At 61.2% G+C, this 57,671-nt stretch carries 48 protein-coding genes and 4 pseudogenes; 30 read left to right on the forward strand and 22 right to left on the reverse strand.

From position 1 onward, the window contains the following. Positions 1-256 precede the first annotated feature (256 nt). Positions 257-922, reverse strand: coding sequence for a hypothetical protein (locus B5483_RS20640; RefSeq protein ID WP_139384094.1), 666 nt, complete (start codon positions 920-922; stop codon positions 257-259). A 449-nt stretch (positions 923-1,371) separates the two neighbouring features. On the opposite strand from B5483_RS20640, the gene B5483_RS22995 reads away from it, so the two are divergent. Continuing rightward, positions 1,372-2,055, forward strand: coding sequence for a hypothetical protein (locus tag B5483_RS22995; protein WP_139384095.1), 684 nt, complete (start codon positions 1,372-1,374; stop codon positions 2,053-2,055). A 345-nt stretch (positions 2,056-2,400) separates the two neighbouring features. Beyond that, entirely contained in the window at positions 2,401-2,715 is a 315-nt protein-coding gene (locus B5483_RS20645) for a carboxymuconolactone decarboxylase family protein (RefSeq protein WP_139384096.1), read from the forward strand. 77 nt (positions 2,716-2,792) lie between these two features. Here B5483_RS20645 and B5483_RS20650 read toward each other — a convergent pair whose 3' ends face one another. From B5483_RS20650 to B5483_RS20670, 5 genes are read right to left on the reverse strand one after another with little or no spacing between them, the layout of a single operon-like run. Continuing rightward, complete coding sequence (locus B5483_RS20650; protein WP_079731810.1) at positions 2,793-4,172, reverse strand: MmgE/PrpD family protein; 1,380 nt, start codon at positions 4,170-4,172, stop codon at positions 2,793-2,795. 1 nt (position 4,173) lies between these two features. Beyond that, positions 4,174-5,709 carry a tannase/feruloyl esterase family alpha/beta hydrolase gene (locus B5483_RS20655; RefSeq protein ID WP_245829466.1) on the reverse strand — a complete coding sequence of 512 codons (1,536 nt, stop codon included), beginning with the start codon at positions 5,707-5,709 and terminating at the stop codon, positions 4,174-4,176. Beyond that, positions 5,709-8,357 carry a TonB-dependent receptor gene (locus B5483_RS20660; protein WP_245829468.1) on the reverse strand — a complete coding sequence of 883 codons (2,649 nt, stop codon included), beginning with the start codon at positions 8,355-8,357 and terminating at the stop codon, positions 5,709-5,711. The genes B5483_RS20655 and B5483_RS20660 overlap by 1 nt, the downstream gene beginning before the upstream one ends. 53 nt (positions 8,358-8,410) lie before the next feature. After that, a complete protein-coding gene (locus B5483_RS20665) occupies positions 8,411-9,445 on the reverse strand; it encodes a hypothetical protein (RefSeq protein ID WP_079731811.1) in 1,035 nt (344 codons plus the stop codon). Next, entirely contained in the window at positions 9,442-10,563 is a 1,122-nt protein-coding gene (locus B5483_RS20670) for a CapA family protein (protein WP_079731812.1), read from the reverse strand. The genes B5483_RS20665 and B5483_RS20670 overlap by 4 nt, the downstream gene beginning before the upstream one ends. Before the next feature lie 160 nt (positions 10,564-10,723). Here B5483_RS20670 and B5483_RS20675 point away from each other — a divergent pair, with 160 nt between their 5' ends. Beyond that, complete coding sequence (locus tag B5483_RS20675) at positions 10,724-11,704, forward strand: alpha/beta hydrolase (protein ID WP_245829470.1); 981 nt, start codon at positions 10,724-10,726, stop codon at positions 11,702-11,704. A gap of 6 nt (positions 11,705-11,710) precedes the next feature. On the opposite strand, the gene B5483_RS20680 is transcribed toward B5483_RS20675, so the two are convergent. From B5483_RS20680 to B5483_RS20690, 3 genes are all read right to left on the reverse strand, one after another. Then, positions 11,711-13,006 carry an alpha/beta fold hydrolase gene (locus tag B5483_RS20680; protein ID WP_079731842.1) on the reverse strand — a complete coding sequence of 432 codons (1,296 nt, stop codon included), beginning with the start codon at positions 13,004-13,006 and terminating at the stop codon, positions 11,711-11,713. A gap of 112 nt (positions 13,007-13,118) precedes the next feature. Beyond that, entirely contained in the window at positions 13,119-14,180 is a 1,062-nt protein-coding gene (locus B5483_RS20685) for an acyltransferase family protein (protein ID WP_245829472.1), read from the reverse strand. A gap of 187 nt (positions 14,181-14,367) precedes the next feature. Next, a complete protein-coding gene (locus tag B5483_RS20690; protein WP_139384097.1) occupies positions 14,368-15,834 on the reverse strand; it encodes a hypothetical protein in 1,467 nt (488 codons plus the stop codon). 320 nt (positions 15,835-16,154) lie between these two features. Between B5483_RS20690 and B5483_RS20695 the strand changes: the two genes are divergently transcribed. Then, positions 16,155-18,197, forward strand: a complete 2,043-nt coding sequence (locus tag B5483_RS20695; RefSeq protein ID WP_245829474.1) for a spermine/spermidine synthase domain-containing protein — start codon at positions 16,155-16,157, stop codon at positions 18,195-18,197. Positions 18,198-18,324: 127 nt separating this feature from the next. Then, on the forward strand, positions 18,325-19,764 hold the full coding sequence (locus B5483_RS20700; protein ID WP_139384098.1) for a hypothetical protein: 1,440 nt from the start codon (positions 18,325-18,327) through the stop codon (positions 19,762-19,764). 2 nt (positions 19,765-19,766) lie between these two features. On the opposite strand, the gene B5483_RS20705 is transcribed toward B5483_RS20700, so the two are convergent. Genes B5483_RS20705 through B5483_RS23290 form a run of 3 tightly spaced genes read right to left on the reverse strand, consistent with a single transcriptional unit; the run spans position 19,767 to position 21,602 of the window. Continuing rightward, positions 19,767-20,480 carry a TVP38/TMEM64 family protein gene (locus B5483_RS20705; protein ID WP_176168145.1) on the reverse strand — a complete coding sequence of 238 codons (714 nt, stop codon included), beginning with the start codon at positions 20,478-20,480 and terminating at the stop codon, positions 19,767-19,769. Beyond that, positions 20,467-21,279: a glycosyltransferase family 2 protein gene (locus tag B5483_RS20710; protein WP_079731817.1), complete on the reverse strand. Its 813-nt coding sequence runs from the start codon at positions 21,277-21,279 to the stop codon at positions 20,467-20,469. Before B5483_RS20710 ends, B5483_RS20705 begins: the two co-directional genes overlap by 14 nt. Then, positions 21,276-21,602 carry a hypothetical protein gene (locus B5483_RS23290; RefSeq protein ID WP_176168146.1) on the reverse strand — a complete coding sequence of 109 codons (327 nt, stop codon included), beginning with the start codon at positions 21,600-21,602 and terminating at the stop codon, positions 21,276-21,278. Before B5483_RS23290 ends, B5483_RS20710 begins: the two co-directional genes overlap by 4 nt. On the opposite strand from B5483_RS23290, the gene B5483_RS20715 reads away from it, so the two are divergent. Then, positions 21,595-22,155, forward strand: a complete 561-nt coding sequence (locus tag B5483_RS20715; protein ID WP_139384099.1) for a hypothetical protein — start codon at positions 21,595-21,597, stop codon at positions 22,153-22,155. The two genes, B5483_RS23290 and B5483_RS20715, sit on opposite strands and share 8 nt — an antisense overlap. 81 nt (positions 22,156-22,236) lie before the next feature. Here the strand turns inward: B5483_RS20715 and B5483_RS20720 are convergent, their stop codons facing one another. Beyond that, complete coding sequence (locus B5483_RS20720; RefSeq protein ID WP_176168147.1) at positions 22,237-23,523, reverse strand: helix-turn-helix domain-containing protein; 1,287 nt, start codon at positions 23,521-23,523, stop codon at positions 22,237-22,239. Between the two features lie 146 nt (positions 23,524-23,669). On the opposite strand from B5483_RS20720, the gene B5483_RS20725 reads away from it, so the two are divergent. Next, positions 23,670-25,739 carry a TonB-dependent receptor gene (locus tag B5483_RS20725; protein ID WP_245829488.1) on the forward strand — a complete coding sequence of 690 codons (2,070 nt, stop codon included), beginning with the start codon at positions 23,670-23,672 and terminating at the stop codon, positions 25,737-25,739. 169 nt (positions 25,740-25,908) lie between these two features. On the opposite strand, the gene B5483_RS20730 is transcribed toward B5483_RS20725, so the two are convergent. Beyond that, complete coding sequence (locus B5483_RS20730) at positions 25,909-26,658, reverse strand: DUF2279 domain-containing protein (RefSeq protein WP_245829476.1); 750 nt, start codon at positions 26,656-26,658, stop codon at positions 25,909-25,911. A 956-nt stretch (positions 26,659-27,614) separates the two neighbouring features. Between B5483_RS20730 and B5483_RS20735 the strand changes: the two genes are divergently transcribed. The 11 genes and pseudogenes from B5483_RS20735 to B5483_RS23785 all read left to right on the forward strand — a co-directional run. Beyond that, positions 27,615-28,757, forward strand: coding sequence for an AAA family ATPase (locus B5483_RS20735; RefSeq protein WP_079731845.1), 1,143 nt, complete (start codon positions 27,615-27,617; stop codon positions 28,755-28,757). Between the two features lie 115 nt (positions 28,758-28,872). After that, positions 28,873-29,946, forward strand: coding sequence for a ParB/RepB/Spo0J family partition protein (locus B5483_RS20740; protein WP_079731821.1), 1,074 nt, complete (start codon positions 28,873-28,875; stop codon positions 29,944-29,946). Between the two features lie 106 nt (positions 29,947-30,052). Continuing rightward, on the forward strand, positions 30,053-31,315 hold the full coding sequence (locus B5483_RS20745; RefSeq protein ID WP_079731822.1) for a replication initiator protein A: 1,263 nt from the start codon (positions 30,053-30,055) through the stop codon (positions 31,313-31,315). 1,106 nt (positions 31,316-32,421) lie between these two features. Further along, positions 32,422-32,580, forward strand: coding sequence for a hypothetical protein (locus B5483_RS23295; RefSeq protein ID WP_176168149.1), 159 nt, complete (start codon positions 32,422-32,424; stop codon positions 32,578-32,580). Positions 32,581-32,582: 2 nt separating this feature from the next. Then, on the forward strand, positions 32,583-32,951 hold the full coding sequence (locus B5483_RS20755) for a hypothetical protein (RefSeq protein ID WP_079731824.1): 369 nt from the start codon (positions 32,583-32,585) through the stop codon (positions 32,949-32,951). A gap of 328 nt (positions 32,952-33,279) precedes the next feature. Then, the gene (locus B5483_RS20760) at positions 33,280-33,786 is read left to right on the forward strand and encodes a hypothetical protein (protein ID WP_079731825.1); all 507 of its coding nucleotides are present in this window, start codon (positions 33,280-33,282) and stop codon (positions 33,784-33,786) included. Positions 33,787-33,825: 39 nt separating this feature from the next. Further along, positions 33,826-33,972, forward strand: coding sequence for a hypothetical protein (locus B5483_RS23300; protein ID WP_176168150.1), 147 nt, complete (start codon positions 33,826-33,828; stop codon positions 33,970-33,972). After that, complete coding sequence (locus B5483_RS20765; protein ID WP_245829478.1) at positions 33,962-35,122, forward strand: tyrosine-type recombinase/integrase; 1,161 nt, start codon at positions 33,962-33,964, stop codon at positions 35,120-35,122. Before B5483_RS23300 ends, B5483_RS20765 begins: the two co-directional genes overlap by 11 nt. Before the next feature lie 120 nt (positions 35,123-35,242). Next, on the forward strand, positions 35,243-35,497 hold the full coding sequence (locus tag B5483_RS20770; RefSeq protein WP_245829479.1) for a hypothetical protein: 255 nt from the start codon (positions 35,243-35,245) through the stop codon (positions 35,495-35,497). Between the two features lie 2 nt (positions 35,498-35,499). After that, complete coding sequence (locus tag B5483_RS20775) at positions 35,500-35,817, forward strand: type II toxin-antitoxin system VapC family toxin (protein ID WP_139384101.1); 318 nt, start codon at positions 35,500-35,502, stop codon at positions 35,815-35,817. A gap of 12 nt (positions 35,818-35,829) precedes the next feature. Further along, positions 35,830-35,994 (forward strand): annotated as a pseudogene (locus tag B5483_RS23785) (TOTE conflict system archaeo-eukaryotic primase domain-containing protein); the annotation flags it as partial. Between the two features lie 98 nt (positions 35,995-36,092). Here the strand turns inward: B5483_RS23785 and B5483_RS20780 are convergent. From B5483_RS20780 to B5483_RS23720, 5 genes and pseudogenes are all read right to left on the reverse strand, one after another. Further along, on the reverse strand, positions 36,093-36,317 hold the full coding sequence (locus B5483_RS20780; protein WP_245829480.1) for a type II toxin-antitoxin system RelE/ParE family toxin: 225 nt from the start codon (positions 36,315-36,317) through the stop codon (positions 36,093-36,095). Then, the gene (locus B5483_RS20785) at positions 36,314-36,580 is read right to left on the reverse strand and encodes an antitoxin of toxin-antitoxin stability system (RefSeq protein ID WP_245829481.1); all 267 of its coding nucleotides are present in this window, start codon (positions 36,578-36,580) and stop codon (positions 36,314-36,316) included. Before B5483_RS20785 ends, B5483_RS20780 begins: the two co-directional genes overlap by 4 nt. A gap of 269 nt (positions 36,581-36,849) precedes the next feature. Beyond that, positions 36,850-37,327 (reverse strand): annotated as a pseudogene (locus tag B5483_RS23740) (Tn3 family transposase); the annotation flags it as partial. A 322-nt stretch (positions 37,328-37,649) separates the two neighbouring features. Further along, positions 37,650-38,579, reverse strand: coding sequence for an autotransporter outer membrane beta-barrel domain-containing protein (locus B5483_RS20795; RefSeq protein WP_245829484.1), 930 nt, complete (start codon positions 38,577-38,579; stop codon positions 37,650-37,652). Positions 38,580-38,593: 14 nt separating this feature from the next. Further along, on the reverse strand, positions 38,594-40,714 hold the full coding sequence (locus B5483_RS23720; protein ID WP_079731828.1) for an ATP-binding protein: 2,121 nt from the start codon (positions 40,712-40,714) through the stop codon (positions 38,594-38,596). 659 nt (positions 40,715-41,373) lie between these two features. Between B5483_RS23720 and B5483_RS20805 the strand changes: the two genes are divergently transcribed. The 8 genes from B5483_RS20805 to B5483_RS20835 all read left to right on the forward strand — a co-directional run bounded on the left by B5483_RS20805 (position 41,374) and on the right by B5483_RS20835 (position 49,052). Then, positions 41,374-42,114: a response regulator gene (locus B5483_RS20805; RefSeq protein ID WP_079731829.1), complete on the forward strand. Its 741-nt coding sequence runs from the start codon at positions 41,374-41,376 to the stop codon at positions 42,112-42,114. A gap of 187 nt (positions 42,115-42,301) precedes the next feature. Further along, complete coding sequence (locus tag B5483_RS20810; RefSeq protein ID WP_342743701.1) at positions 42,302-43,180, forward strand: intradiol ring-cleavage dioxygenase; 879 nt, start codon at positions 42,302-42,304, stop codon at positions 43,178-43,180. Between the two features lie 67 nt (positions 43,181-43,247). Further along, entirely contained in the window at positions 43,248-46,406 is a 3,159-nt protein-coding gene (locus tag B5483_RS20815) for an autotransporter outer membrane beta-barrel domain-containing protein (protein ID WP_079731831.1), read from the forward strand. A gap of 399 nt (positions 46,407-46,805) precedes the next feature. Further along, the gene (locus B5483_RS20820) at positions 46,806-47,309 is read left to right on the forward strand and encodes a hypothetical protein (protein ID WP_079731832.1); all 504 of its coding nucleotides are present in this window, start codon (positions 46,806-46,808) and stop codon (positions 47,307-47,309) included. A 76-nt stretch (positions 47,310-47,385) separates the two neighbouring features. Beyond that, complete coding sequence (locus B5483_RS23305; RefSeq protein ID WP_176168151.1) at positions 47,386-47,544, forward strand: hypothetical protein; 159 nt, start codon at positions 47,386-47,388, stop codon at positions 47,542-47,544. 103 nt (positions 47,545-47,647) lie between these two features. Further along, positions 47,648-48,211 carry a helix-turn-helix transcriptional regulator gene (locus B5483_RS20825; protein ID WP_245829486.1) on the forward strand — a complete coding sequence of 188 codons (564 nt, stop codon included), beginning with the start codon at positions 47,648-47,650 and terminating at the stop codon, positions 48,209-48,211. Between the two features lie 26 nt (positions 48,212-48,237). Continuing rightward, entirely contained in the window at positions 48,238-48,645 is a 408-nt protein-coding gene (locus tag B5483_RS20830) for a VOC family protein (RefSeq protein WP_079731833.1), read from the forward strand. Beyond that, on the forward strand, positions 48,642-49,052 hold the full coding sequence (locus B5483_RS20835; RefSeq protein ID WP_079731834.1) for a DUF1801 domain-containing protein: 411 nt from the start codon (positions 48,642-48,644) through the stop codon (positions 49,050-49,052). Before B5483_RS20830 ends, B5483_RS20835 begins: the two co-directional genes overlap by 4 nt. Here B5483_RS20835 and B5483_RS23725 read toward each other — a convergent pair. Beyond that, positions 49,049-49,303, reverse strand: a complete 255-nt coding sequence (locus tag B5483_RS23725; protein WP_079731835.1) for a hypothetical protein — start codon at positions 49,301-49,303, stop codon at positions 49,049-49,051. The two genes, B5483_RS20835 and B5483_RS23725, sit on opposite strands and share 4 nt — an antisense overlap. 152 nt (positions 49,304-49,455) lie before the next feature. On the opposite strand from B5483_RS23725, the gene B5483_RS20845 reads away from it, so the two are divergent. Together B5483_RS20845 and B5483_RS23000 are read left to right on the forward strand one after the other, a co-directional pair. Next, the gene (locus B5483_RS20845; protein WP_079731849.1) at positions 49,456-50,208 is read left to right on the forward strand and encodes a FadR/GntR family transcriptional regulator; all 753 of its coding nucleotides are present in this window, start codon (positions 49,456-49,458) and stop codon (positions 50,206-50,208) included. Between the two features lie 134 nt (positions 50,209-50,342). Then, a pseudogene (locus tag B5483_RS23000) lies at positions 50,343-50,468 on the forward strand (IS6 family transposase); the annotation flags it as partial. Positions 50,469-50,580: 112 nt separating this feature from the next. Here the strand turns inward: B5483_RS23000 and B5483_RS20850 are convergent. Both B5483_RS20850 and B5483_RS23600 read right to left on the reverse strand, forming a co-directional pair. After that, the gene (locus tag B5483_RS20850; protein WP_079731850.1) at positions 50,581-52,545 is read right to left on the reverse strand and encodes a sulfatase-like hydrolase/transferase; all 1,965 of its coding nucleotides are present in this window, start codon (positions 52,543-52,545) and stop codon (positions 50,581-50,583) included. A 371-nt stretch (positions 52,546-52,916) separates the two neighbouring features. After that, positions 52,917-53,096: pseudogene (locus B5483_RS23600) on the reverse strand (IS5/IS1182 family transposase); the annotation flags it as partial. Positions 53,097-53,438: 342 nt separating this feature from the next. Between B5483_RS23600 and B5483_RS20855 the strand changes: the two are divergent. Both B5483_RS20855 and B5483_RS20860 read left to right on the forward strand, forming a co-directional pair. Further along, a complete protein-coding gene (locus B5483_RS20855) occupies positions 53,439-55,736 on the forward strand; it encodes a TonB-dependent receptor (protein ID WP_079731836.1) in 2,298 nt (765 codons plus the stop codon). Positions 55,737-56,118: 382 nt separating this feature from the next. After that, the gene (locus B5483_RS20860; RefSeq protein WP_176168152.1) at positions 56,119-57,579 is read left to right on the forward strand and encodes an alkaline phosphatase D family protein; all 1,461 of its coding nucleotides are present in this window, start codon (positions 56,119-56,121) and stop codon (positions 57,577-57,579) included. Positions 57,580-57,671: the final 92 nt, after the last annotated feature.

Raw genomic sequence — 57,671 nt, forward strand, 5'->3', positions numbered from 1 at the left:
ACGACCTGCTGCCATTCAACTTCGAAAGACACGACTGACCCGCCGACGTCGTTGCGGTGGCCTGTCTCGTCCAGCGTCAACTATGATGGCCGCACTGCCTCCGGAAGCAACGTGCTACGAAATGCGCGCTTACTGTGGAGCGAGATTTGGGCGCTGAGGGGCTGCTAAGGGTAGCTAAGTGCGGCGTGCTCGTGGCAGCTAGCGCCACATTCCAGCTCCAAACTAGACGTTCCGCTGCCGGCCCTCACTCACCTAACTAGGCAGGATCGGGCCACTCAGTGGTCATTTGAATATCAAGAATAATCCGATGATATGCGGAGTCCTCAGTGACAGGGCCAGTGTAACCGAGGCCTCGAACTACCGCTTCGCGCTCTAACTGTTCAAATCTACGCAACCGAGGGTCAAAGCTCATACCCGAGATGGTCTCGTTTGGGTCGAACTGGAAATGCTTCAGTTTGCCTTCGTCTACGGTCGGCTCCCGTTTAATACAAATTAATCTAACCTCTTCCTCATGGCGAAAATAATCACGCTTCCAAAGCAGGGAATCAGCTCTCCCCTCGACAGACTGGAAAAACCTTGGCCCCTGCGGGCCCCTCACAACGTTGCCTACCCATTCGTGGATTTGCGCCTCGGACCCATAAAGCGCGCGAGCTATCACGAAGTGATATTTCGCACCGTCTTTGGCCCATTTGGACATGGCCCGCATTAGTCGGCGAGGTGTCGTAGTAACGGTCACACCTTCATTGCGCGGGTCAGTATTCCGCCCTTCAAGCTCATCCAGAAGCACGCGGGAATATGCTCTTAGGAGCGTGTCTGACCCCGGGTTAAATGACCAGCTCTGCGCCCAAGCAGGAGCCAGATAGTGCTCAAGGAAGGTCTGACGAAAATCACACCCAGCCTTCTCATCGCGTAGGCGGGTCATCGCGCAGTTCGCCACCGGGTCTTCTCGGGGGTCCTCCCACAATGAAGGAGATACCAGAGTAAGTTGTCGAAGCCGTAGCGCACGCTGCAGCATCCAAAGAGGGAATATTCGGCGGATAGGTGAATCTAACTCCTCATCTGAGATACGGGCCCTGAGGACTCTTTGGGCACCAATTATCGGTTGAAGATCAACCTCGCCCGCCTCCGCGTTCGACATGAAATCACTCCCCACGTAAAAAACTGACTCATACGTCCAACACCGTCCGACATCCCATAAATGCGCCCCATTTCACCGTTCGCAGCTACTCCACTAATGCCCGAGAGCGGTCATTTATTTTTGACAGCCACCCATTATAGTAATGCAGGGAATAGCTGATCAGATTTCGAGGGGCCGCCATGGAATTGGACTTTTGGGTCAGGCTCTAACTTGCTTGAGGCAAAGGTGGTGTAATGACGGGTCCGATATCTGAAATTGGTCGACGTCGTATTCCGTCTTGGCTGACCGTTAGCATTGCCGTTTCAGGATGGGTGGTCGCTGGCATGCAAATGCTGCTCAATCTTCCGGCGCAATTAAATAGTGCAATGAAGGAAGGGCCGATCGCCGCCGAGAGCCTTGGCGTCTATCTGCCAGTCGACAAGAGGCTCAATGGCGATTGGGCTCTGGTAGAAAAGTGTGAAGTCGATCCATTTGAGGTTGGCGAGCTTACAGACGGCAATTCTGAGGCAGACACTCGCGGTAGCGGGCTAGATTTGACCGTCGAATTTTCCCCAGATGGGGTGACGGGTGAAATATTATCGGGAGGTTTGAGTGATCGAGCTCCATATCCCGAAGCGTTCATGAAGGGGATCGCAGCAGGTGAGTCCGCGCGCCTAAGGGTTTTTGACTGGCGCGAAGGCAAGGCTGTCACATACGCAAACGTGACGCTCGGGCGTAGAAATGATGGCTGTCTTGATTTCCAAGTGGTAAATCAATCTGAAGAATTTTTTCCACAGCATGCATTGCTGATGCGACGTAGTAATGGCTATTTTGATAGCCTCCCCAGAAATGGTGGAATTATTAAAGGTCTAATTGAAAAATCACATAAAAATAAATCCAATGAACGTCGTAAGGTGGAGGAATTTTTAAATAAATAAATAAATTCATTTCGTCAGAAAGTGCAATATATAAATTTCAATTGTGACTTATTGAGTGGGAATCTGAATTTCGCCGATGCAATGGCGGTTGATCGATGCAAGCTTCCCGAAACTTGCCCGTCTGCAACCGGCCAAGCCGGCCTTTCCCACGTACACGCCGGATGTCCGTTACGCCCCCCGACCTCAAGCTGAAAGCCGTTCGCTGAAACTGCCCGATCAGCTGCCGCTTCCCTGACGTGGTGCAGGCCGTTCATGTCTCAACCAGTGTCACATCAGGCAGAGGCATTTACTGCCTCTGCTTCAGCCGGCCAGAGAGGAGGCCGAGTTGTGGATGGAAAATCGAACATGCGCGAACGAATGGCGGCTACCTTTCCCGATTTCATCGATTTCACGCAGAAGAGGCTTTTCGGCGAGATATGGAACCGGGAGGGCCTTAGCCCACGGGACCGAAGCCTGATCACCGTGGCCATGATCTGTGCAAGTTACCAGCCCGCCGCTCTGGACCACCACCTGCAATATGCCGTGCAGAACGGGGTGACCAAATCCGAGCTGAAGGAAGTGAAGATGCATGTCGCCTTCTATGCGGGTTGGCCCAGTGCGGTTTCCGCCATGCAGCACGCCTTGGACTTCCTTGAGGATCGGGAACAGGAAGAGAAGTGATGCGACGGATCCGGTAGGCAGTGTCCTGCCGGCCAGCCTGCGATTTTCGGCAGGTCGCCGCAAGAAGGCTGAGCAGCCTAGGCGAACAGTTGGCCAACGTCCTGGCAGGTCTCGAGCGTAAGGAGGCTGTCCGCAAGGGTGTTGGCGGCATCAGGGGGCAAAGGAACTTCCGCCCGCGCGGCGCAGTCGATGAACTTGTCGACCAGTTGCGCCTCGCTGAGCGGCATCTCCGGGCTGCCGAGCGCCGTCGCGCACGCGGCGGACAATGACCGTCCGTCGGCCAGTTCGATACGGATCGATCCCCCTACCCCCCGCAAATGGGAGCCGCTCTGCCAGTCGGGCACGGCCACGACCTTCCCCGCCAGTGCCAACAGGCAGGGATCGGCAAGCGTAGCGGCGCAAAAGTCGTCGAGCCCCGCCCCTCCCCTCGCGATTGCCAAGGCGACAGTGAAAGGGATGGAGAACTTCGCGTCGATGACGGTTGCGGGCGCCGCCTTGCGCTCTGGCGGCTCGGTCAGCATCCGCTGCACATCGTCTATCCCGACATGGATTGCCCTGATCTCTTCGGGCGTCAGGGCATGCTTGTCGCGAAGGGCCAATGCCATTTCGATGAACGGGTGCGTCCCCCGGCAACTGGGCCAGGGCTTGAAGGTCAGCTCTTCGATGCAGAAGCGCCGCCCCAGATCGCCGGCCAATGCCCGTGGATCGAATTCTCCGCCCGCGTAGAGCGCGAAGAAGCCGGCGGTGCCTTCCAGCGGGCGTTCGAAGCCCGCGACGTCGGCCCGGGCCAACTGGGCCGCCTGGACACTTGCCTGAGCCGGAAAAGCCTCGCGGACGGCGCGAATGACTGTGCCGGCGCTGTGCTTGATCTCGCCCGGCATCGTCACCTGGCACATGGCAAGCGAGATTGCGCTGCGCACTTGCCGGGGCGAGCAGCCAAGCAGCCTGGCGGCACCGACGGCCGCTCCGATGCCGGCAAGGATCGGCGGGGGATACCAACCGCCCGCTTCCATCGGCTTTCGCAGCGCAAGCCCCAGACGGCACGAGACTTCGCAGCCCGCGACAAGCGCCACCAGAAACCGTTCGCCGTCGACCGCCCCCAGGCTCTGCGACAAAGCCAGCAGGGCCGGAACCAGGCTGGCGTTCGGGTGCCCCGGCGCCCGGTCGAAGGCATCCTCGTAATCGAGCGCATGGGCCATCGCTCCATTGGCGAAGGCAGCCATCTGCGGCGACGCCGTCTTCCCTGTACCCAGAAGGCTGCACGGTCCCTCACCGGCGGCAAGGGCGATGAAGGGGCGGACTTCCGGCGACAGCCCGCTGGCGGCAAGCATGACCCCGCTGGCATCGAGCAGGACGCGCCGCGCCGCCGCCACGGTCGTCTCGGGCAGGTCGCCGAAGGCGAGATCCGCAACCCACTGGCACAGCCTGTCGCCGGGATGATCGGGAATGCCCGGCACCCTAAGATCCCATCATGCGTTCGAGAAGCGGATCGTCCACGCACTGCCATGACGAGGCGGAATCGGTCGGTCCCTTGCCATCGTAGCGAGCCGATTGCGGAAAGGGACAAAGCTTGCGCGTGAATGCAGCTTCGCTCCCTGCCTGCCGAGCGGCCACGATGCCGGCAGGTGCATGGCCCCCTTCGACCCAGTGGATCAGGGCCCAAAGCATGTCATGCGAGGGATCGCGATCGTCCGGCACCGGCATCTGGGCGGAGGCGCCGAAGATGTCGGCACCCGGCCCGCCCCAGCAATGGTACATGCCCGGGACCATGAAGAGACGTACCGAGCGCGCAAGCCGTTCCCGTCCGCCATTGGCCTTCGCCAAAGCTGCGTAGAAGTCGATGGTTGGGCCCGCATTGACCGAAGGGTCCTGCCACCCCTGATAGAGGATGGCCTTGCTGCCCGCTTCGATGAACGGCGCAATCGCGACGGAGTCGGCCCGCAATTCGGGCATCTTGCGATTGGCGGCGGCAAGATCCGCGCGGCGGCGGAAGGTCATTTCGTCCCAGTCGGGATCGGCGAAAACGCCGTCCGCCCACATCGCCCGCAGCAAGGGCGACGGAGGACCGGGGCGGGTCCGCACGCCGGGAAACAGGCCCTTGTCCATCGGGTTGCCCTGCTCGTCCGGCATCGGCGCGACGATTGCATCGAGCATGGCAAGCCTGGGCGCGCTCAGGCACGCGCCGGTCTGCCCCGGCCTGCAAAGCAGCGAAACGGTATCGAAGCGACAGGCGGCCGGATTTTCCATGATGCCGTCGCGCACGCCGTCCAGACCGTCGCATTGCTGCGTGACGCGGGTCTCGTAGAGTTGCCAGTCGGCATTGGTCAGCGCCGCTTCTGGCCGCCGTTTCTGTTCCAGTGCAAACCACAGCATCCGCACCGACTGCAGCGGCATGTAGGGACCCGGCGCCCCGGCAATCACGCCATCGTAGTCCTGCGGATACGTCTCCATTTCCTTGAGAGCCTGCCGCCCGCCGCCCGAGCACCCGGTGAAGTAGGCCCGATCTGCCGGCCGTCCGTAGAAACGCGCTGTCAACGCCTTGGCAGCGCGCGTCGTGAGATGAATGGCGCGGTGCGTGTAGTCGGTTCGCGCCTTCGCATCGGCCATCCAGTGCGCCTGCCCCGCCTTGTGGCCGCTATCGGTGCTCACCACCGCGAAGCCCTGCGATATGCGCAGGCTCATGTCGCGGTAGTTGAAGACGCCCGCATCCCCGCCGACGCCGGCCCCCAGCAGGCGCCCGTTCCACTGCGCGGGAAGCCAGAGTTCGAAGCCGATATTGCCTTCGATTCGCCCCTCTACCCGGCAAAGCGGGACCTTGACCGGTACCGGCGTGTAGAAGGTTTCCTGCCGGGGCATCCAATCCGGAGCCGGATCTATCGACACCGCCGCGTCCACCGTCACCGCTCCGTGCGAGCCACGCAGGCTCGCACAGCTATCCGCCTGCGGAGAACCTGCCGCAGCCAGAAAGAGGGAAAGGAGGGACGCGAAGGGCATCAGAACTTCACCCCGGCGGTCATGGAGATCAGCCTCGGGATGGGGTTCGCCGACTGCGGATCGTATCCCCGCTGGGTGTCGACGAAGGGGGGATCGCGGTCGAACAGGTTGCGCACGTCAAGGCCGACATGGAAGGTGCTCGTTACGTCGACGCCGAGATTGATGTCGAACGTGTCGTAGGAGGAGACCTGCTGGACCGGGGTGACGGTGGTGTTCTCGTAACCGTCGAGGTGGTTCCAGACGATGCGGGCGCTGAACTTGCCGAAGCGGGCGCCAAGATCGGCCTGCGAGCGGAACTTCTGGGGGAAGTTGATCGTGCCGCGCACGCCTGTCAGCGCCGCGCCGGGCACCGATTGGAAGTCGTACTTGGTGAAGTAGGTTCCTTGCGCGCTTGCATCGAATTCGACCGCACCGATCGTCCAGTCGAGATAGAGGCCGAAGTCCAGCCCGGCGACCACCGACCGCCCGAGATTCTGGCGCCGGCCATCGGCAATGAAGGTCACGTTGGTTTCATCGATAGGCGCGTTGATCGGCAGGCCCGAAGCGATCAGGTCCTGCACTTGCGCTGCCGTCGGGTTCAGGATGACGAACGAACTGTACAGCGGGTTGGTCAGCAGTCCGGGCGTGCCCCTGAGCGCCTGGATCTGGTTCTTGTAGTCGATGTGGAAATAGGTGAGCGTCGCGCGCACGCCGCGCACCGGAGCGATATCCCCGCCCACCGACCACGTCGTTGCGGTTTCGGGCTTGAGGTCCGGATTGCCGCCGGCAATGCCGATACCGCGCTGGTTGCCGTTCGCCCCCGGGAGCAGGTCGTAATAGAGACCGGCACCGCCCGCGACGGTCGACACTTCGGTGAAGGTGGGCGCCCTGAACGAGGTGCCGTAGCTGCCCCGGATCGTGACGGCATCCACGGGCTTGTAGGTCAGGCCGATCTTGGGGTTCGAGGTGTGGCCGAAATCGCTGTACTTCTCGTAGCGGCCCGCGAGCGATAGCGACAGCTGTTCGATACCGGACATGGCGTTGCCTGCGCCCACGATGGGTACGAACAGCTCGCCGAACACCGCCTTCACATTGCGCGATCCGCCATCTGCAATATGCGCGGCCGCAACGCTCGAACCGATCTCAAGGTCGGTGAAGGTATATTCCTTGCGGTACTCGGCACCTACCGCCAGCCTTGCAGCGCCGCCGGGCAGTTCGAAAAGCGATCCGTCCATCTGCGCATTGACCACGTCGAGCCGCGTCTTGCCGGTGATGACGAACAGGCGATCGCGGATCGCCGCGATGGTCGCGGGATTGTTCGGTCCTCCGAACACGTTGAGGGCGGTCGCCGGATCGGTGTCGGCAAGCGCTGCGGCCAAGGCGCCCGAATTGATCCCGAGCCTGCGATCGGCGACGTCCTCGGATTCGCCGTGCGCATAGTAGACCGTGGCGCGCCAGTCTCCGAACGGCCTGGCTTCAATGCCGCCCATCAGGTTCCATGACGAGCCATGGTAGGGATTGAAGTCCGGCCCGACGCTCGGCACCAGCGAATAGGCGACGCTGACGGAACTTGCTCCGGCGACGGGCGAAACGAAGAAGGGATTGGTGCTCGGCACCGTGGCGTTGATCGTGTTCACCCCGGCAATCGTGCCGTCGCGGTAGGAATAGAACCCGTCGGCGAACAGGCGAATGTCCGGCGTCAGGTCCTGCGAGATGTTGCCGACCACGTTGTAGCGGTTCTGCTTGGGGATCACCGTGTCCTGCGCGTTGAGGAAACACCTGTTCGACGTGCCGGGCACGAGTGTGCCGACATTGGCCGAGGTGAGCCCGCCTTCCGGGATCGCATAAGTGTTGCCCCCGAGCGAAAGCGTACCCGGGTCGCAGTTGGTCGTGCGCAGGTCCCGCCCGCCACGATAGCGGTTGTCGTCCTGGTACCAGTCGAGGTCGGTGCCTCTCAGCGCGGAATTGTGCGTGAACTCGGCCGCGATCATGGCCGAGCCGCCATTCCACGTCTTGCCGATGATCCCCGCTATCTGTTGCTCGTCGTAGTTGCTGTCGCTGATCCCGAGGCGTCCGCGCATTTCGACGCCGTCGAAGTTCTTGCGCATGATGAAATTGACCACGCCCGCAATCGCATCCGACCCATAGATTGCCGAGGCCCCGTCCGCGACGACTTCGACGCGCTCCAGCGCGATTGCCGGAAGGACCGACGGGTCGGTGTACTGGCCCTGCGTTCCCTGCGGCGGGAAACGCTTGCCGTCGTACAACAGCAACGTCGCATTGGTGCTGATCCCGCGAAGGTTGATGCCTGCACCGCGCGTCGCATTGGCAGCGCCATTCTGCGCAGTGCCGCCATTGCGATTGGCACCGAGCGAAACCACCTGCGGAACACGGCGCAGCAGGTCGTTGGTCGAGGTGACAGGCTCCCGGGCAATCTCGTCGGTGCCGATCGCAATGACGTTCGAGCCGACCGGAGCGACGCCGCGGATGCGGCTGCCCGTGACGATGATCGCTTCGATCTCCTTGTCGTCGGGCGCCTTATTTATGACAGCGCTTGCATTACCGGCCGAATTTTCACCGTCCTGAGCCCGCGCAGGAGCAGCCAGAGATGCCATCACCGCACTTGCGGAAACGCAGGCAGCCAGCCTTTTCGCGACAGTAAGCTTCATTTTCCCTCTCCCCTTTTTGCAAGCCGGACCCGCACCGATCCGGCTATCGGCTTTCAGTTCGTTTCCGCTCTGGCTCTCATGACCGATACGGACAGTCGCGGTGCGACAGACAAGAGAACGATCGCTCCGATCAGGATTCCCGCGCCCACGAGTTCGGCCAGACGCGCCGAAGGCAGGCCGAAGAACGCGGCAAGCAGGATCGTGCCGCCAACCCCCGCGACGAGGCTCGCCGCGCGTTCCAGCGGGACGCAATAGGCATTCTCGCGCGGATCGAGCAGGATGATGATGGAGATGACGGAAATGACCGTCAGGCTGGCGCCGATGAAGGCAAGCGACCAGATGGCCGGATCGCTCCAGATCCGGACGAAGCCCCAGGCCAGTTCACCCGACTGCCCGCCTATGCCTGAGGCGGACAGCAGGCCCAGCGCCACGACCGACAGGGGCAGCGCAATCATCTTTTCCTCGACGAAGTAGCGCCTGACCGAAGCCGGATCGCCGCTCTTGGCGATCTTGGTCATGACCGTGAGGCGGATGAAGTAGCCCAGGGTGTAAAGCACTATCGTCACGATCGCGATCGGCGGCAGCTTCAGTCCGCCGCGGTCGGCGAGCGTGATGAACAACGCAAGCAGGACCATGGCAAGGGCGGTCCAGCTCCACCAGCGCACGCGGCGGCCGAACATGATGTCAACCAGCGGCGCGATAACCAGGATGTCGCCGCGCATAAGCAGCTGGATGAACGGGATGCTGACCCCCTGAAAGGTAAAGGACAGGGGGACGGTGAACAGGATCAGCGCGGTTCCGATGCCCGACAGCAGCGTATAGCGCGTCGGTGCCGGCACGCGGACCTTGCCGATCGTGACGGCGTTCGCATCGCGGTGCCAGCCCGAAAGCCAGATAAAGGCATACGTCAGCACCATGCTGATGATGAGCGAGGCAGGCAGCGTCTCGAGACCCGTAAGCGGCCGCGTCATGTTGCCGTGCGGCACGGACGTGACGTACTTGGTGACCATCACGTTGGGCAGGTAGCTCAGCAGGTAGAGCATGACCCACGCTTCGAGCGGGACCGAAAGCAGGGGACTGCGCTTCATGCCACGCCCTCTATCTCGACGATGTCGCCCACGATCCGGTAGCGCGCATTGAGGCCCGCTTCCTCGGTCACGGCCCGCATGTAGTCGAGCGTCTGCGCGAACTCGTCGCTGCCCGATGCGGTAAACCGGGGAACCGCGTCACGGCCGATGTAGAGCGGCTGAAACCCTGCCCTCGTCATCCTGCCGTCCGCGATTTCGATCCGCGCGACCATGCCGAGCCGCGAAGCCGTCGGGAAATTGTAGAGACCTTCGAAGTCCGGCTCCCACTCTTCCGCCAGGACGCGGATCTCGTTCCAGCTCTTGGAAGCGGCATGCGCCTCGTCCATGCGCAGGTCGGTGGCGAAGTTCGAGAGCGAATAGAATACGGGCTTGCCGTCGATCACCTCGCACCCCTTGAGGATGTGCGCATGTCCGCCAAAGATCGCATCCGCCCCGGCGGCAATGGCCGCCCGGGCGACATCGCGCTGATAATCGGCGATTTCGGCGCGCACGAAATGGATACCCCAGTGCTGCGAGACGAAGACAAGGTCGGCCTCGGCTTTCGCGGCGCGAATATCCGCTTCCATCGCGGCCAGATCCTCGCGATGCGGATATGTGTGGATGCGGGCCGGGGTGCCCGGCTGATCGTGCTCGATCTGTTCGTAGACGGTGAAGGCCCGCATCGGCGCGCAACCGGGCCGGCGTTCATCCGCCCAATACCCTTGCGGCAGAATACTGGAATAGGCGAGCACGGCAATACGTGTGCCATCGCCCAGCGTGAACATTGCCGGGCTGCGGGCCTCGCCGATATCCTTGCCTGCCCCGACGACGCAGATCCCTGCGGAATCGAGGTTGGCGCGGGTTTCGAAGAACGCTTCGGCGCCCCAGTCCATGCAATGGTTGCCCGCCATCGAAATGCAATTGAAGCCCGCCCGCGCCAGCGCAGCCGCGCCGTCAGGCCTTGCCAGCACGGCATGGCGAGCCTGCGGAAGCCGCGTTCCGCGCTCGGCAAAACTGGTTTCCAGCTGGCCGAAGGTAACATCGGCTGCCTGCAATGCATCGCGTGTCGCCACGAAGCTTTCATCGTAAACCTCGCGATCCATCGCGAGGTCTCCGGTGGCGAGGAAAAGCTGCGTCATGAATGACCGCGAGCAGCCAGAGCCGCGACCTTGATGGCTGAGCGCATGAACATGCGGACCTCTCCCCTCTCATGACGATTGTAATGAATTATAGCTATGCTACATCTCTACGCAAGCGCTTGCAAGGCGCAATTGGCCCTCTGGAAGTTGGAGTATTTCAATGCTTTCGACACGCAAAGCCGCTTTCGTTGCCCTGTTTCTCGCAACCGGCATCACGGTTGCCGCAAGAGCGCAGGAAGGGGCAAACCCCAGTCCCGCCGACATGGCGGCGGCCCAGGCGAAGCGTGACGCGATCCCCGATACGGCAGGCGACGGCCCCTTCCCCGCGATCATGGAGACCGACCCTTCGCTCCCCGGCCATGTCATTTACCGGCCCAAGGATCTTTCAGCGATGGGAGGCCGGAAACTGGCGGTTCTTGCGTGGGGCAACGGCGGCTGTTCGGACGATGGAGCCAGTGCGCGGCTCCATCTCGCCGAAATCGCCTCCTACGGCTATCTGGTGATCGCGCCGGGCGAATGGCGCAGCGGCCCGCAGGCCACGGCTACCCGCAAGCCCTTCCGCGGCGCCGGCGCCGATGGCCAGTTGCCGCCGCCTGCCACGACCGCTGCAGATGTCCGCGCCGGAATCGACTGGGCAATTGCCCAGAACGGCAAGTCGGACAGCCCTTATTCCGGCCGCATCGCGATCGACCAGATAGCCGTGGCAGGCCACAGTTGCGGTGGCCTGCAGGCCATAGAACTGGCCCCCGATCCCCGCGTGAAGACGGTCATGATCAACAATTCGGGCATCTTCAACAACGGGGTCCAAGCCATTGCAGGCCTGCACGTCGACAAGGCCATGCTCGACAGGTTCCACACGCCGACGCTCTACATCCTGGGTGGGCCGACCGATATCGCCTATGCCAACGGAGTGGATGACTTCTCCCGGATTGAAAAGGTGCCCGCAATCCTGCTCAACCTGCCGGTAGGCCACGGAGGCACATTCTTCGAACCGATGGGCGGCGCGGTCGCTCACGTCGCGGTCGACTGGCTCGAATGGCAGCTGCGCGGGGACAGGTCAGCGGCACGGACGTTCAAGGGTCAGAACTGCCGCCTGTGCAGCGGAACCGACTGGACAATCGAGAAGAAGCGGATCGACTGACCCCGGCTAGTCGCAGCTGCGGCCGCGAAAACACGCTCGCAGCATCGGCGGCGGATCGTAGGATATGAAAGGCGCGCGCGAGTGCGGCCACCGTCCCGTGTCGAGCCGGCTTTCCAGTCTATCCAGCGATGCCAGTATCTCGTCCTGCGAAAAGGCACAGTGCCCGCTGCGTCGCACGTAGAGCGACTGGACCATGGTGCCGGGCGCGACTTCGCCATAGGCGCTCTGCAGCGAAGGGGACGTCATGCCATCCCCGATCGCCTGAACGGCAAGGAGCGGCACGCGCGGTTTCGCATCCGGTGTGTAGTGCGCCATCATATAACTGACGGCAGCAGGCTTCGCAGAAATCCTCTTGGCACTTGCCAGTCGCGAAAGGTCCTCATCGAGGCTGAGGCCAGCGCTGCGGTAGAGGCCTTCCACCAATGCGGCACGTCCGGATCGTTCAAGCTGACGGCGATAATCGACGCCGGTGTTCCAGGAGAACGGTCCCCCGGCACGGGCCTCCTGATCTTCCCGAGGCAGCATCACGCCCATGGCGAATGCATTCGCGATCTCGTCGACTTGCGCCTCGAAGTCGTCGGCAGACGGCTCCGGGCTGTCAGGCCCCGTCCATCCGGGGATACCGGCCAACACTCCTGCCAGCGCTATGCGCGCCCTGCCCTGGGCCGACTTGCGCGCCTGCGCGACGGCTGCAGCAACGCGGCGGCCGTTGGCCATGTCGTCCTTCACGCCGACCAACTGGATTCCTGCGTCCGGGGCAACCAGAGTGCGAAAGGCGAACGCCCCGTCCAGCGCCATGTTCATCATCCCGACGGCACCGCCGATCGAACTGCACAGGGCAAGGGCTCCATCGATGCGCGGCTTGTCCTGTTCGGCCAGAGCGCCGGTTATCAGCCCGCCCATGGACATGCCCCAACCGATCACCCGGCGCGGCTTGCCGTACTGGCGGGCGAAAGCGTCCACCACGAGGGCCTGTGCGGGAACAGCTTGCGCCAATGCCCAACCGCCCGAACCGTAATCCGACCCCGCCAGAGCATATCCACGCTCCAGCAGCGGCTCGACCACGCGCTCCGGAGCCGCTTCAGGCGCGCCCGACTTCCTCGCATAGCCCCGGCTCCAAACCAGCAGGGTGCCGTTCCAGCGCTCCGGAACCCGGACAGACCACAGGACATCGCCTCCCAGCGGCGCTGCAGTGACTGACGCCTTCTCGGCGAGAACCGGCGAACCGACGGAGGTCGCGCATGCGGCCTGCGATACGGCGATGACGGCGCAACTCAGCCAACGCAGGTATCCGAAAGCCATGAACTTCTCCATTTGCCGACGCAGACGAACGTATGTCCCCGCTGGAACATGCGCAAGCGCTTACATCGGTCAACGGATCTGGCTGTCTCCAAGGCAGGGTGAAGATCAACTCTCAAGCTGAATGCGCGTTATGTGGACCGGCCCCTGCAGTTTCGTGCCCTTCAATCGGAAGCGGTGTCATCGAAGCCATGACTTCGGACTGCGCCATCGGCCCTCTGCTTCGCCGCAAACGGTTCACCGCTCGATCGACGAGGACGGAAAGAATGAAAGAGGCCGGGATTGCGAGGAATACCGACAACCCGGAAATCGACATGAGTGTCATCACCGGCACGTGAACCGCATACAATGGAAAGGAAATTCCGCCCAACTTGGTGGCGACGACCGGAGGCTCCCACTTCAATGCAGCCGCCATCATGGCAGGGCACAAAATCAGAATGAAAACCAGGTCGATGAATATGTTGTGATAGCCGCTCAGCTCCGTCCCAATGAAGACCGCGGGCATCGTAAGAAATGCGACCGGAGCCGGAATGCCGATCGGGGGCGTATCCTTCCAGATGCGATAGAGCACGATGCCGAGTGGATAGCTCATCAGGACCCGGGGCAATCCGCCCGCGAAACCAAATGCTCCCATACCGTCGATGCGCAGGATCGGCGCAGTCAAACCCCTGCAAATGAATATGGCACCCATTGCGAAGACGCAGAAAAGCAGCAGTCCTGTCCTTACCCGCCAGAACAGCACGGCATGCATGAGGTTCGCGACCAGCTCATAGAAGATCGACCACGCCGCCACATTGTAAGGATATGGTGCCCAGGCAGCCCAATAAGGCAGAAGCGCCATGTTAACTACAAATGCGAAGGCCGCGGTTTCGGTCAGGCCCATGCCTGTCAAAGCATCTGGTATGCCGAGCAGGAAAGCGAATGCCATGACAGGCCATAGCCGCACATAGCGAAGGAACAGAAACTTGCCCGCCCCCAGTCCGGCAGCGAGACGGCCTTCATAGGTCCTGGCCATGACGTAACCGGACAACATGAAGAAGAAATCGACCGCAAGGTAGGCATTGTTCGACGTCATGCCGAGGCTGACAATTCCGATGTGGTGGAGCAAAACGCTCACAGCCGCGATGCCGCGCAGAGCATCAAGTCCATTGAGCCGCTTCATTGCCCAGAGCTTCATGGACGGCGCCGAATAGGCAATTTAATTTATTGTAAGCGAGCCGTCACGAAGCTCCTCAGAACTTTGATCTTCTCGTCAAAGCCATACTAAACGACGGGTCTCAGCGGAGACATGCTACGGCCTCGAGACTACCCACGAAGCAACGCCCAATTGGGTTGCGCAACAAGCGGGTAAGCCGTGGCCTACCCTAGTGACAATCACCGAACACACCAATCGCAGCCTCATCACCTCGTTCATGCAGTGTGATGGCCCCGACGCGGTGGCAGTTTGCAGCAATGTACGACCACACGCGCTCGGTCGCATACCGGTTTACCGGTTCATTGCGTGGGCTAAGCGCCGTGACCACTACTCCCGGTCGTCCCGCCAGAATGCGATCGACCTCGTGATCGGTCTCCAGATGGCTCACGTTGCGCTCGATCTCGGAATTGAGGTGCTGGGGGAAGACGAGTGGCGAGAGAAAGCGCTCGCCGGTCATCGCGTAAAGCCATGACGGCCCGTCGAAGACCAACATGCCTCTTCCCCGATCGTGCGCCTGAGCAAGTTGGGAGAGCTGTGCCATTTCCGTCCTGGCCTGCCGGCTCAAAGTGAAGTTCGTGGGGTCATACCATAAGGCATAGACCGCTATCAGTGCGGCAAAACCGATACGCCCTGCCCCTCCGCGAGCGAAAGCCAAACCGGCAGCAACGCTGAGCGGCACCAATAACGGAAGCGCATAATGCGCAAAAAAGGACAGCAGCACCAGCAACCCTACCGTTGCCGCCATGAGCCATCCCCCCAAGAAGATCAGCAGAGGCCGTTCGTTTCGAATGGCGACAAGCCCCCATAGGGCCAGCAAGACCACAGGGCCGATCCGCATTGCAAGGGCAAAGCTCAGGAAGGACAACTGCTCAGGTGGTCTGACCTGCTTTGTCAGCGAAGACGTGACCATTGCATGCCACCATTCGTCACCATGGCCGATCGTCAGGTAGGCTGCGCCGATGGCAAGCGTCGGAATGGCGCCCAACAGCATCCAGCGCAGGATCGGCCCGATCATGGCCCTGCGGTGACCTTGGCGCCAGAGGCCAAGGGCACACCACAGGCCCAGGAATGCGCCTTCGAACATGGCGGTAGGTTTGATCGCGATAGCCAGACCGCAAAGCGCCATGGCGACATCGATGCGGGAGACCCCCCGGTTGGTGAGCGGCGCTATCCGCTCTCGCCAGACCAGCATGGCCGCCGTCGCAATGAACAGATTGTAGAAAACAGGAGCTTGCCCGCCGAAACCGTTAAATGGTCCCAGAAGGACGAGATAAGCCAGTCCGCCCAACAGTGCGCCCTGAGGCTGCGTGCAATCCCGAAGCAACCGCCAGATAACCCACGCCGTTGCCGCTGCGAACATCGTTGCGCCCAACTGACAGGCAAGCACCGGGTCAGGAAAGAAGGCGAAAATCCAGTAGAGGACGAAAAGGCCGAAGGGCTTGCGATCCCAGACATCGACATAGGGGAGCGCCCCCTCATGCATCCGTTGCCCAACAAGCAGATAGAACTGCTCATCCACGCCGAGATTGGGATTGCCGAAAGTCGAGCAGCGCAAAACCAGCGCAACAAGAGCGAACAAAGCGGCCAGCCAAGCAGCGCGCTTTGGCGACGAGACGGCGCCCACCTCCAACATCATCGTACGCCCGCCTCGCATTTTACCCATTGATTATCGCAAATCCGCAATGGCAGCTTGAAAAGCAAGGGTGAAAACATGGTTGGACCGAAACAAATCAATCGATAAGGTTCGACAGGGAACTAAAGTTAAAATTAACTAAAATTTTGCCTTCGATATACTATTGTCGTGCCAATACGACTTTTCAGGAAGTCGCAGATCGACCGGTACAACTCTCATTCCTGGGACTGCACTGGACGATGGGGCAGCCATCCGTGGCAAGGCAAGGATTGGGGGGACCAGAATTGCTCAGAGTCGAAGGCGAGCCGACCGATCCGTCCTTGATGGACAATGTTACACCTCCTGACAGGCCGCCGGAAACGGAGCTTGCTGGCGGTGGCGAAAGGTCCAGGACAATCTTGCGCCTGCTGCTGGCCAGCGCCCTGATGCTCTTTCTTGAACTTGCACTGATCCGCTGGCTCGGCGCGAATGTCGTTCATCTCTCCTACTTTTCGAACTTCATCCTGCTCGGGTCTTTCCTTGGAATCGGCGCCGGTTTTCTCATCAGCAGGAAGAGCTGGTCGATCTGGCCAGCCTCTATGCCCCTGCTCAGCATCCTTGTCGCCGGCGTCCTGCGTTTTCCGGTTACGATCGAACGGAGCGGTTCGGAGATCATCTATTTCACATCGCTCGAGGTAAACGGTCCCCCGGCTTGGCTCGCCCTGCCGGTCATTTTCGTGCTGGTCGCCATCGTTCTGGCAGGACCGGCCGAGGTGGTCGGACGCTGCTTCGGCAAGCTGCCGCCGCTTACCGCGTATCGCTACGATCTCATGGGCTCCCTGATCGGGATCGCAGCCTTCACCGGGCTCAGCTTCCTCCATGCACCTTCCGTCGCCTGGGGCGCGATCGCGTTTCTCGTCTATCTCGTACTGGCGAGCCCCTCTCGCCGCCTCGTCACTTGTGCCTGGGCCCTGGTGCTGGTCGGCAAACTCCTGATGGAGACGATGAACCCGTCCGTCAGCTGGTCGCCCTACTACAAGGTCATGACTGAACCTGTTGGCCCCCCTGAGCAGGGCTTGCTGCTGATTGGCGTCAATGGCGTACCTCATCAGCTCATGGCTCCCGCGAAGTGGAAGCTCGAACAGGGCGAACGGATCTATGAAACGCCCTATCTGCGGCTCCCTTCCAATCCTCTGAAGGATGTCCTGATCGTCGGCGCAGGTTCGGGATCGGACGTTTCCATCGCGCTCACCGAAGGCGCAGGCCACATCGATGCGGTCGATATCGACCCGCGCATCATGGAAATCGGTGCGGAACGGAATCCGGACCGTCCCTACTCGGACAAGCGCGTGGTGCGACACGTCAATGACGGGCGTGCATTCCTGGAAGGTACGGACCGCAAGTACGACCTGATCCTCTTCGCGCTACCTGACTCTCTCACACTGGTCAGCGGTGCTTCCCAGATCCGGCTTGAGTCGTTCCTCTTTACAGAGGAGGCGATGGAGTCCGTGCGTCGGCATCTCAAGCCGGGCGGCAGCTTCGCCATGTACAATTATTACCGCGAAACCTGGCTGATCGACAGACTGGCAGGGACGGTGGCCAAGGCCTTCGGGCACGCGCCGTGCGTCGACACCTTCTCCGGAGCTCAGGCGGTGATCGCGGTCGGTGTCGACAAGGCGGACCAGAGCTGCGCCGGTGTCTGGGCGCCCAAGTCACCCAAAACAGTCATCAAGCCCGCGACCGACGACGCTCCATTCCTCTATTTCAAGGGCGGCGCATTCCCGCAGCTCTACACAGTCACGCTGATCTGCATCCTGCTGGCATCGATCGCCGCCGTGCGCGCACTGGGCGGACCGCTGCGGCCGATGCGCCCTTATGCGGACCTGTTCTTCATGGGCGCGGCATTCCTGCTGCTGGAAACCAAGAACGTGGCGACTTTCGCCCTGCTTTTCGGGACGACCTGGTTCGTCAATGCCCTCGTCTTCTCGGGCGTACTGGTCATTGTCCTGGCGGCAGTCGAAACGACACGCAAATTTCGCACGCCGCCCCTGCCGGTAATCTATGCAGGCATCGCCGCCTCGTTGGCACTGGCGTGGGCAATCCGTCCGGACTGGCTGCTTCCCCTGCCCTTCCTTCCGCGCCTTCTGGCTGCAACGATCCTGGCGTTCCTGCCGATCTACCTCGCCAACGTGGCCTTCGCGAAGCGCTTCCAGAGCTCCTCGGACTCGCAATCCGCCTTTGCTATCAACCTGCTCGGTTCGATCGTCGGCGGATGTCTGGAGTATTCCGCTTTGGTAACGGGCTACAATAACCTGCTTATCGTGACAGGCCTGCTCTATCTGGTGGCATTCCTGCTGATCCCGAAAGCACGCGGAGCCCGCGGCTAACTCGCAGGGACATGGCGGAGGGCGCCGTGCTTCCTGAAAACCTGTTGCGATTGATCGACGTATCGGTTCGAGGGATCTATGGCTTCGCCACTAAAAGACCATACGACTTTCCAAGAGGCGTGAGCGCTTGCTTCCAAAGCACCTTTCCAAACGAGCCCAAAGCTGGACCGCAAGGCCATGGAACGGGCCTGCCAGTTATAGCCCTGACGGCAGCCATACTTTCAGTCCCGGTCAGAAGTTCATCCTGCTCGCAGGGTTCCTGCTGTTGATAGTCCTCCGCTTGCCACAAGTCTGGCAATTTGGACGGTTCTTTTGCGAGGAAGGCACGATCTTCTTCAGCTATGCATGGCATCGCCCGGCTTCCGAGGCGCTGTGGCGGTCTTTCGCCGGCTACACAAACCTTGCTGCCAATGCATCCACGCTGCTGACAGTCGCATTAGTCCGGTCGGGAGCGATCGTCCTCGAAAACGCACCATATGCAACCATGGGCATCGCTACGCTTTTCCAGCTTTTGCCAGCAGCCCTGATCCTTACCGGAAAAGGCACTTGGCTGGACAATAGATCGGCTGTGATTGCCTCTTTACTGATTGTCGCGATCAGTCCGATGACGGAGGAGGTTTTCGCCAACGTCCTGCATATCCAGTTCCACTTGGCCTTGTGCGTGGGCCTGATCCTCGCGCTCGATGTACCGGCTCGTCGGCGCGCCCGAGTTTCTTATGGAGTTTTGCTCTTTCTTGCGCCGCTATGCGGGCCGGGAGCGATCATCCTGTTGCCTCTCTTTTGCCTTCGCGCGCTGACGGACAAAGATGCCGGCCGCATCACGCAGTCCATCCTTCTGGGAACTGCAGCAGCGATTCAACTTCTTTTCTTCTACACGGCCAGTCCCTTGCGCGGAGACTTGCTCGATCCGGTAAGTCTGTTGAATTTGCTGTTCGTCAGACTCGGCGTAATGCCACTGCTCTCTGCTCCGATCGCGAATCTCTACGGGGTACAGGTTTTCGCAGCCTCGCGCGATCAGGGAATTGTCTGGCTTGGCACGACATTGCTTGCTTTCGCTTACTTCGCCGCGCTGCTGGCGTTTGCATCACGGAGCCGTAAGGATCCTGCAATCTGGCTTGTCTCCTCCGGATTGCTGGTCGCCTCCGTTACGTTCGGCGCCGGCATGCTCCCTCTTCCACCCGGCGTCGTCTATTTGTCGACTGCGGCCCAGCGTTACAATTTCGTTCCATTGACGCTGATAGGAATTGGCCTGGTCGCCATGTCCACGCGGGCTTCATCGCACTTTACATGGGTCTTTCGTGGCCTGACCTTCCTTTTCCTGGCATCAGGCGCGCTCACTTACGCTGCGCCCCTCGATGACATGGCGCATGGCCCCGATTGGCGTGATGAAGTTGCCAAGTGGCGTTTAAACAACCAGTACCGTCCCAAAGTCTGGCCGGTGACGTGGGAAGTCGACCTCTCGTCCGATCACCGTCCATGTCCTGCGAAAGCAGACGATTCAGGCGAACTGCTCTACTGCGAAGGGGCATGGACAAGACAGGTGCTGAAAGACAGCGGCGCCCACTGAACCTAGGCAGTCACGACCAGGCGGGCCATGATCGTGCGCAGGCGATAGAGACAGTAAAGCACGACCGCTGCCCCTGCGAGAAGCATGGCCCAGCGCCACGCGTCCAACCCTGCGTCTTCCGGACGCAATCCTTCCTTGCCGAGGGCGCCCAGCGCGACATAGCCCACGAGCGACGGCAAGGAGGCCAGAGTGCCTGCGAGAAAGTCGCGCTGACTGATCCGGGTCAAGCCCAGGCCATAGCTCGTGAGGGCAAAGGGCATGACGGGCGAAATTCTCAGCAGCATGACCATGCGCCAACCTTCGCAAGTCATCGCATGGTCCAAACGCGAGAAAGACGGGTGCCGATGCAGGATCGGCGTAATCCAACGGCGCAGAGCCGTCCGACTGAGCGCAAAAGCGATCCATCCGCCCAACATCGTGCTGGCCACGGAGATTGCGAGCCCCGGTCCAAAACCAAGAAGCGCCCCTGCCATTGCCGCTATGATGGATGCCGGCAGAATGCCGCACGCCGCGACGAGCGTCTGACCGAAGGCGAAGGCAAGCCAATTGCCGGCCATGACAAGCTGAAGATTGGCCAACCATTCATGAATGAGCAGACGCGCGGTCAGCAATTCCCGCTGAAACCTGAAGGCCAGAAAACAGGCACCCGCCAGTACCAGCGCAGCAACGCCGACCGCTTTCTGCAGCAGACCTTGGCTGCCTTCAGTTCCTGGCAACAGCATCAAGGCGCAGGCCTCGCGAATAGTCCTGTTCACGAAGCTGCAGTGTGGCCGCTTCGTCGAAGAAGATCTGCGCCTTCGCCATCTTCCACCGCGACAGACGATAGGAGACCGCCGTTTTGAGAACCTGAAGGCCATAAACGCAACTGCGCTTGAAATTGATGCTCGAGGCTTCGTCGAAATAACGCGTCGGACAGGAAATCTCACCGGTACGAAAGCCGAACCAGGCCGCCTGCGCCAGCATCTGATTGTCGAAAACGAAGTCGTCCGAGCAAGCCTCCAGCGGAAGCTTCTCCAGAACCTCACGGCTCCAGGCGCGATATCCGGTGTGATATTCCGAGAGCTTCTGGCCGAGAAGCAGGTTCTCGACCAGCGTCAGCGCGCGATTGGCAACGTACTTGTAAAGCGGCATGCCTCCCGCAAGTGCCCCCTTGCCCAGGATGCGCGAAGCCAGCACGACATCATAGTGCCCCGAAGCAATCATACTCGCCATCGGCAGGATAAGCTTAGGAGAATACTGATAGTCGGGATGAACCATCACGACGATATCGGCCCCCCGTTCGAGCGCAGCGCGATAGCATGTCTTCTGGTTACCACCGTAGCCGGTGTTCCTGGCGTGCACGATGGTGTGAATGCCAAGGGAGCGGGCAATGGCAGAGGTCTCGTCGGAACTGGCATCGTCCGTAAGGATGACATCGTCCACGATGTCCGCGGGAATCTCCCGAAACGTGCGCATCAAGGTGAGCGCGGCGTTGTAGGCCGGCAGGACTACGGCAATTCGCTTTCCGTCGATCATGGAGCGAAGGATTTGCAGATAATGGTAAAGGAAGCCTTATTTCCTCTGGCGACACCAACAATTGGCGCGGTCCAATCAAAATGAAACTGGCAGGCGATGCAGTGCTGACCCGATCGATCTACCAATTCGACCTGCCGGCAAACAAGAACAGACATCGGGCCTTGCGATCGATTGTAGTGTCCCTGTGCCTGACCAGGTGTTGGATCAGGCACCTTGCAGACCTTGCGATCACAAACTAAGCCAATGATAAGTGTGATATTTTTCCGGGCTGATTTGTCATGATTCCTAGTGCTGGTTCCAATCAGGGGAACCTCGATGCTCATCCATATGCCGAACCGCGCGAGATTTCGTCGCTGGACGAATGCTACTTCTACCATACGATGGACGTTCCGGGACATGGGACGGTCAGGGGAGAGTGGGACCTTCGCCGAGAATGACGGCGATGCATCCCGAGCCGACCGGCGCAAGCATCTGCGCAAGATCAACAACAGCTATTGGCTATGCCACGGAGCATACCGCTCAAATGCGCGAATGGTGAACGGTGTGGTCTACGACATGCCTGCCGCCATCGGCCCAGTCGACGTGGCCGTCTTCGGGAGCATTCTTCTCCATCTGCGCGACCCGTTCCTGGCGTTGGAGAATGCGGCCCGCCTGACACAAGAGACCATGATCGTCTCCGATCTTTCGCCGTTCGGACGCTTCGCTAGCCGCTTCAGGCGCAATCCGCGCTTCATGCCGAACAGTGCAAAACCGGACGGCATCACAGATGGCTGGTTCAGGCTCCCTCCGCTGCTGGTGCAGGAATATCTGGCGATTCTCGGCTTCAAGTACGGCAATCGCACGAGACCAATCTACACAATCGTCGCGCGGCGCTGACGGGACGGAACGCGGGGCTTGCCTACATCAAGCGACCGAACCTTGGCCTGACGGGGCCAAGGTAGCGGCAGTCTTTTCACTTCAGTCCCGCGCTCTGTCACCGAGCGGCCTTGCCCGCAGGATGCGGTCGGACAGGTCGGTGCCTTGTTGCCCGGTGATCTCGACGACGGCCTCGAAGCCCTTGTCTTTCCCGGCGACGGCTGCGAGTCGGTCGGGAAGGTTCGGTGCCGCAAGCAGCGCGGCCAGTCCTCTCAGCCCCGTATCGCGCAGGCCCGCGAGGACCACGACCTTAGCCCCGCCGGGTTCGTTGAACTGGGAGACATAGCCGTAATCCTTGTAATACCGGTTCGAGGCGAGGCTCAGCGCTTCCTCGCTGTGGAAGGACTTCCCGTCATCGATATCGACGATCTCGTCGTAGGTCTCGCCGACCGCGAAATTCGACCCGGCGGAACCGATCGATTCGAGCATGCCCATGCCGCTGAGCAATCCGATGAATACAATGTTGTAATCGCGCAAGGTCTCACTGGTCAGCTGCGAGGCCGGCATGACGCTGACCGGCTTGGCGTGCCGGGCAAGGATCGGCATGACCGCCGACAGGCCGTAGGCGGAGGACACGGGCAGATAATTGAGCCCCATGTCCTCTGACCGCGCGTATCGATCCGGCTCGGACTCCTTCAGAAGCGCGAGGTCCGCTGCCGAATTGACCGAAAAGTCCCGGACGAGCCGGTCGATCTGCGAAAAACGCTGATCGAATTCACCGTAGATGTAGTAATCGCCCAGCACGAGCATGACCGGACGGTCCGAAGCGAGCAGGGGCTGCCAGATGGCATTGGCCCGCTCCGGCGCCGGATCGCCCCGAAGCCACCATCCCGCCATGGCCATCGCCAGCAACGCCAGCACCATCGGGATGGCAAGCCAGCGTGGGAAATTGCGTGGGCGGCCGGGCTCGGCTTCGCGTTCCCGTTCGCGCTCGGGTGCGGATGTCGGTTCGGCCTTCGCCGCCCCCTCCCGGTCAGCGATGAATTGCAGGGCATAGACGCCCGATGGAACCAGCAACCTTCCGGCCCGTGCGGCCGCATCGTGGGATGCATAATGGTCGTCCAGGCGCTTGCGCAGGCGGTGGATGTAGACGCGTACGGTGGCGTCGTCGCCATCGGTATCGACGTGACCGAACACCGTTTCGGCGATCTCCGCCTGCGATGCCGATTCGGCATTGGCGCCCCGCGCGGCGAGGAAATCGAACAGTTCGCGCAGGCGGCCCGATCTTCCGACGACGTTCTTCTCGCGCAGGCGCTCGACTTCGACAGCAAAGGCGCTCCCGCCGCCAGCCCCGTCATCCTTGTCCCGGTGCTCAAATCCAGGCGCCATCCGGCTCCCCCCCCATGTAACGCCCGCGTAACGCGCGGGATTACCGTAATTTACGAACATTGGCGAGCGAAGCCGGATAGCGGTGCCTTCCATCGAGATCAACACAAGTCGGATGATCGTCCGAACGGGAGGAATTCTTGAAATCAGTGATTTACGGCACCTTCGCGGCTGCCGCGGCGATTTGCACGGCCCATGGAACGGCCTTTGCGCAAACGCCGAATGACAATGCGGCGCCGCTCGACAGTGGCCGAACGGCCGAAGAAATCGGTGCTGCCGGTTATTCCGCCGATGCCATCGTGGTCTACGGTCGCAGCGAGCAGCGCATCGGCATCGCCGGCGCCGCCAGCGAAGGCGCGGTGGCCGGCGCCGACATCGAGATCCGACCGCTGCTGCGCCCGGCCGAACTGCTGGAGGCGACGCCCGGGCTGATCGCCACGCAGCATTCGGGCGGCGGCAAGGCGAACCAGTACTTCCTGCGCGGATTCAACCTCGATCACGGTACCGACCTGTCGGTCTCTATCGACGACATGCCGATGAACTTTCGCACCCACGGGCACGGGCAAGGCTATCTCGACGTCAACGGACTGATCCCGGAGGTTGTCGAGCGGGTCGACTATCGCAAGGGGCCGTATCGCGCCGATACCGGCGACTTCAGCTTCGTGGGATCGACGCGGATCACCACGCGCACGCAGATGGCGCCCTTCATCCTCGCCGAGGCAGGTGCATTCAACTATGCCCGCCTTGTCGCAGGCGGTTCGACTGCCATCGGCGCGGGCACCCTGACCATGGCGGGACAGGCCAAGTTCTACGACGGCCCCTGGGAACTGCCCGAGGATTTCAAGGGCTATTCCGGCTTCGTGAAGTACTCCGTCCCGCTGGGCCGGGGCACGTTCCAGGCATCGCTCAACATCTACCACGCGACCTGGGCGCCGACCGAGCAGATCCCCGAGCGCGCGATCGGCACCGACCTTTGCGAGAATGTCTACTGTTCGCTCGACCCCACCCTGCGCGGCTCGACCAAGCGCGAGATCCTCACCCTCGGCTACACCGATGACGACTGGCGCGTGACCGCATGGGGCCAGCATTACGACTGGAGCCTGCTGTCCAACTTCACCTTCTTCCTCGACAATCCGGTCGATGGCGACCAGCTGCGCCAGTACGAGGAGCGCTGGAGCTGGGGTGGCCGCGTGGAACGGCGCGTCGTCGTCAGCGACAGGCTGGAACTGCGCGGCGGCACCGAGCTGCGTCAGGACTCGATCAATCCGGTCGGTCTCGATCATACGATCCGGGGGCAATTCGAGTCCGCCACGACCAGGTTCGACGTGAACGAGACCAGTGCCGGGCTCTATGGCGAGGCGATCTGGCGTCCGGTCGATCGGCTGATGCTCATCGGCGGCCTGAGGGGGGACTGGTATCGCTTCCGCACGACCGACCGGGGCGGCGCCATCGGATGGAGCGGACTGGTCAAGGACAGCAACCTCGGCTTCAAGGCCGGCGTCAACTACGAAATCGCCGACGGACTGGCGCTCTACGCGAACTACGGCGAGGGTTTCCATTCCAACGACGCGCGCGGCGTGACCAATCCGAAGGACCCGGCGCCGGGCATCGTCAAGGGCGACATGGAGGAAGTGGGCGTCAGGATCGAACGCGGCGGCCTGATCCTGACCGGCGTGTACTGGTTCAGTTCGATCGACAGCGAACTGATCTACGTCGGCGATTCCGGCTCGGTCGAACCGAAGGGCCGTGGCCGTCGCCACGGCTATGAGCTGACCGCATTCTGGAAGCCGAATTCATGGCTCGCCCTCGATGCGGTCTGGACCGGATCGCACGCGCGCTACGCCGATCTGCCGAAGGGCGCAAATCACGTCCCCGGTGCGCTCGAAAGCGCGGGAGAACTGGGCCTTTCCGCGGTGTTCCCCGAATTCAACGCGGCACTGCGCTTCCGCTACCTTGGCCCGCACGCGCTCGTCGAAGACAACTCGCGGCGCGGCAACGAAACGCTGCTGGTCAACATGCGTGCCGCCTGGACTCCATCGTTCCTCAAGGGGGTCGAGGTCTATGGCGAACTGCTCAATGCGCTGGGTACGGACGCGCATGACGTCGACTATCAATACGCAACACGCCTCCCCGGCGAACCAGCAGGTGGCGTGGTCGACCTGATCAGCCGGACCGTCGAACCGCGGCAAGTACGACTGGGCGTGAAGAAGACCTTCTGAATCCCTTCCTCCAGCCCGCATCCCACGATGCGGGCTGGTCCAGTCTTCGGGCAGGTTCGCTGATTTCGCCCTACGCTTCCAAGGGTCGTCGGGCGCTCTTTCGCTGCCCGTATCCCCTGATCGCATCCCGGCATGGCAGGCCGTTACAAGCGACTGAAGATAGCCCCGATCAAGTCCCGAACCGTCCGGTCGTATCGTAACGGATCGAGGTATAGGGCAGTTGGACGTAATCCAGAGCCGAATAGGCCGCCTTTGCGAAGCCGGACTCCGAATTGCCGAACAGCAGTTCCCCGACGTTCAGGCCGACGCCGACGAAAACGTGGCGCTTGGGCTCGATGCCAGCCTCGCGGTCCTTGTTGAGGAAATCCGAGGCGTAGTACCCGACCTGAAGGTCCAGGAAACGTAAGGGGGAATGGTTGAACCGCTTGAAACCGGCGCCCTTGATCGAAAACATGAAGCGCTGCTGTTCATAGTGCGGCTTGCCCTCGTAGCTGTAGATGTGCCCGTTGGGCACGATCTCGATCTTGAAGGACACCTTCTCCTTCAGCCCGGGGACCGTGTTGCGCAGGACGGAAAAGCCAGCTCCGGCCAGATTCATCGCAACGTCCTGAACCGACCAGCCACTGTCGGGCTCTATCCCGTCGGAGAACTCGTTGAAGATCATCAGGCCCGAAGCCAGCATCGCCGCTGTCAGCGCGTCTCCTTCCGAGGCATTGGAGCGCCGGTGAATTCGACTGTGCAGGAATTCGGCAAGGAGGTAGGTGTCGAAAGCGTGGGTCAGCTTGTCGACGCCGATGTTGGCCGTGTCCTTACCGAACCAACCCTCGTCCTTGAAATGAAACTCGGTGGTCTCCTTGAACAGCTTCTTGCCGCTCAGGATGCTGAAATAGCCCAGAAACACGAGCGATTCAGTCTTCACAGTCCCCGCTTGCTTCCAGAAGCCGGCGTGCGTGGCATGGTCCTTCGAGACGTGATCGGCCCATCCTTCGCGCTCAATTGAACTTCCTTCGGCTATGCAAGCGCCCGGGCATTCAATTCCATCGGATTGCTCCGGACCATTGCCATCATCGCTTAACGGCAAGGCTTGAGTTTCGGCGGAAGCCAGGTCAGACAAATCCCACTTCCCGAGAGCCTGGCGACTTGAACCTGTGGGGTCCGGCAGAACGCAAACCCCGGTCAGACTTCCTTCCGCGGAACGGCATCGGTGCTGTAATGAAGTCAGAACGACCGGGAATTCTGGCATGGCCGACATTTCTGGCTCGGACTTCGGAGTGCCCGGACCTTCAGGCCAATCTGACGTGATGGTCTGAACATTTCGACCGCTGTTCTCTGCAAATTCGGAGTCAGGGGCGCCACTAACCCTGATGTCCGATTTGAAATCAGCAGCCCATGAGGGAAGTGATGGGCAGCAAACGGCAAGCAGCAATGCCTGCCTGATACGAACGGGCAGAATTGAGCCCTTCCTGTGCCCTGTTCCCATGACGCCTCCCGAAAGTTCAGCACGTTCACCTTGCTGTTTTCGACCGACTCAATTCGACCAATACTACTCGACAATCTACTCCAGGTAATCGGTAATTCTTACCAGATCACGGGTGATGGGGGTTGGCGTCGCACCTGATGCAAGTGACGGTGGCGAAAGTCGGCGCGTGTTGGTCTATCGCGGCAACTCCGCCACACCTGCGCTCTCAGGATTCTAATTTTCTTTCACGCCGCACCGCAAGCCAAAGCGCGCAATTGCAGGAGCTGTCAGATAGAAGTTGCGAATTGAACGCATCCGATGCAAATTGCCGCCCACAACGTTCAAAATTTCCCTGCGGAGGACATGTGAGTTCAATCGGTTCCCAGATCGGCGATCTTGCTCAAGCTGGTGAGAAGATGATCGAGCGTCTCCGGCGCAAGGCGTTCTTGCCTGAAAGCCGCAAGGGGCTCAACGTGCGTTTCGGCATTGCCGAGGCAGCGCAGTTGCTTGGCTGTTCGACCAACCGCATCCGTATGGCCGAGGACGACGGGCGACTGCCCCCTCCCCCCGCGAGCGAGAACGGGCGCAGGGTCGGCTATACGGTCGAGGAGCTGCTGCACATGCGCGAGGTGCTGGGCGCCTCCCCTGCCCGCGCGCCGCTCGACGTTCCGGCGATGATCGCGGTGCAGAACTTCAAGGGCGGCGTCGGCAAGTCGACCGTGACCACCCACCTCGCCCACTATTTCGCGGTGCAGGGCTACCGCGTCCTCGTTGTCGACTGCGACAGCCAGGCGACGACCACGACGCTGTTCGGCTTCAACCCGCATTTCAACATCACCCGAGAGGAAACGCTTTACCCCTACCTTTCGATCGATCCGACCCAGGCCGACCTGCTCTATGCGGTCAAGCACACGCCCTGGCCCAATGTCGATCTCATCCCTTCGAACCTCGAACTGTTCGACGTCGAGTACGAACTGGCGGCCGCAGGGGCGGACGGACAATCGGTTCTGGCAGCGCGTTTTCGCAAGCTGAAACAAGGTCTTATGGACCTTGCACGCGATTATGACGTCGTCATTCTCGATCCCCCGCCAGCGCTCGGCACGATCAGCCTTGCGGTGATGCAGGCGGCCAATGCCCTGCTCGTGCCGCTGGCGGCGACGACGCCCGACTTCTGCTCGACGGTCCAGTTCCTCTCGATGATGGACCAGGTCCTCGACCAGCTGACCGACGCGGGAATTGCCGTCGACTACAGCTTCGTGCGGCTGATCTGCTCCAAGTTCGACCAGGGCGATCCCAGCCACGAGATGGTGCGCACGATCATGGAGCAGGCTTTCGGCCCTGCCCTCCTTCCGGTTCCGATCCTCGAGAGCGCCGAAATCAGCCACGCCGCGCTGCGCATGATGACGGTCTACGAGCTGGAAAAGCCGATCGGCACACCGCGTACCCACAAGCGCTGCCGCGCCAATCTCGACGAAGCGCTCGGCCAGATCGAGCAGCTCGTGCGGACCGGTTGGGGCCGGTCGCAACGCATCGACGAGGAGCTGCTGGTCAATGGCTAGGCCCCTGCCCTTGGGATTGATGGAGCAAAAGGACTTTCCTACAAGGTTTGTTCACCATATGTTCCAGACCTCCTCCCTGCCAAGCCCTTTTTCCGCGCGTTGCCCGAGGTAAACCATGGCCCGCAAGCAATCCGATTATCTCGCCGCCCTGCTCTCTGACGAAGAGGAGGCCGCACCCGCGACTGGAGCTTCGCAAGAGGCATCGTCCTCCCCTGCCCCGGCGGAGCGAGCGCCTCGGTCCGAGCGCGCCCGCGGAACGACGCTACTGGGCCGCGAAAGTGCGCTGGCCCGCGTGGCAACCGGCGAAGTGCGGCAGGTCACGCAATTGCTGCTCGATCCCGCGCGCGTCCGCGTGTGGGAAGGCAATGCCCGCAGCTATGCCCATCTCTCCGAGGAGTCCTGCCGCGAGCTGATCGATTCCATCATTGCCGAAGGCGGGCAGAAAGTGCCCGCAGTGGTGCGGCGGATCGAGGGCGACCCCGAGCACGACTACGAGGTCATCGCGGGCACGCGGCGACATTGGTCGATCTCGTGGCTACGCGCCCACTCCTACCCGGACATGCAGTTCGTGGCGCAAGTCGCGCAGCTCGATGACGAAGCCGCCTTCCGGCTTGCCGATCTTGAGAACCGCGCGCGCAAGGACGTCTCCGACCTCGAGCGCGCGCGCAACTATGCCGCAGCGCTCAAGGATCACTACGGCAACCACATGACCCGCATGGCCGAGCGCCTCAAGCTGTCCAAGGGATGGCTGTCGAAGATGCTCAAGGTCGCAGGCATTCCCGATGCGGTTTTGGCCGCCTTCGCCTCGCCGGCCGACGTCCAGCTCAAGCCTGCCTATCCGCTGGCCCAGATGCTCGACGACAAGGACAAGGCCCCGGCGATCCGCAAGGAGGCCACGCGCCTTGCCCGCGAACAGGAGGTCCGTCGCGCTTCGGGCCGCCCTGCCCTGCCCGCCGCCGACGTGCTCAAGGCGCTGCTTGCCGCGCCGGATGCCGAACAGGTCAAGGCCGAGCCTCTCGTCGTCAGCTCCTCCCGTGGCCGACCGCTGGTCAGCGTGCAGACTTCGAACCGGCAGGGTGTGACCCTGCGGCTTCACGCCGGCTCGGGCGCCGATCCGGAAGAAGTGCTCGCCGCCGTGCGCGAAGCTCTCGACAGGCTCGAGAACGAAGGCCGAGGGCTGCAGCGGTGAACGGCTGCTATAGCGGGATGGGCGGTGGCGAGCTACCGCCTGCCCCCCTGCCCTCTGCTAATCTGACCGTGGTCGGCGCGCGTGTTTCCCCGGGGAAACATCTGCGATGAGCCGCGCGCGCAAAGCTGCTGTCACCGAGCAGTTCGACCTGTTCCTGCCCTATATTGCCGACCTGCCCTTGCGCGACCAGCGCGAGATGATGGAGCGGCCCTTCTTCAGCCTGGCAAAGTCGAAACGGGTGAAGCCGATCGACTACACGAGCCCCGACGGGAAGTTGTGGGTGCACGTCTCGGCCAATCCCGATTACGGCATGGCGACGATCTGGGATGCCGACATCCTGATCTACTGCGCCAGCGTGCTGGCCGACATGGCACGGCGCGGCGTCAACGATGTCCCGCGCAAGCTGCACATCATGCCCTACGACCTCTTGCGGGCGATCGGACGACCGACCACCGGGCGCGCTTACGAACTGCTGGGACAGGCGCTCGACCGTCTCGTTTCGACCACGATCAAGACCAACATCCGCGCCGAGAACCGCCGCGAGGCTACCTTCTCCTGGCTCGATGGCTGGACCCAGCTCGTCGACGAGCGCACCGAGCGTTCGCGCGGCATGACGCTGGAACTGTCAAACTGGTTCTGGGAAGGGGTGATGATGAAGGGCGGGGTCCTCTCGATCGACCGCGCCTACTTCGACATCACCGGCGGCCGCGAGCGTTGGCTCTACCGCGTCGCGCGCAAGCACGCAGGCGGGGCTGGCGAGGCCGGCTTTGCGATCTCCATGCCCGTGCTGTTCGAGAAGTCCGGCGCCGAAGGGCAATATCGCCGCTTCAAGTTCGAACTGCTCAAGCTCGCCGAAAAAAACGAGCTGCCCGGTTACGGACTGTCCGTCGAAACGGCCAAGGACGGCGAACCGATGCTGCGCATGCGCCGCATCGACGGGAAGGGCGGGGCGGAAGCATACCTGCCTGCCAATCCCACCGAGCCGGATGTTTCCCCGGGGAAACACACCACGCCCGAGCCAGAAGCAGCGTCCGTCAAACCAGTTCAGGCCGAAACCGGGCAGGGCAGGGGCCAGGGCGGAAAGCCAGCGGCATCGCCTGCTCCACAGGTGGACGTCATCGATGCCCGCAAGCTGATCCGCTCGACCGTGGCGGGCCTTTCCGATGCGGCGACGCGCGGCTTCATGACCGACGAGACGATCGATTATCTGCGCCAGAACTGTCCGGGGTGGGATCTTCATGCCCTCCACGCCGAGTTCGAACGCTGGGTCAACGCCTCGCCCGAACGGACCCCGGCCGACTGGCAGCGCGCCTTCATCGGATGGGTCAAGCGCCATCACGAAAAGCACCGGCACACCTTGCGCGGGTGAGACGCAGAACGCGAGGGGAAGGCGTCTTGCAGATACCCAGCCTGACCCTCGCACGCTGCATGTCCTCGCACGCTGCCCGTCACGCCTTGCCGAGAACACCTGCACTCCGGTCTTCCTCCACGTCATGGGCGAGACGGCAAGACCGTCAAGGCATTCCTCAACGTTCCAAGCGCGTGGATGCGAAGGCCCGTTCCGTCTCGTCGGGACAGCCTGCGCCACGTTCTCGTGCCTTTGCGAAAGGGTACGCCAACGCCCCGCTCACGACAGGAATCCGCACCCCGTTCCCGAAGTGTCGCGTCGGGATCGCTCCATGTCGGACAATGGAGAGACTTCAGGGAGACTTGCACCGGGTTTGAACGTCGTTTCCCGACAAGGTCCAAAAAGAGATTCAAAAAATGGGCCTCGAGCCGGGTCTTCGACACTCCGGGAACGCTCTGAACCCGGGCTTCGACCCTTCGGGAACAGCCCAACGACCTTTCGGGAACGGGGGCCCCGACATTTCAGGAACGGATCGACGATCCAACGGGAACGGCCTGCAGAGTGCGACTCGCCTGATTCAGACAGGCTTCGCCCCAAGCGCGCTCCTCTAACCTTGTAACAGATTCCCTAAATACCATTCTAACCGGCAGGAAGCCTGTGGTCTGGTTTGAAAAGAGGAAAGGCCAGGTCTCGCCCCGGTTCCGGCCAAAGCGCCTATTGGCAAGCCTTGGGCGTCAAACGTCCCGCCCTCTCCGCAATGACCTGTGACAGTTCACCGGGCACGCCTGCATCCACCAGACCGGGCGCCTGAACGCCATTGCCGATCGCGGCCGTGTCCATGGCGTGCCCTCAATTGTCCCGTTCAGGAAAGTTGATGCGTCACGGCAGCGTGAGTTGGGAAAATGACCCGAACAGGAAAGTGAAACAATCATCTGGAGGTCTGCAGTGCCGCGCAAACACGTCCGCAGACCCGAGCCCAGGAAGGAAGGGAAGAAGGCCCGTCGGCAAGGCAGGTCGAATGAAATTCAGGACTGAGCCGCGTGCTTTGCCCCGGGGCGGCTCACCCAGAAAGCACACAGAATATGAAGCAGATGAAATTGGGCTCCGCAGGCGAAGATGTACGCTTGATGCCCTGGACTACCCAGCAGGTGCGCAACCGCATGGCGGCGCTGGCCTTGGCCATCGGGGCTGAAATCGATCCGGAGGCGAGCGAACGGCATCGATCTCTCGCCGGAACTATCGTCATGCCTTTCGCGCGGCTGCTCATCTTCGAGGCAGGCTTCTGACTATGGCGCGCAAACATATGATGAAACTGGCCGCTGCGACGCCGGAAGTCGCCGCTGACAAGGCCGGCGCCACGCTCAAGTCGTTCTCGAAAGGCGACCGGGACCGTCCCGGCTTTTCGTTCACGCGCTACTGGTGGCTGGGGGAGGGGGGCCGGGAAGGGATCGCGCCCTGGGTCCGAAGGAAACTCAAACCGGGTGACGATCCGAAATTCGGTCACACCGCGCGCAGCGAGGTGCTGCTGCCGGCCAGTGCTCCGGGCGACTATGCCAGCATCGAGTTCCTGCTGCAGCGCTTCGATGACACTCTGCCGCCGTTCGAGAGCCATGCCATGGTGCAGGCGAAGATCACGCTTGACGATAGCGAGCCGTGACACGTGGGCTACGAACGTGTCCGGGCTTTTGCGCGGGACCACTTCGCCGGCCGATTTCCCGTCGTCCTTGTCGCTCTCATTCCCGGCACTGCGGGTCCGGAAGGCAATGGCAGCGATGTTCATCGCATCGTCCTTTCACGGATTTCTTCCTTTCTCCGTCCCTGCGTTCGGCCTTGGAGGCGTTCGAAAGAGGGGAGGGTGCCCCTGCGGGCCTTGGCCTTCTTCGCACGGTACGCGGAGAACCGTTCCTGTACTGCGGCCATGGACTGGAGGTCGCAACTGCCCCCCAACCATGGCGCGCTCTTCACCAACAAGGAGGATTGGCACGATGAAGAATGCAGCAGACAGTCTGGTCGAGAACATCGCCATGCGCGACGGCGTTCCGCCGGGATGGCGCAGACTCTACGATCGGCTCATCGTCGATCTCTACCGGCTCGATTGCGCTGCAGAGGTTACCGCCGCGCGTGCACATCGAGGCGAACTCGAAGTCACCTTGGCTTCACACGCTGCGATGCTGGCGGGCGTCGATCGTCTGATTGACGCTGCAAGGCGCGCATCAGCTGCACTTTGTGAAGAGTGCGGCGCGGTTGCGTCACTCCATTATGGCAATGGCACGGTCAGAAGCCTGTGTGGCCCGCATTGCCGTCTGGAGTTGGCCGTACAGGCTGCAACAGAGCGCCTCTTCGAAGGTGAGCGGGCCGAAGCCCTGCGTTGGGTGGATGCCTTTGCCTTCGCGCTGGGAGAGGCGCCTGGCGAGCGCGCCATGCGTTCGCAGCAGGGTCTCGAGGAAGTCCTCGCCCTGATCCGGCGGATCGAGTCTGGTGTCTATTGCTGATGGGGCTCGCAACCTGGCCTTGCTCCTGAAGTATAGCGAATGACAAATAGCTATACACCCTCTGGTATGCGTGCTTTTCACGATATTTCCATAATCGGACTTTATGGTAAAATCTATGTTGCCGAAAGCCATGTTTTTGGTCATTTTCGCCCCATGAAATCCGCCGTGACCCCTGATGCTGGTTGAGCCTGGGAACCCGTTCCCGTCATCGGTCGAACTGGTCCTCAAAGCCCACGCGCCGCTGATCGACACGCGCCGGGCCAGTGTGATCGCGCTCGAGGCGGCGGTTTCGGCTATGGCGCCTGCGACCCGCGCGGCGATCACGGCTGACCTCAAGTGCTTTCTCGCCTGGTGCGCCCAGCAGCGGCCCGCGGTGCAGGCCGTGCCCGCGAGCCCCGAGACGCTCGTTCACTACCTGCGCTGGCTCTCGGCCGGCTCGCAAGTTCGGGCCCCGGCCAAGCCGGCGACGCTGGCGCGCCGGATCGCCTCGATCGCCCGGATCCACCGGGTCCTCGGTTTCGGGGAGAGCGAACCGCTACCGACGCAAGCCGGAATGGTGCGCGATACGCTGAAGGGCATTCGGCGCCAAAGGCCCGAAAAGCAGCGTCAGGCTGCGCCGCTGCGCTTCGGCCAATCGATGGCGGACGGACAGGCCGCGCCGGACGGCGTGACCGTCCAGGCGCTGCTCGCCACCTGCGGCAGAGGCATACAGGACTTGCGTGACGCGGCGCTCATCAGTCTGGCTTACGATGCAGGCCTGCGCGTCTCCGAACTGGTGGCGTGTCAGGTCGCCGATCTGACCCGGGTGGGAGACGGCAGCGGCCGCCTGCACATCGCGCGTTCCAAGACGGACCAGACAGGAGAGGGCACGCTGGCCTGGATTTCCCCAGATACCATGGCACGCCTCTTGGCTTGGCAGGCGGCGGCAGGAATTCTGGAAGGCCCGGTGTTCCGGCGGATCCATGTGCTGACCGGGCGGCCGGACGCGGCCGGGCAACAGACGGTGCGGAATTATGTCGGCGACAGGCCGCTCACCCGGCAGGGCGTGGTCGCCATCCTGCGGCGCAGGGCCATCGCGGCGATCGAGCTCGGCCATGTTCAACTCGAACCCGGTCGAAAGGAGGATGTGATCCGGTCCTTGAGCGCGCACTCGTTCCGCGTGGGCCTCACACAGGACCTGTTCGCCGCCGGTGAGGACGGTGCGGGCATCGCGCTGGCGCTGCGCTGGTCCTCGCCCGGCACCGCGCTGCATTATGCGCGCGAACTGGCGGTCGGCAGCAACGCCGTAGCCCGCGTCCTGGGCAAGATGCGTGCGGCGGACCTGGAGCCGGGGTAGCAACGCGGTCAGAAAGCCGCCCGATGCGTGCCTGTGCGCCCCTCCCGATATGCTGTGCACGTACGTAGATTCGCACCATAATAGGGTCTTCACCGGCCCGTGATTTCGAGGATGGCATCCATGCCTTCCCCTTCCCGGCGCCAACAGCGCGCTATCACCATTCGCTCGGATCACGAGCTGGCACGCCTGGCGCTCCTCACCCGCGATGGGCGCAGCCAGATGCAGGTCATCGAGGAAGTGCTCGATCGTATGCCCTTGCCCAAACCTCTTTCTGACAAGCAGGAACGGCGGGCCCACATCGAAGCGATTCTTGCGAAGGTGCCGAAGCGCACATACCGCCACCATGGCGTAGATCGATGCGGAACTGTACGATAAGAATGGATTGCCGCGGTGATTGTGACACCTCAGCGCTGATCGCCGTGCTGCTCGGGGAAGAGGGCGACGACCGTATTCTCGATACGCTGGACGAGGAAACCGGCTTCCTGCCCGCGCCGGCGCTCGCGGAATTCACGGAAATTGCGTCCGTCCGTCGGCGCCTGAGTCAACTCTGGAACGAGAAGGCGAGCCTAGAAACGGGATTGGCGGCCATTGATAAGGTGGTCGCGCAGCCAGCTTCCTTCGCGAATGCAACAGTGACCAACAAGTCTCCATCGTCGCCAATGGTCGCCCTGTTGCGCAGCCTGTTCAAAGGCTGATCCGATGTCTTACCGTTGCGTTGGGAAAACCACAATTCGGCACGCGCGGACTATTCGCGGGCTTGCGCCAACGAATGGGCGCGGGGCATCTGCGCCAAGCCGAAGGTGAAATGCCGACAATGCCCGCATCAGGCATTCATGGAGACAGTTCCGGCTGAGTGTGAAATCGTGCGTTAAGGTCAGGCGGCACCCACTTCACGACGCATCGGATGTTTCAATCCTGTAGCGGCGGCCATTGCCGGGCCGTGTGGATCACAACCAATATCCAAACCATGTCACCTAGCTACCTCGTAGACGATTCGATAGTTGCGGTGCGGCGTCAGTTCGCGTGTCCCGGCAACCGTGCCAACATGGCCGAGCATCGGGAAATCTGCCAGCTTGGCAACGGCATCACTGAATAGTTGATCAATGCGCAGGGCCGCAGCAGAATCGCGCTCTATGAGATAGTCCCAGATCGCGGTGCGATCCTGCTGGGCCTGCGGCGTCCAGATGATTTTCACGAATGGGCGGCGCGCCGCGCGGCAAAGGCCGCTTCGACCTCTTCATTCGACTGGCCAAGTCCGTCTTGCATCGAGGCGCGGGCTACTTCAACCTTGCGCCGCAGGAAGGCGTCATGCTCGCGCTGCGCGCGTTGCTGCTGGACGAACGCGCGCATGAATTCGCGGACCACCTGCGAAGCTGAGCGATGACTGGCCTCAGCTTCGGCCATGAACTCGGCCCGCAGATCTGCTTCCAGCTTCATCGTGAACACAGCGGTTTTCAAGGGAGTTTCTCCACAAGGTACTTACGTTGTATATACCAACCACGCCGGAGCTAGGTCAAGTTGAGGGCATAGCGTGGATGGTACGCTAAACAACGCTATGGGCGAACAATCAGCGAACGCTTAGGCGACGCGGCTATCCGGTGGCAGATTGAGGGACTTGCGGCCAGCGGAGGCGGTTGCGCGATCCCAGAGGAAATCGCCGGAAAATGCAATATGCTCCCAGCCTACCGGAAATGCTGGGCGGCGGCATCCACGCAGATCGTGTTCCAGTAGACGATCGTCGCGATTTCCCAGAGCCGCCGGTTGATCTTGCGGTCATTGCGCACGACGATTTTGCGCCATTCCTTGCGGAATGGGCATCGGAGCGTCGGCAGGCAGATCGCGTTTGCCCGACCATTTTAGGTTACGCAGCATTTCGATGGCAGCTAGCGCTTTCGCACTGCCCTTTCCAGCTCTGAACTGGAGCGCCTCAAGCAGGTCGGGAGCGAACTTACGCAGTGTCGCATAGCGATCGGCCGCGACAGTCAGCGGATCAAGGCTGACGGTATCCGCGATCGTCGCCACTTCCGGCCTCGCGTTAAGGAGGGTGCCACCCGACCGACGCGTCCAGATCCTCTACGGATCTTCGCCGGTATCAACCGCATCGGTCAACGCGTCGATCGTCCTACGAAAGATTAGCATCAGTCGCGCTCCATTCTTCGACGTGGTGGCATAGCTGCGCGCCTGGACGTTCTTCTCGCGGGCGAAGCAGCCCTCGTGCTGGACAAGATGCGCGGCGCGGGGAAGGTAGAGTAGGGCGCAATGATCCGTTCTCGGGTCGGTACGCCTTGCCGGTCGGGCGCGGGCTCAGCCGAAACTGACAGTTAGGGACCGCGCCGGCGCCGGGGCAATCAATGGTCCGGTTGCGACGACCTCGGCATGCCCAGTTATTCGCTTCGACAGATAGACACCGTGCGCGATCTCAATGGCGACGGACGGCGCCCGGCCAGACATCACCGGCGGCCGTGGCCAGTTTCCGAATCTACTTTTCTACGCGAAGACGGACGACGCATTGCGGGACCGGGTGGCCTTAGAAAGACTTGCGCAGGGACACGCCCGCGGAAACCGTGTTGCCGACCAAAGCACTGAAGCGCCTGGTGCCGTACAGGTCCAGTGCAAGGTTGTCGGTCAATTGCATGTTCGCGGTAGCGCCGACTTCGAACCAGCCATCAGCAACGTGCTTGCTCCCCAGCGAGCCGGGGACGAGCGACCCGGCTTCCTCGACGGGCGGTCCGAAACGCAACTGCGAGACCGCGTTACTTGTCCAGTTCCGGGATAACGACAGGCCGATATAGTGGCGGCGGGATGCGCCGAAGGCATGATCCACGCGAACCGTTGCGGTGCCCGACCACGTCGGCTCATCGGTTTCGAGATCGACGAGGTCGATCCCGGTCGGGGCCGGGCGCAGCAGCTTGCCGTGGGCGAATGAGCCCGCAACCGTTGATGTCAGATACCAGTTCGGCGCCAGAGTGACGATGCGGCCGAAGTCGCCACCGAGGGCGTAATAATCGCTCGCAGTCGGTCCCGTGCTTTTGCGCTGGCCTGCGCTGCTGTCTATGTCGCCATAGACCTGGCGACCATAACTGACCCAACCGTCAATCACCCAATTGTCGAAATTCCCGCCGGTCCCGATCGTTCCCACGTAATAGTTGGAGGGCAGGGCGGTGTCGGCCTGCAACAGCGTTCCATGATAGCGCATGAAACTGGCACGCACATACCCGCGGCCGACGCTGCGGGTGAGCGACAGCGCCCGGTAGCTGCCGTCAGGCCCATCGTCGAGGGTTGAGATCCCGGCCGATGCCGAAGCCGACCAGAGATGGACCGACGTGCTTTCCACGTCCGGCAAAGGCTGGACTTCGGTCTTCGCGCAAGAAGTCTCTTCGACATTACCGCAAGCCACCTCCTGTGCCCGCACGGCAAGCGGTAGCGTGGTAGCAGCGGCGGCAAGCAGGAGTTGCACGAACTTGCGAATGATCAGGCTGCCTTGCGAAGAACGGGATTGGCGGCCACCGGCACGGATACGCGGGCGGTGAAACCGTCGGCCCCATGCGCGAAACTGACGTCGCCACCATGGGCTCGGGCGATGGAGCGGCATACGGCAAGGCCGAGGCCGCTGCCGGTGCGGCCGGACTTGCGGGCCGCTTCGCTGCGGTAAAAGGGCTCGAAAGCACGGTCGAACTCGTCCTCGGGAATGCCCGGGCCGGTGTCGACGATTTCGGCAATGGCCTCGTCGCCGGAGAGACGAACCCGCACGCGCGCGCGTTCGCCGTACTTCACCGCGTTCTCCAGCAGGTTGCCCAGCAGTCGCCTCATGCCGACCGGGTCAATCTCGACCGGGATATGGGCGTTCTGCTCGATTTCCACATCGCCGCCCACGAGCTGGGCATCGGCGACGCTGCCGGCGATCAGTTCGGCAAAGTCGAGATGTTCGCGCGGGCCAGGGGTCGAGGCGTCGCGGATGAAGGTGATGACCTGGCTGATCATCTGCTCCATCTCGGTGACTTCCTTGAGCAAGCCTTCGCGCTGTTCGTCCGCGACGTCCTCGATACGGAAACGCAGGCGGGTGAGCGGCGTGCGCAAGTCGTGGCTGATCGCGCCGACCATGGCGGTCCTGTCGTCGACGAACGCGCGCAGGCGGTAACGCATCTGATTGAACGCATTGGCGGCGCGGCCGATTTCGGCCGGACCCGAGAGGGGCAGGATCGTAGCGGAAGGGTCGCGGCCCAGTTGTTCGGCGGCCTTGGCGAAATCGCGTAGGGGATCGACGATGCGCCGCGCGAAGAGCCAGGCGAGCGGGCTGACGATCGCGAGCGAAAGCAGGAACCAGAGCGTGACCCGCTTCTGCCAGCTGTTCGGGAACGGCTCGGCGCGCGGTGCAACGGCAAGCCAGTGTCCGTCAGGCTGGCGCGCGGCCGCCACGAAGTCCCCCTCGATGAACGGCGGCGATGCGGCATCAAACAGCGAACTGCGGGTGCGCCGGAAAGGGATCGGCTGCGGTTCGGCCGTAGCGGTGCCGGGTGTGTGCTGCTGCCGCTGCGAAGGCACTCGACTTGCGAGATCGACAGTCGGCGCGGTGGCAAGTGGGCTGGGCACTGCAGGGGCCAGGCCCGGCTCTGCGCGTGGCGCAAGTAGGCTGGTATCGGGCGCCGCAGTCGGTTTTGGTGTTGGCTGGACAGCGACTTTCGGGGTGCTGCTGCGTGGAATGGCGGTGACCGCGGGCAAAGCGTTGCCTGCCGGGGTGATTGGGCCCTTCATTCCGCCTGGTACCAACATGCGGGGTGCTGGTTGGCTTGTCGTGGGCTGACTTGCCGGGAATTGACCGCTCGGGGGCTGACTGGGGCGATTGCCCTGTCCGGCAGAGCCGGTAGCAGCGCCGCCGCCCGGGCCGGATGGGATTTGCACTGGTCCCGAAGCAGGGCCGGGGCTGCTTCCCACGGCGCCGTTTCTGGGCAGCGCTCCTCCTGGAAGGCCCTGGATGCTGCCCGATGCTGTGCTTCCCGCGGGGGGTGAGGGAAGGCGCGGCGGTGAGCCAGCGGGCATGGCGGGGCCATGAGGAATGGAACCTCCTGGCGGCATTCCGCCGGGAAAGCCACCGCCGGGCATGCCGCCTGCCGAAGGAGCGCCGCCCGGTGGGGGGCCGCCGGGGATCGACTGGGCCTGTGCCTCTTCGATCAGAAGGCCGGGAAAGATGCTGCTCTGCGCCGATTGCACAACTGCCAGCGGTGAGTGGGCATCGGGAGGCACGGCCACGCCGCCGACCGGCAATTGGGTGTAGAAGGCGAGTACGACGTCTCCGGGCTGGCGCCCCAAACGTCGTGCAAGGGCTTGGCGTGAGGATTCGGATACGAGCCAGCCCTGTCCCGAAACGTCGGGCGGACCGTCCATGCTCTTGCGTTCAAGCCGTTCGCCGGCGTCCTTGCCGGTGAGCGCCGCGGCCACTTCAACGAGGTCCCAGCGCGCTGTGGGACTTGGCGGCAGGATGACCGTGAGCGCTAGCGTCACGAGCTGCGCGCCGATCAGGGCGCACACGATGATGGCGATCATCTGCATCGCCAGGGGCAGGCCGAACCGGCGCGGTAGGCTGGGAGGGGTCATGGAGCGGCCATTGCCACGCCAATCGGACAATTTCGAGGCGCGATGCCTGCGGCAAGGCGATGGGGTAAACTGGATTGCGGAACGGGACCGGGAGAGAGGGACACTTCCCTTCCGTTCCCGTTCCGCGTTCCCGTCGCTGCGCCTGCCTTGCGGCAGGTTGGGTGACGGGAACGGTCACCTCGTGAATGACATGTCTCGCGGGCAAGGACCCGCAAGGCCCGGTTTAGAACGAATCTGCCCGAGCGATGATGTCGCGCGTAAAAGTATTGCCGCGGCGGCAAGTACAACTGAAATATTATAGTTCCGGGACCGTCGAATTGCAGGGCGGGTGCGACTGAATGACCTGCATGTTCGACGGTCCCGGCACCGTCCGGCACCTTGGCGGTGGTGCGCTGGTCGGCGTCGCCGATCATTCCGGGCGTAAACGACTTCGCATCGGGCACGACGGGGGACGCCGAATGGAGAGCGAAGTCACCTGCCTGAAACGACCATTGGCTGGGTGAACCTTTCATGCCGGATAAGTGGGTGAGCCAGTTTGCGCTCGGATTTCAGCGAATTTGCAACGGTGTTTCAGGGCTGTCGCAACCTGTAACCATCACTGAAATTCAGGGGGAACACAGGCTTTCTAATCCCTCGGGATGATCCTAGAACAACCTGCGATGGACCTTCAGACCCGTATCCTCATCGTTGATGACGACGAGGGCATCCGTTCGTTGATCGGCGATTTTCTCGCCAAGCACGGCTATGACACGATAACGGCCGGTGAGCCGGCGGAGATGCGTGAAATCCTCGCGCGCGAGAGCATCGACCTCATCGTCCTCGATGTGATGATGCCGCGCGAGGACGGCCTTACCGCCTTGCGCAACCTCGGCGCCGACGCGCCGCCGGTGATCATGCTCAGCGCGGTGGGCAGCGATGTCGATCGCATCGTCGGGCTGGAGATGGGCGCGGACGACTACCTCGCCAAGCCCTGCAATCCGCGAGAACTGTTGGCGCGTATCCGCACCGTCCTGCGCCGCCGCGTGGCTGTAGGTCCGGTCGGTGAAGCCGCTGCGGACGAGGGCGATGCCAGTTCGGGAGACTGCCTGTTCTTCGCCGGTTGGCGCATGGACCTGGGCCTGCGGCTGCTGTTCGATCCCGTCGGAAAGCTCATTTCGCTTTCCGACGGGGAGTTCCGCCTGCTGAGGGCCTTTGCAGAGCATCCGCGCCGGGTTCTTACCCGCGACCAGTTGCTCGACTGGTCGCGCGGAGAGGACAGCGATCACTACGACCGGGCCATCGACGTGCAGCTCAGCCGCCTGCGCCGCAAGATATCCGATGGCGACGGCGGTTCGGAGATCATCCGTACCGTGCGCAACGAGGGGTATCTCTTCGTCCCGCCGGTTTCTGCTAACGCTTGAGCTGACTGCTGGCTGCGCGCGACCTCTGACGGGGTGCGGCAACCTTGCGAAATTCGCCTGAAATCTCGCTGAAATCTCAGGGCAACCGCCACTGTCCAGATGCATTTGCGACGCCCCGTTCCGGTCATGAGCGGATGGGCGCGCAAGAAGCACGATGGAGGTTTGTTTGGAGCAGCATGGGCATGGATTGGCGGAAGACCTCGAAGTCATCCGCAGGCAACTGATCGGGCGCCGCCGTGCGCTGGGCTTCCTGGCAAGTGCAGGGACTGCCACCCTCGTGGCCGCCTGCGGTGGGAGCGATGACAGCTCCTCCAGTTCGACCACGGGCACATCGACATCTTCGTCGAGTTCGTCGTCCAGTTCCTCTTCGACTTCGTCTTCGAACGGCAGCACCGCTTCGAGCTGCGTGGCCGATCCTACCGAGACCAATGGTCCTTATCCGGCGGACGGTACGAACACCTCCGGTGGATCGACCTCGAACGTTTTGCAGTCGAGCGGGATCGAGCGCTCGGATATCAGATCGAGTTTCATCGGCTCGACGACGACCGCCGATGGTGTCCAGCTCGATCTCGAGCTTCAGCTGGTGGATGTGAACACCGGATGCGCCCCGATTGAAGGTGCGGCCATCTACATCTGGCATTGCGATGCCGATGGGCGCTATTCACTCTATTCGAGCGTGGTGACCACCGAGAGCTATCTGCGCGGTGTCCAGGTTACCGACTCCGATGGCAAGGTCACTTTCACAACGATCTATCCTGCGTGCTACTCGGGTCGCTGGCCGCACATCCATTTCGAGGTGTTCCTCGATGGTCTGACTTCGGCGAGCACCGGCAGGACTGCCGACCTTATTTCGCAGATCGCCATGCCGGCTGCCAATAACACCGCGGTCTTTTCCGGCGACACGCGCTACACCTCCAGCATCGCTAACTACAACGCGATCTCGCTCTCTTCCGACAATGTGTTCGGGGACAATTCCTCGGCCCAGTTGGCTCAGATGACGCCATCGCTCTCGGGCAGCGTGACGGCCGGCTACTCAGGCACCAACGTGATCGGGATTGCCGTCTAATCTCCTCCCGATCGCGGGAGGGGCAGCCTCTCGCGCAATCATCCTTTTCGACAAGAGACCCAATTCCATGTCATCCCTGAAGAATTCCACCAGCCTTGGTGCGCTGGTCCTGGCGTTGTGCAGTCAACCCGCGATGGCCGCCACCACGATCAAGACCGACACGACCAGCGCCCTTGCGACCTCTGGCGCCGGCGACGTGACGGTGACCGAAGATGGCACCATTACCCTGGCAAGTGGCACTGCGATTACCGTGGACAGCGACAACGCCGTCGATCTCGAAGGCGGTATCGAACTGGGCGATGCCGACGGCGCCAGTGCCATCTCCGTCAGGTCAGGGACTTCGTCCGACGTCTATGTTGGCGAAGATGCGTCCATCTATGTGCTCGAGGACTTCATCGCGGAGGACGATGACGACAACAGCATCGCCGACGGCGCGATTGCCGAGGCCAGCGATCGTTACGGCATCCACGCAGCGGACGGCGCGTCGGGGACGATCACCAATGAAGGCTATATCAAGGTAGAGGGCCTGGACTCGAGCGGCATCCGTGTCGACGGGACCTACACCGGAGACATTACGAACACCGGCTCGATCTCTGTCATCGGCGACAATTCGACCGGCATTTCCACTCAGGACGTCGTAGGCAACGTCACCGTCGAAGGCACCGTCTATGTCGTGGGCGACGGTGCAACTGCGCTGGCCGTCAACGGAGACGTAACCGGGACGGTTACCGTGCAGGGGACTGTGGCTCAGAAGTATACCTACACCAACGATGAGGGCGATTCGGTCTATCTCTCGCGGGCTGACTTGCGTTCGGGAACGCCCGCGGTCTCGATTACGGGCAATGTCGATGGCGGCATCTACATCGCCGCTCCGCCCACGGACACCGATGACGACAACGACGACGAAGACAATGACGGCGTCGACGATGACGAAGAAGGCACCGGCGCAGTCGTGTCCTACGGCAATGGCCCGGCAATCCGGATCGGCGGCGCCGAGGATATCACCATCGGCAGTGTCTCGAGCAATTCGGGCACTTACTCGATTGCGATCGACGGCACGGTTACCGCCAATTCCTACTACAGCAATACCGATGCCTTCGGGCTCGTCATTGGCGGGGAGGGCGGCGACGTCACCCTAACCGACGGGATTGGCGTAACCGGCACCCTTAAGGCGACCAGTTACGATTCGAGCGCCACAGCGCTGCTGATCAACGAGGGCAGCGATGTCGGTTCGCTTTATAACAGCGGTACGATCACCGCGACGCTGTCCTCGCCCGGCGAAGGCGTGACCACGGCGATCCGTGACCTTTCGGGCACGCTGACGACGATCGAGAACACCGGCTTCATCACGGCAGGCGGTTCCAGCACCGACACGCGTGTTGCCGTCGACCTTTCCGCCAACACCAGTGGCGTCACCATCAGTCAGTACCTCAATGACGAGGATGCCGAGACGAGCGCCGAGTACGTCGAGGATTATGAGGAGGAAGACCCCACGATCTATACCCGGATCTACGGAGACATCTATACCGGGGCGGGCGACGATCTGATCACTGCGTCCTCCGGTGCGATCATCGGCGATACCTATTTCAATGCGGGCGACGACACGCTCGAGCTGTCCGGCAACACTGCCTACACCGGCGACGTATGGTTCGGTAGCGGTACGGCGACGGCTACCCTTTCGGGCGAGTCCAGCTTCGACGGGACAATGGATTTCGCCGGCAAAGGCGCAACGCTCACGATCAACGATTCGGCAGTCTATTCCGGGCTCTTCACCAGTGCGGAGAATCTGGCAGTCACTGTCAACGGCGGCATCCTGACTGCGAACGACACCGAAACCTCGAGTTTCGACAGCCTCTATGTCGCAGCAGATGGTACGCTTGGTGTCTATGTAGACGGCGACGAAAGTTCGCTCTTCGTGGTCAACAGCGCCATTTTCGAGGATGGCGCCAGCGTGACTGCTACGGTAAGCGACCTGGCGACTGCAGAAGGCGACTACACCGTGCTGACGGCCGACAACCTTGACATCGAAGGCACGCTGGGCGCCGCCATAAGTGATCTGCCGTTCATCTATGACGGTGCCGTCTCGGCAGATGACAACAGCATCACCTTGTCGATCTCACGCAAGTCCGTCGCCGAATTGGGACTCGACAGTGCGGGGGGAGCGGCCTGGGATGCCGTATATCAGGCGGCCGAGAACGATGACTACCTGACACAGAGCCTGTTGCAGATCGAAGACGGAGATACCCTGCAGTCGCAGGTCGACGGTCTGCTGCCCGACTGGTCGGGGGGTGTGTTCGATGCGGTGACGCGCGGCACGCGCCTGGCTTCCCGGCACATCGGCGATGATGCATCGACCTTCGATATCAGCGAAGTCGATGGCTGGTTCGAGCCAATCTACTGGAAGTCGACCAAGGACAAGGCTGGAACCGCCGGTTACGACGCCAGTGGGTGGGGGCTTTCCGCCGGTTTCGAGCGGCTCACCTCTCTCGGTTACTTCGGTGCGTCCTATGCCTGGTTGCACGGCTCGGTCGAGAACAAGGCGGAGACCGGCGATCTCAATATCGGCCAGCACGACCTCGGCCTCTTCTGGCGGACACAGAAAGGGCCGTTGATGGCCTGGGCCCGCCTCGGCGCCTCGCGCATCTCGGTCGATTCGACGCGGACCTTCACCGGCACCATCGACGATGACGACTTCACCTACGAAGCCGATGCGAAATGGAAAGGGTGGCTGCTGTCCGGCATGGCCGGGGCTTCATGGAAGAAGGAATTTTCGCGCCGGTTCAGCCTGAAGCCGAAAGTCGAGCTGCAACAGTTCTGGCTAAAGGAGAATGGCTACACGGAATCCGCGGACAGCGATGCCATGGCACTCACGGTGGCCGACCGCACGAGCAGGTCGACGACGGTGACGCCCACGGTGACGGCTTCCTACAGCCTCGGACCCATATCGCCGGACTGGCGCCCGCTGACGTTTCAGTTCGAGGGTGGCCGTCGCGAGGTCCTTGCAGGCAGCTATGGCAAGACCACCGCATACTTCAGCGGCGGTGACAGTTACGATTTGGGCGATGCCTTCACGATCACGCCCGATGACCTGCAGGGTGCCTGGATCGGCGAGTTGCGCATGCTGGCCGGCGGCTACGACTTCACCTGGCAGATCGCGACGCGGATGGAACAGACCTCGGATACCACTGACCTGTCCGCCCGTGCTTCACTCAGCGTTGCCTTCTGAGGCGCACTTGCAAGGAAGGTGCGCCCGGGGTCGCAGGAGCAGTCGTCCGCCCGGATGGCCTCGGTAGCGGGTAAGCATCACCCAGCTTTCCCCGGCCATCTTGCGACACCGTCTCCATATGCAGGAGCTGTCGCAATGACAGTTTGCCCGGAGCGGCACTGGCCGTCGGTGTGCGAAGTGATTCCTTTTCAGTGACTTGCAGCATACTCTGAACATTTCCCGATCATTACAGGAACATCAGGCGCGCCCGATTGCGCTTCGGACAAACTGTCAAAACGACAGATATTGCTTCTAAGGCCATGGATTCATTTCCTATTTGTCTTGTTCCTCTAGTCAGAATCATCAGATTCTGGCATAGTGAGAACAGAAGCGAACAAGGATCAGGAAGAGCCGTTACCCATGGGCAAGACTGCAACCAACGTCGGGCAGATCCTTGATCGTTTGTCCGAAGTGTCCAGTCGTCCGCGCTATGCCTTCGCTGTTCTCAATCTCCTGGCAGAGCAGGCAGGTCCCGGTTCGAAGATCGGGCCTTTCGTCGAGGACGAGACCGAGGTGCTTCCGCTGCGCGCGTGGGTGGGCAAGAGGCTCTCGCGGCTTTCCGGTCGCAGCAAGCGGCGCAAGAAGATCGAGCAGCGCCTGCGCGAAGAGTTGGCCGACAAGTTGCCCGATGACCTGTTTGAAGCGCAACGGATTGTCGATGCCGCGGTCGAGGAACATGTGCGCGTGACCGGAGCCGACAACTTCAGTCGCGTGGTGACCGAACTCGAGAGGGCAGGGTACGTGGCGCGCTACTACGAGGGCTACCGCACCAATCACGCTAATCGCGGTGGCTCGCGCAATCTCGTGTGCGTCCTCGATGCCGATGTGTCGGCCGCGCTTCGACGCCGAGACATGTTGGTTTGATGGCAGGGCAACGGGCTCGTTTCGGATGTCCCTTTCATCCTTGAGTGATTGGCCATGACCTGCAATGGCACCGACTATGAGCCAACTCAGTGAGATCATTCCCAACGTTGTCGAGCGGGCACCCGAATGGATTCGCAAGGATATTGCAGGCAGTGATGCTCTGGCGCGAGAGCGTGCCGAAGCGGCCTTGGCAGCGATGATCGCTGATGCGATTGCGAAGAGTGGAGCACAATAGCAGCTCGGGGAGCCGTTTCACTGAAGGAGCCGGGGCGAGGGGACCAAGGCTCTTGCCTCGACCCGTGCAGGCAAGGGGCCGGCAAGGGCTGGCCAAGTCGGCCGTGCGCGACATACTGCTGTCCCTCGGTTGGCAACATTCAGCTATTCGGGCTAGAAACAAGCAGATTGTGACCGACGACCTCGTTCTCCTGTTTCATGGCGAAACTCAGACCGCCAATGGGCAATGTCCGCTCCTTGTGCGTCGCCTTCTGCGCGCCAAGGACCGCATGGACGCTTCTTCGCATGAGGCATGGCCGGTCGAGCGGCTTGCCAAGGTCAGCGGTGTGTCGGAGGCCCATTTTGCGCGCGCGTTCCGCAAGGCATTTGGCATACCGCCGCACCGTTACCTCCTGACTCGCAGAATTGAGCGTGCCAAGGCGTTGCTGCGCGATACCGAGCTTGCGATCACCGATATTGCTTTCGAAAGCGGTTGGAACAGTCTTGGCACTTTCGGGCGCACCTTCCACGACGTTACGGGGGAAAGTCCCGGTATGTTCCGTACTCGCGAAAGGAGGGTGGCGCAGGAAATGGGTCAGGTGCCACCTTGCTATCTTAGTGCGGCCCACCGGCCCGACCTGACCATAGCAGTTTCGGAGAAGCGTCGTCGCAACCGCTGCTATAAGTGAGTGGGAACCCAAGCCATGGAGGTCCCATGAGTGAAGCAATCCAGGTCGTCGGTCTGTACGTGCGGGATCAGGACGAGGCCCACGAATTCTACGTCGGCAAGCTTGATTTTCGCGTCCACACCGATCAGCGCAACGGCGACTATCGCTGGCTTACCGTGCAGCATCCGAAGCAGCCGTCGTTCCAACTTGGCCTGTTTCGGCCGCAGGCGCCAATGCACGATGCCGTCACTGTTCAGGCGCTGAACGAACTTGTGGCCAAAGGCGCGATGCCGCCTCTGGTCATGGCGGTCGATGACTGCTTCGCGACCTACGCGCGGCTGCGCGAGCGGGGCGTGGAGTTCACTCAGGAGCCGATCGCGCGCTACGGCAACGTGGACGCAAACTTCCGTGATCCTTCCGGGAACGGTTGGAAGATTATCGAGAAGGGTGCATGAGCGACCGGGCTTGCGCATCTGCGATGATCGACGCGAAACTCGCCGGCCTGCGTGACTGGCGAGGCGAAACGTTGGCACAGGTTCGTAAACTGATCCATGAGGCCGATCCTGAGGTGATCGAAGTCGTAAAGTGGATCAAGCCAACGAACCCTTCGGGTGTGCCGACCTGGGAACATTTCGGGCTGATCTGCACAGGCGAAGTTTACAAGAATTACGTCAAGCTGACCTTCGCGCGGGGCGCGGCGCTGGAAGATCCTGCCGGATTGTTCAATGCCGGATTCAACGGCGCAACTCGCCGGGCCATCGACTTGCACGAAGGTGAGGCGGTCGACGGCTCGGCATTCAAGACGCTGGTCAGGGAAGCAGTGGCGCTGAATGCTGCCAGGCAAACGCCCAGGCGATCCTAGCTTCGCTTGGGCTTGCGAAGGTCACCGTTTGCTCCGCGTCGGCGGGCTCGAAGAAATCGTGCCATTCGCACGAAGAAACGGCGCCATTGGGCATGGCCATAGACCATGATCCCGTCAGGGCGCAGGTCCATGTCGATGATGCAGGGAATGACGTGCTCCTCGAGATAGGCAAAGACCGAGAGCTTGTGCCCGTTGTGGGTGCCATCGCAGGAACCGTGGACGCTTTGATCGGTTTCGATCTTGAGTGGCACGAAATTGCGGCTCCGGGCAGGTAACGATGACGCGGGTGACGGTGATTTTCAAGGAGGTTTCACTCGCCAAGGACAGGCCAATTGTGGCATTACCGATTGAATGACCAATTTCGGTCTAAGAAGTTCTGAATTGGTTTTACCAGAAAGTGCTCATGGCAACAGGCAAATTACACGATCGGCTCTACCAGAATCTCGCCCGCTCGCTGCTCGATGAACTGGCATGCGGCCGCTATCAGGTGGGCAGCCGCCTGCCAGCCGAGCGTGACCTTGCAATCCGATTCGAAGTCAGTCGTCCTACCGTGCGCGAGGCGATCATTGCGCTGGAAGTGCAAGGTCTGGTCGAAGTAAAAATCGGATCCGGCGCCTACGTGAAGCGGCTTCCCAGCGAGAACGACCGTCCCGGCTTCAACGTCACCGCCTTCGAGCTGACCGAGGCACGGCTGCTGTTCGAGGGCGAGGCGGCGGCGCTGGCGGCGACGCAGATGACTGACGAAGACCTGGCTGAGATTGCGATTCTGGTCCAGAAAATCGCCGAGGAGAACCAGAGCCCCAACGGCACCGAGACGGCCGACAGGGAGTTCCACCTTGCCGTCGCCAAGGCAACGCGCAATGTTGCGGTGTACAACACCGTGGCGCAGTTGTGGGACCTGCGCGGCACTTCGCCCGAGGCAGCGCTCCTGCACGAGAAGGCGCGTCACGCCAACGTCAAGCCGGTGGTCGAGGAACACAACGCGATCCTTGATGCACTGCGCGCGCGCGACCCCAATGCCGCCCGCGCCGCCATGCGCGCCCACCTCTCCGCCGTGCTCGAAGGCCTCCTCTTCGCCACCGAAGAGCGTGCGCTGGCCGAGGCACGCCGCGCTACCCAGACCAGGCGCGAACGCTATGCGCGGGCTACTGCCTGACCTCGCGCACTGATCCGCCTGACGCATGGCTGCCATTGGCGAAACTGCTCTGCAGATGTCACTATTTGAGTTGCTTGCGATGCAAAGAGGGCTCTGTCGTAAACTTGCCGCCGGTTGGCTATGGGTGCGAGGTTTTGTACCGCTGGAGTGGGTCCAAGGTGTTCAAAGGTCGGCATTTTCAGAGTGAACTTATCCTGCTGCGCGTGCGTTGGGACCTGACCTACGCCTTGAGCCTTCGGGACCTCGAGGAAATGATCGCCGTGGGACACGACCAACATCACGCTACGCGATCCTGGAATCAGTAATGGCACCTCAGCGCAAGCGCCTTCTTCCGCAGCCTGTTAGAACGGTCGAAAACCGCTCTAGACCCTCTCAACTCGTCCAATTTGCGCTCGCAGGCGGGCCCATGAAGTTAGCACCGGACTTGCCACTGGCTGCACAGGCTTGCGCGGAGATACCTTCCTTCGTCGGATCGTAAGACCGTTCGAGTGTTGCCAGCAGATAGCTCGCGATCCGTTTGGGATAGTCTACGTCAACAAAGCGGCGCAGTTGAGCATTGGCGACCTTGCGAATTTCCGGCAGAGCCGGCAGTGCGGCAAGGCCAATGTTCGAAAGCGCATCGAGCGCCTGGATCTTGATCTGCCAGCTGTTGCCGTCATCGATGAGGCGCGCAAGGGCTGAAACGGCTTCATCCGGCTTGCCCAGACCGACTAGCGCTTCAGCTGCAACTATTCGCACCTCGTTCGAAGGATCCTGCGCCAGCACTTGCTCGAGGCGGACTTGGGCGGACCGCGCCTTGTCGCCCAGCATCAAAAGACCTCGCGCCGCCCAAAAGCGTATTGCCAGAACCGGGCTGCCAAGCAATCTGACAAAGCGATTGACGTTCCGTGGATCCCGTCGACCCGCGGCTGCCGCAATCGTCATCAACGATCTCAAGGGGTAGATCGCGCGGTTTCGGCTTTCGAAATAGCCTTCGCCAGGAGAACCTTCAGGCAAAAACCCATTGTCGTTGATCACCAGCATGTGCGCATCGACAGCGTTGCGCAGGCGATTTGCGGTGGGTCTGGCGCGAGGGTCATCGATGAGGTTTGCGACTTCATCTGGATCGGACTGCAGATCGTAGAGTTCCTCGAAGGGCTTGGGCCGAAAGAAAGCATCTTGCTGCGCCGTCAGTTTTCCAGCGAGGTGCAGGGCATGCCACTCCCGATAGGAGGCCTGCACTTCCCATTCGAAGCCCACATGCTGGCCAAGAGCCCGGTGTGGCATATAGTTGCGGATGTAGCGCCAGCGACCATCCGTCACAGTACGCACGAGGTCGTAACGCTCGTCCATGCGGTCGCGGAAGCCGAAAGCATATGTCGCGGGCTTGCCTATGCGCCGCCCGAATAAAGGCTTGCCAGTCATTTGTGCCGGTTGCGGCACTCCGGCGATGGACAGCAGCGTTGCAGGAAGGTCGATGAGGGTGACTGGCGCCTCGATCATGCTGCCGGGCTTGGCAGGCGCGAGATGCTGCCATTTGGGGGGGATGTAGGCGATTAGAGGAACGCGCAGCCCTTCCTCATAACAATAGCGTTTTGATCGTGGCAGGACCCCGCCATTGTCGCCATAATAAAAGACAATGGTGTCATCGGCGAGGCCATCGTGCTCAAGCTGGGCGAGCCAGTTGCCGATCTCGCGGTCCATCGCCTCCATGATGTTGTAATATTCGGCATAGTCGCGACGTATCACATCGCTGTTCGGCAGGAACGCCGGGATGCGGACGTCCGCCGGCTTCACCCGCCCTTCGTCACGCTGGCACATGTGCTGTTCATGACTGGTGCCGGTATTCAAGACACACAGGAAAGGCTTTTCCTTGGGCGCATTTCGCCAATGCCCGTCAACACCCTGGACGTCCCAAATTTCTTTCGGATCGACGCCGCAATTGTAATCGGTCTTAGGGTTATTGATGCAAAAGTATCCTGCTTGACGCATCAGTTCAGGATAGGTGCGGAAGGCTTTCGGCAGTGTTGCGTCGGCGCGCATGTGCTGTGCCGGAGCGCAGCTTTCGGGATTGACGCCGGTAAGGATTGCAAATCGCGAAGGAGCGCAGACCGGTGCATCCGAGTAGGCGTTGCGATAGAGAACACCTCGCTTGGCCAAAGCATCGATGTTGGGCGTATGCGCGAGCTGATCACCGTAGGCTCCGATGTAGGGGTTGTTATCCTCACTGACGAGCCAGAGAATGTTGGGCAGCTCACCCCTCCGGGGCTCGGACGCAAACGTTGCGCCAGTTGACGTCGCTACAGCGGTAAGAGTGAATGCTCCATACTTGATCGCATCGCGACGGGTGGAAGTCATGCCTTTGTTCATCCTTCAGAGATTTTCATCATGCGCTTGCTTGGTAGCCAGTGGCGAAGGCCAGTGCCACTTAGTGCACATGCTGCTTGTTGCAGCGGCAATGTATTTCCGAGGCGACCGGCTCTGCTGACAGTTTAAAAGCAGCCCGACATTCTCGGCAAATCGTCAGACCAAATTTCCAGTCGCCTCTGATCAATCCGCAGCTTTTCCTGAGCCACTTTGGCTACCGGCAGTACGATTTGATTGCAAAGTTGCAGCCCGATGTCAAATCAGTCTGACCAATCGAGTGCCAAAATCTACGAATTGACTAGCTTATTACGGTAGAAATCGGCTTTGACGATGTGACCGCCCCCCGGTGGCATTGATGTGCGAAGTTGGGTCTGGATCGCGGGATGCGAAAACACGGGTTGACGCCTGCGCTGGCGGGTCGTTGCCGACAGCCACTGCATGCCAGGATCAAACTAGACGTGAAGCGAACCTCGCTTCGCCAGCGCCGCGTAGAACGATTTCCAGTTCGTCGTACAGTGAACTGCGGGGGCCGGCTTGCTCATCGCTACCCACTAACAACCTGGATTTAGGGCTGGAATCCTCTCTTTCATTTTTCCAACACAGCCGTACCGCGCCCTCCCATCAGGCTTCAGTCTCGCACCCCGATCCATTGGCCTCGGCCGGGAATCCTCCAGTTGATTGATTTGAAAGACGAAGATTGCAAGGCCAATAGCTCAAGATTGGCATTGTCAAATGTCTGCATCGTGCCGGAGCGATGACGTGTATGAGAGGTTTAATGCCGTAAGGAGCTGCCTTGGTGCCAGAGATTCTAGATTGACATTCTAGAGTTGTTTGGCCAATATGTTCTCATTGGTAATATCAATAGTCGAATGGGAGGAGGAGAAATGCGGCACATAAAAGGTTTTATGTCGTCAGGAGCTGTCTTGGCGCTCGCGGTTTCCGGTCAGGCCTTTGGTCAGGACCAAAGGTCCTCAGATGCGATGGTGAGCACCTCTGAGGCGGATGGAATTGAAGAAATCGTCGTGACCGCTCAAAAGCGTGAGCAGCGACTGCAGGACGTGCCTGTGGCCGTCAGCGCTCTTACGTCAGACGCGCTCGAGGACCGGGGTATCAAAGATGTCGTGGACGTTCAGAGAGCGGTTCCCGCGCTCACGATCACTCAATCGCAGAACCCCCAGAACAGCTCGATCAATCTACGTGGCATCGGCACTTTCGCGTTCGGCATCGGCATTGAGCCTGCTGTTTCCATTGTTGTGGATGATGTGGCGCTTCTGCAGCAAGCCCAAGCCTTTAACGGGTTGGGCGATCTTGAGCGTGTCGAGGTTCTGCGCGGTCCCCAAGGCACCTTGTTCGGAAAGAATGCTTCTGCGGGCGTGATCAACATCGCAACAAAGGCGCCCACCAGCGAATTGAGTGCGGCTCTCAATTCATCTTACACATCCGATGATCAGTTCCGCTTGGAGGGTGTCGTCTCGGGCGGACCAGCGGAGTGGCTCAAGGTGCGCGCCAGTGCCTTCTACAATAACAAGGAAGGCTATATCGACAATTTAACTACCGGCCATTCTCTCGGTGCTTCCGAAACGATAGGGGGGCGTCTGCGCGTCGATGTGGAGCCGACCAGTACGCTCGATATATCGCTGGCTGCGGCCTATTCGCGCGATACTTCGAACCCCACTAGAACATGGCGCTATGCTGCGCCCGACGCGCGCATTTTCCCAATCGGGAGAATCAATCCCGGTTCGCTTATTGCGCCAGCGCTTACTGGTCTCGATGTCGGGCCGGACAACTTCCAGGTGCGGCAGAACTCCGAGCAGCAGTTGGACAGTCGGCAGGAAATCTATAGCGCCCGCGCAACGCTTGACCTCGGTTTTGCTAATCTGTCTTCCATTACTAGTTGGCAGAGTTGGCGCTTTAACCAACAGAACGATGATGCCGACTATACCGATCTTCCTGTTGTTGCCTTCCGCACTGGCGGCATCGTTCAGAACAGTACCACTTATTCTCGTGAGTTCGCCGAGGAAATGCGCCTCACATCGCATGGCTCCGGGCCTATCACCTACATGCTGGGGCTCTATTATGCCAATGGGCGTTCCAACCGTACGTTCGAGCGGTTGGCGCTGGGGCCTGGCGCATCACAATGGACTGGCGCAACGGGAACGAAGCGCTATTCGGTTTTTGGCCAAGGCACATACGATCTGTCGAGCAGCACGCATGTTGATATTGGCGCGCGCTGGAACCGCGAAGATATCGACGCACGCTATTTCGCGACAGCGCCTTCGAGTTCTGGTTGTCTGACCAGTGTATGTAACGGTGAAAATAGCGACGACCAGATCACCTATAAGGCCGCTCTCCGTCAGGACCTCAATCAAGACGTTATGGTCTATGCGTCCTATGCCACCGGCTACAAAGGCCAAGGCTACGATCTTGGGACGGGCGCCACGCAAGAAGCTTTGGACAACCCCGTAAGGCCTGAACATTCGAAGGCATATGAAGTTGGACTGAAAGGCACCTTCTTAAACCGGAAGTTGCAAGTAAACTTGACCGGTTTCTGGACTGACTACGTTGATTTTCAGGCGCAAAGCGCCAAAGTGCTTGAGAACGGCAGTCTGGAGTTCAAACTCAACAACGTCGGCAAGCTGCGGACGCGTGGCATCGAGGCCGACGTAGCGGTCATGCCAGTACGGGGACTCCGGATCGATGGGTCGGCGTCCTACACCGATGCGAAGATCATAAGCTTTCCGGCTGCAGGCTGCTACACCGGTCAGACGGCAGCGCAGGGCTGCGTCAATGGCACACAGAATCTTTCGGGTAGCAATCTCTCCAATGCCCCGAAGTTTAAATATGCCGTTTCCGGCAATTATGAAACCACTCTGCCGGGGCTGCCGTTTGACGGATTTATCCAAGCTGATTGGGTCCACCAAAGCAGCGTGCAGTTCGACCTGCTCGGTAATCCGGCGTTGCGGCAGGATGGCTACGGCATTCTCAACGGAAGCATTGGCATCCAAGACGGTGACGGGGGCCGCTACCGCGTAAGCCTCTTCGTCAACAACCTCTTCGACAAATCCTATGCGGCCTCGCTCGCGGTCGCTCAGGGTGACAGCGTTGGCAATACCGTGACGCAGGTGCTGCCGCGCGATGCGCAACGGTATTTCGGTGTGCGTATGAGCCTGCGCACGCGCTGAACGAACGCGGGTCGACCGTAAAGGAGGCATTTTACCTCCTTTACGGTCGACGTATGTATTCTGGCACTATCGTTGTGCTCTTCGAGCCTGGCAAACTGCCTGCACTTGCAGCCCGTCGCGCGGATTTGGATAGCAACGGCAGGCAGGACCACTGCAGTGCATCGCAGATTGGGCCGATCCTTTGCGAGGCGAAGTGCAGGGCGACACGGTTGAACGAGAGAGGCGATGAACTCCGAGTGAGCGCTAGAAGGATTGTCTAATGTCAAGTGATCACATTTCCACAAGAGGTATCAACCCAACCCGGCGTTCGCTTCTGGTCGGAGCTGGCGCTGTAGCAGTTGGGGTGTCTTCGGCTCTGCCAAGCAGCAGTTGGGCGCGATCTTTGACGGATACCATCCACGCAACGCTGTTGTCCGGCGAACCGGGACCAAGTTCGATTATCCTGCAGGCTCGCATTTCTAGCGCGCTGGCCACGCCCGGCGATTTTGCGTCGGATAGCCCGGGTCTTGCCGGGGAGATTCGCTTCGAGTTCTCTGACAATCCGGCATTCGCGCAGGCGCAATCCACTAAATGGAAGGTCGCCGAACGCGAACGGGATTACATCGTGCAACAGCTTGTGGAGGGGTTAACGCCCGCCACGACATATTACTTTCGTGTTGCGTTCCGAAGCGGCGATGGGCGTTCCAGCCGACCAAGCGCCGTGGGAAGTTTCGCAACGCTTCCTGCCGCGGATACGTCAGGACCCCTCTCATTCGTTGTCATGAGCTGTCTGAGTTACGAGCTCTTCTACGGCATCGGCAAACCGGCCCCCTATCCCATTCCCAGAGCAGATCCGCCCTCTCCGGAGGAGCGGCGTCGCGGATATCCGGCGATGGATCTCATCCGGCAGGTATCGCCTGCGTTCCTTCTGGCGACCGGGGATACGGTCTATTACGATCATCCCAGCGGGGACAGCCAATTCTGGGCAGTCAACGTAGAGCAAATGCGCCAAAAATGGCACCGGCAGTTAGCGGTTCCTTCGGTGAAGGAAACATTTGCGGCGGTGCCGACCTTTTTCATGAAGGATGATCACGACTTTCGCTACGACGATGCCGACAATACTGGCGTGCGCCTTCCTACTGCGGAGGAGGGCAAGCAGGTGTTCCTCGAGCAGGTTCCGGTGGTTCAAGGCGACCAGCCGACTTATCGTACAGTTCGGGTTAACCGCCACCTGCAAATCTGGCTACTCGAAAACCGGGACTACCGCTCCCCGAACGATGCTCCAAACACGCCCGAAAAAACGATCTGGGGGCTGCGTCAGCGCAAATGGCTGGAAGATGGGCTCTTGGAGTGCGATGCCGACTTCAAACTCATCATTAGCCCCGGCCCAATGGTTGGTCCCGACGATGCGCGCAAGAGTGATAACCAGGTCTCCGAAAGCGGCTTTCTTGCCGAGGGCGAGGCGTTCCTGAATTTCCTCAAGGATCATGGGCTCGAAAAGTCGACGTTCATTTTGAATGGGGATCGGCATTGGAAATATCATTCCATTCACCCTACCGGGGTTGAGGAGTTTTCGTGCGGGACGATCAATGGACAAAACTCGCGACCAGGCGTTGCGCCGGGGGATCCGCGCGGCACTGATCCCAATGCTAGAATACGCCAGCCTTATCTACAGCCGATCCCCGATGGCGGTTTTCTGCAGGTTTCGCTGACCCCGGATGCGGATGGTAAGAAATCCAGCCTTCTGTTCCAGTTTTGGGGTGAACATGGCGCGCTGCAATATGCCGTAAGGCGTTGGGGCGATCGTGAGCCGATAAAAGTCGGACCTTGGCCAAAAGAGGCTGCTGCGCGTCCTGACAAATGAGCTGCGCGCCGCTGGACGCTTCGGCATTCACCGCGTTTGGCAAATCTTCTGGCTTTTTCGTCCGACGTTCGGCGTCTGGCCAAGTTTCGGAA

Source organism: Novosphingobium mathurense (genome assembly GCF_900168325.1).
Lineage (GTDB): Bacteria > Pseudomonadota > Alphaproteobacteria > Sphingomonadales > Sphingomonadaceae > Novosphingobium > Novosphingobium mathurense.

What these genes read in the sequence shown, in the direction of transcription:
- B5483_RS20640 (WP_139384094.1), bottom strand. Translation starts at nt 922, where the DNA reads ATGACCCGCCTACGCGATGAGAAGGCTGGGTGTGATTTTCGTCAGACC.
- B5483_RS22995 (WP_139384095.1), top strand. Translation starts at nt 1,372, where the DNA reads ATGACGGGTCCGATATCTGAAATTGGTCGACGTCGTATTCCGTCTTGG.
- B5483_RS20645 (WP_139384096.1), top strand. Translation starts at nt 2,401, where the DNA reads ATGCGCGAACGAATGGCGGCTACCTTTCCCGATTTCATCGATTTCACG.
- B5483_RS20655 (WP_245829466.1), bottom strand. Translation starts at nt 5,709, where the DNA reads ATGCCCTTCGCGTCCCTCCTTTCCCTCTTTCTGGCTGCGGCAGGTTCT.
- B5483_RS20660 (WP_245829468.1), bottom strand. Translation starts at nt 8,357, where the DNA reads ATGAAGCTTACTGTCGCGAAAAGGCTGGCTGCCTGCGTTTCCGCAAGT.
- B5483_RS20665 (WP_079731811.1), bottom strand. Translation starts at nt 9,445, where the DNA reads ATGAAGCGCAGTCCCCTGCTTTCGGTCCCGCTCGAAGCGTGGGTCATG.
- B5483_RS20670 (WP_079731812.1), bottom strand. Translation starts at nt 10,563, where the DNA reads ATGACGCAGCTTTTCCTCGCCACCGGAGACCTCGCGATGGATCGCGAG.
- B5483_RS20675 (WP_245829470.1), top strand. Translation starts at nt 10,724, where the DNA reads ATGCTTTCGACACGCAAAGCCGCTTTCGTTGCCCTGTTTCTCGCAACC.
- B5483_RS20680 (WP_079731842.1), bottom strand. Translation starts at nt 13,006, where the DNA reads ATGGCTTTCGGATACCTGCGTTGGCTGAGTTGCGCCGTCATCGCCGTA.
- B5483_RS20685 (WP_245829472.1), bottom strand. Translation starts at nt 14,180, where the DNA reads ATGAAGCTCTGGGCAATGAAGCGGCTCAATGGACTTGATGCTCTGCGC.
- B5483_RS20690 (WP_139384097.1), bottom strand. Translation starts at nt 15,834, where the DNA reads ATGATGTTGGAGGTGGGCGCCGTCTCGTCGCCAAAGCGCGCTGCTTGG.
- B5483_RS20695 (WP_245829474.1), top strand. Translation starts at nt 16,155, where the DNA reads ATGGACAATGTTACACCTCCTGACAGGCCGCCGGAAACGGAGCTTGCT.
- B5483_RS20710 (WP_079731817.1), bottom strand. Translation starts at nt 21,279, where the DNA reads ATGATCGACGGAAAGCGAATTGCCGTAGTCCTGCCGGCCTACAACGCC.
- B5483_RS20715 (WP_139384099.1), top strand. Translation starts at nt 21,595, where the DNA reads ATGCTCATCCATATGCCGAACCGCGCGAGATTTCGTCGCTGGACGAAT.
- B5483_RS23290 (WP_176168146.1), bottom strand. Translation starts at nt 21,602, where the DNA reads ATGAGCATCGAGGTTCCCCTGATTGGAACCAGCACTAGGAATCATGAC.
- B5483_RS20720 (WP_176168147.1), bottom strand. Translation starts at nt 23,523, where the DNA reads ATGGCGCCTGGATTTGAGCACCGGGACAAGGATGACGGGGCTGGCGGC.
- B5483_RS20735 (WP_079731845.1), top strand. Translation starts at nt 27,615, where the DNA reads ATGATCGAGCGTCTCCGGCGCAAGGCGTTCTTGCCTGAAAGCCGCAAG.
- B5483_RS20740 (WP_079731821.1), top strand. Translation starts at nt 28,873, where the DNA reads ATGGCCCGCAAGCAATCCGATTATCTCGCCGCCCTGCTCTCTGACGAA.
- B5483_RS20745 (WP_079731822.1), top strand. Translation starts at nt 30,053, where the DNA reads ATGAGCCGCGCGCGCAAAGCTGCTGTCACCGAGCAGTTCGACCTGTTC.
- B5483_RS23295 (WP_176168149.1), top strand. Translation starts at nt 32,422, where the DNA reads ATGCCCTGGACTACCCAGCAGGTGCGCAACCGCATGGCGGCGCTGGCC.
- B5483_RS20755 (WP_079731824.1), top strand. Translation starts at nt 32,583, where the DNA reads ATGGCGCGCAAACATATGATGAAACTGGCCGCTGCGACGCCGGAAGTC.
- B5483_RS20760 (WP_079731825.1), top strand. Translation starts at nt 33,280, where the DNA reads ATGAAGAATGCAGCAGACAGTCTGGTCGAGAACATCGCCATGCGCGAC.
- B5483_RS23300 (WP_176168150.1), top strand. Translation starts at nt 33,826, where the DNA reads ATGACAAATAGCTATACACCCTCTGGTATGCGTGCTTTTCACGATATT.
- B5483_RS20765 (WP_245829478.1), top strand. Translation starts at nt 33,962, where the DNA reads ATGCTGGTTGAGCCTGGGAACCCGTTCCCGTCATCGGTCGAACTGGTC.
- B5483_RS20770 (WP_245829479.1), top strand. Translation starts at nt 35,243, where the DNA reads ATGCCTTCCCCTTCCCGGCGCCAACAGCGCGCTATCACCATTCGCTCG.
- B5483_RS20775 (WP_139384101.1), top strand. Translation starts at nt 35,500, where the DNA reads ATGGATTGCCGCGGTGATTGTGACACCTCAGCGCTGATCGCCGTGCTG.
- B5483_RS23720 (WP_079731828.1), bottom strand. Translation starts at nt 40,714, where the DNA reads ATGACCCCTCCCAGCCTACCGCGCCGGTTCGGCCTGCCCCTGGCGATG.
- B5483_RS20805 (WP_079731829.1), top strand. Translation starts at nt 41,374, where the DNA reads ATGGACCTTCAGACCCGTATCCTCATCGTTGATGACGACGAGGGCATC.
- B5483_RS20815 (WP_079731831.1), top strand. Translation starts at nt 43,248, where the DNA reads ATGTCATCCCTGAAGAATTCCACCAGCCTTGGTGCGCTGGTCCTGGCG.
- B5483_RS20820 (WP_079731832.1), top strand. Translation starts at nt 46,806, where the DNA reads ATGGGCAAGACTGCAACCAACGTCGGGCAGATCCTTGATCGTTTGTCC.
- B5483_RS23305 (WP_176168151.1), top strand. Translation starts at nt 47,386, where the DNA reads ATGAGCCAACTCAGTGAGATCATTCCCAACGTTGTCGAGCGGGCACCC.
- B5483_RS20830 (WP_079731833.1), top strand. Translation starts at nt 48,238, where the DNA reads ATGAGTGAAGCAATCCAGGTCGTCGGTCTGTACGTGCGGGATCAGGAC.
- B5483_RS20835 (WP_079731834.1), top strand. Translation starts at nt 48,642, where the DNA reads ATGAGCGACCGGGCTTGCGCATCTGCGATGATCGACGCGAAACTCGCC.
- B5483_RS20845 (WP_079731849.1), top strand. Translation starts at nt 49,456, where the DNA reads ATGGCAACAGGCAAATTACACGATCGGCTCTACCAGAATCTCGCCCGC.
- B5483_RS20850 (WP_079731850.1), bottom strand. Translation starts at nt 52,545, where the DNA reads ATGACTTCCACCCGTCGCGATGCGATCAAGTATGGAGCATTCACTCTT.
- B5483_RS20855 (WP_079731836.1), top strand. Translation starts at nt 53,439, where the DNA reads ATGCGGCACATAAAAGGTTTTATGTCGTCAGGAGCTGTCTTGGCGCTC.